Source organism: Corynebacterium nasicanis (genome assembly GCF_042658165.1).
In the GTDB taxonomy this organism is placed as follows: Bacteria; Actinomycetota; Actinomycetes; order Mycobacteriales; family Mycobacteriaceae; genus Corynebacterium; species Corynebacterium nasicanis.
The window spans coordinates 112,091-166,891 of record NZ_JBHSQE010000009.1; the positions used below are offsets into that span (position 1 = coordinate 112,091).

General features: G+C 67.3%; 56 protein-coding genes and 2 tRNA genes (1 of these 58 running past the window's edge). 33 read left to right on the forward strand and 25 right to left on the reverse strand.

The genetic code is table 11. From position 1 onward, the window contains the following. Window positions 1-422: 422 nt before the first annotated feature. Window positions 423-968: a recombinase family protein gene (locus tag ACFPUZ_RS09150; RefSeq protein WP_377001612.1), complete on the forward strand. Its 546-nt coding sequence runs from the start codon at window positions 423-425 to the stop codon at window positions 966-968. Window positions 969-1,016: 48 nt separating this feature from the next. Here ACFPUZ_RS09150 and ACFPUZ_RS09155 read toward each other — a convergent pair whose 3' ends face one another. Further along, window positions 1,017-1,400, reverse strand: a complete 384-nt coding sequence (locus ACFPUZ_RS09155) for a hypothetical protein (RefSeq protein ID WP_377001613.1) — start codon at window positions 1,398-1,400, stop codon at window positions 1,017-1,019. A gap of 67 nt (window positions 1,401-1,467) precedes the next feature. Here ACFPUZ_RS09155 and ACFPUZ_RS09160 point away from each other — a divergent pair. The 3 genes from ACFPUZ_RS09160 to ACFPUZ_RS09170 all read left to right on the forward strand — a co-directional run bounded on the left by ACFPUZ_RS09160 (window position 1,468) and on the right by ACFPUZ_RS09170 (window position 3,998). Further along, window positions 1,468-1,559, forward strand: a tRNA-Ala gene (locus ACFPUZ_RS09160). Between the two features lie 302 nt (window positions 1,560-1,861). Then, window positions 1,862-3,058, forward strand: coding sequence for an NAD(P)/FAD-dependent oxidoreductase (locus tag ACFPUZ_RS09165; protein WP_377001614.1), 1,197 nt, complete (start codon window positions 1,862-1,864; stop codon window positions 3,056-3,058). 43 nt (window positions 3,059-3,101) lie between these two features. Beyond that, on the forward strand, window positions 3,102-3,998 hold the full coding sequence (locus ACFPUZ_RS09170; protein WP_377001615.1) for a cation diffusion facilitator family transporter: 897 nt from the start codon (window positions 3,102-3,104) through the stop codon (window positions 3,996-3,998). On the opposite strand, the gene ACFPUZ_RS09175 is transcribed toward ACFPUZ_RS09170, so the two are convergent. Then, window positions 3,995-4,252: a hypothetical protein gene (locus ACFPUZ_RS09175; protein WP_377001616.1), complete on the reverse strand. Its 258-nt coding sequence runs from the start codon at window positions 4,250-4,252 to the stop codon at window positions 3,995-3,997. The two genes, ACFPUZ_RS09170 and ACFPUZ_RS09175, sit on opposite strands and share 4 nt — an antisense overlap. A gap of 84 nt (window positions 4,253-4,336) precedes the next feature. After that, the gene (locus ACFPUZ_RS09180) at window positions 4,337-4,993 is read right to left on the reverse strand and encodes a hypothetical protein (RefSeq protein ID WP_377001617.1); all 657 of its coding nucleotides are present in this window, start codon (window positions 4,991-4,993) and stop codon (window positions 4,337-4,339) included. 303 nt (window positions 4,994-5,296) lie between these two features. Here ACFPUZ_RS09180 and ACFPUZ_RS09185 point away from each other — a divergent pair, with 303 nt between their 5' ends. After that, window positions 5,297-6,271, forward strand: a complete 975-nt coding sequence (locus tag ACFPUZ_RS09185; RefSeq protein ID WP_377001618.1) for a methylenetetrahydrofolate reductase — start codon at window positions 5,297-5,299, stop codon at window positions 6,269-6,271. Between the two features lie 58 nt (window positions 6,272-6,329). After that, window positions 6,330-8,645: a 5-methyltetrahydropteroyltriglutamate--homocysteine S-methyltransferase gene (gene metE / locus ACFPUZ_RS09190; protein ID WP_377001619.1), complete on the forward strand. Its 2,316-nt coding sequence runs from the start codon at window positions 6,330-6,332 to the stop codon at window positions 8,643-8,645. 63 nt (window positions 8,646-8,708) lie between these two features. Here the strand turns inward: metE and ACFPUZ_RS09195 are convergent, their stop codons facing one another. Further along, entirely contained in the window at window positions 8,709-9,485 is a 777-nt protein-coding gene (locus ACFPUZ_RS09195) for a helix-turn-helix transcriptional regulator (RefSeq protein WP_377001620.1), read from the reverse strand. Window positions 9,486-9,632: 147 nt separating this feature from the next. On the opposite strand from ACFPUZ_RS09195, the gene ACFPUZ_RS09200 reads away from it, so the two are divergent. Next, window positions 9,633-10,739 (forward strand): S-(hydroxymethyl)mycothiol dehydrogenase, encoded by a 1,107-nt coding sequence (locus tag ACFPUZ_RS09200; RefSeq protein WP_377001621.1) that lies wholly within the window; start codon window positions 9,633-9,635, stop codon window positions 10,737-10,739. Beyond that, on the forward strand, window positions 10,739-11,368 hold the full coding sequence (locus tag ACFPUZ_RS09205) for an MBL fold metallo-hydrolase (protein ID WP_377001622.1): 630 nt from the start codon (window positions 10,739-10,741) through the stop codon (window positions 11,366-11,368). Before ACFPUZ_RS09200 ends, ACFPUZ_RS09205 begins: the two co-directional genes overlap by 1 nt. On the opposite strand, the gene ACFPUZ_RS09210 is transcribed toward ACFPUZ_RS09205, so the two are convergent. Further along, on the reverse strand, window positions 11,362-11,817 hold the full coding sequence (locus tag ACFPUZ_RS09210) for a hypothetical protein (protein ID WP_377001623.1): 456 nt from the start codon (window positions 11,815-11,817) through the stop codon (window positions 11,362-11,364). The two genes, ACFPUZ_RS09205 and ACFPUZ_RS09210, sit on opposite strands and share 7 nt — an antisense overlap. A gap of 51 nt (window positions 11,818-11,868) precedes the next feature. Between ACFPUZ_RS09210 and ACFPUZ_RS09215 the strand changes: the two genes are divergently transcribed. Further along, window positions 11,869-12,390, forward strand: coding sequence for a peptidylprolyl isomerase (locus tag ACFPUZ_RS09215; protein WP_377001624.1), 522 nt, complete (start codon window positions 11,869-11,871; stop codon window positions 12,388-12,390). A gap of 74 nt (window positions 12,391-12,464) precedes the next feature. After that, complete coding sequence (locus ACFPUZ_RS09220; RefSeq protein ID WP_377001625.1) at window positions 12,465-13,112, forward strand: rhomboid family intramembrane serine protease; 648 nt, start codon at window positions 12,465-12,467, stop codon at window positions 13,110-13,112. 436 nt (window positions 13,113-13,548) lie between these two features. Here the strand turns inward: ACFPUZ_RS09220 and crgA are convergent, their stop codons facing one another. Genes crgA through ACFPUZ_RS09260 form a run of 8 tightly spaced genes read right to left on the reverse strand, consistent with a single transcriptional unit; the run spans window position 13,549 to window position 22,708 of the window. Then, window positions 13,549-13,815 carry a cell division protein CrgA gene (gene crgA, locus ACFPUZ_RS09225; RefSeq protein WP_377001626.1) on the reverse strand — a complete coding sequence of 89 codons (267 nt, stop codon included), beginning with the start codon at window positions 13,813-13,815 and terminating at the stop codon, window positions 13,549-13,551. A 53-nt stretch (window positions 13,816-13,868) separates the two neighbouring features. Further along, a complete protein-coding gene (gene pknB / locus ACFPUZ_RS09230) occupies window positions 13,869-15,767 on the reverse strand; it encodes a Stk1 family PASTA domain-containing Ser/Thr kinase (RefSeq protein ID WP_377001627.1) in 1,899 nt (632 codons plus the stop codon). After that, window positions 15,767-17,170 carry a serine/threonine-protein kinase gene (locus ACFPUZ_RS09235; protein WP_377001628.1) on the reverse strand — a complete coding sequence of 468 codons (1,404 nt, stop codon included), beginning with the start codon at window positions 17,168-17,170 and terminating at the stop codon, window positions 15,767-15,769. Before ACFPUZ_RS09235 ends, pknB begins: the two co-directional genes overlap by 1 nt. After that, on the reverse strand, window positions 17,170-18,603 hold the full coding sequence (locus ACFPUZ_RS09240) for a penicillin-binding transpeptidase domain-containing protein (RefSeq protein WP_377001629.1): 1,434 nt from the start codon (window positions 18,601-18,603) through the stop codon (window positions 17,170-17,172). The genes ACFPUZ_RS09235 and ACFPUZ_RS09240 overlap by 1 nt, the downstream gene beginning before the upstream one ends. Beyond that, window positions 18,600-19,955: an FtsW/RodA/SpoVE family cell cycle protein gene (locus tag ACFPUZ_RS09245; protein ID WP_377001630.1), complete on the reverse strand. Its 1,356-nt coding sequence runs from the start codon at window positions 19,953-19,955 to the stop codon at window positions 18,600-18,602. The genes ACFPUZ_RS09240 and ACFPUZ_RS09245 overlap by 4 nt, the downstream gene beginning before the upstream one ends. After that, entirely contained in the window at window positions 19,956-21,407 is a 1,452-nt protein-coding gene (locus ACFPUZ_RS09250) for a PP2C family protein-serine/threonine phosphatase (RefSeq protein WP_377001631.1), read from the reverse strand. After that, on the reverse strand, window positions 21,404-21,898 hold the full coding sequence (locus ACFPUZ_RS09255) for an FHA domain-containing protein FhaB/FipA (protein WP_377001632.1): 495 nt from the start codon (window positions 21,896-21,898) through the stop codon (window positions 21,404-21,406). The genes ACFPUZ_RS09250 and ACFPUZ_RS09255 overlap by 4 nt, the downstream gene beginning before the upstream one ends. Window positions 21,899-21,901: 3 nt before the next feature. Beyond that, entirely contained in the window at window positions 21,902-22,708 is an 807-nt protein-coding gene (locus tag ACFPUZ_RS09260; protein ID WP_377001633.1) for a DUF3662 and FHA domain-containing protein, read from the reverse strand. Window positions 22,709-22,982: 274 nt separating this feature from the next. Between ACFPUZ_RS09260 and ACFPUZ_RS09265 the strand changes: the two genes are divergently transcribed. Next, window positions 22,983-23,069 (forward strand) — tRNA-Leu (locus tag ACFPUZ_RS09265). A 135-nt stretch (window positions 23,070-23,204) separates the two neighbouring features. Beyond that, window positions 23,205-24,131 carry an Abi family protein gene (locus tag ACFPUZ_RS09270; RefSeq protein ID WP_377001634.1) on the forward strand — a complete coding sequence of 309 codons (927 nt, stop codon included), beginning with the start codon at window positions 23,205-23,207 and terminating at the stop codon, window positions 24,129-24,131. Here ACFPUZ_RS09270 and ACFPUZ_RS09275 read toward each other — a convergent pair. Beyond that, window positions 24,122-24,658 (reverse strand): M23 family metallopeptidase, encoded by a 537-nt coding sequence (locus ACFPUZ_RS09275; protein ID WP_377001635.1) that lies wholly within the window; start codon window positions 24,656-24,658, stop codon window positions 24,122-24,124. The two genes, ACFPUZ_RS09270 and ACFPUZ_RS09275, sit on opposite strands and share 10 nt — an antisense overlap. A 156-nt stretch (window positions 24,659-24,814) precedes the next feature. Here ACFPUZ_RS09275 and ACFPUZ_RS09280 point away from each other — a divergent pair, with 156 nt between their 5' ends. The 7 genes from ACFPUZ_RS09280 to ACFPUZ_RS09310 all read left to right on the forward strand — a co-directional run bounded on the left by ACFPUZ_RS09280 (window position 24,815) and on the right by ACFPUZ_RS09310 (window position 31,057). Continuing rightward, window positions 24,815-25,954, forward strand: a complete 1,140-nt coding sequence (locus ACFPUZ_RS09280) for a PucR family transcriptional regulator (protein ID WP_377001636.1) — start codon at window positions 24,815-24,817, stop codon at window positions 25,952-25,954. Window positions 25,955-26,124: 170 nt separating this feature from the next. After that, window positions 26,125-27,537, forward strand: coding sequence for a GntP family permease (locus ACFPUZ_RS09285; RefSeq protein WP_377001637.1), 1,413 nt, complete (start codon window positions 26,125-26,127; stop codon window positions 27,535-27,537). Between the two features lie 14 nt (window positions 27,538-27,551). Continuing rightward, window positions 27,552-28,307 (forward strand): 3-hydroxybutyrate dehydrogenase, encoded by a 756-nt coding sequence (locus ACFPUZ_RS09290; protein ID WP_377001638.1) that lies wholly within the window; start codon window positions 27,552-27,554, stop codon window positions 28,305-28,307. Window positions 28,308-28,320: 13 nt separating this feature from the next. Next, the gene (locus ACFPUZ_RS09295; RefSeq protein ID WP_377001639.1) at window positions 28,321-29,031 is read left to right on the forward strand and encodes a CoA transferase subunit A; all 711 of its coding nucleotides are present in this window, start codon (window positions 28,321-28,323) and stop codon (window positions 29,029-29,031) included. Between the two features lie 3 nt (window positions 29,032-29,034). Further along, entirely contained in the window at window positions 29,035-29,688 is a 654-nt protein-coding gene (locus ACFPUZ_RS09300) for a 3-oxoacid CoA-transferase subunit B (protein ID WP_377001640.1), read from the forward strand. Continuing rightward, window positions 29,685-30,848, forward strand: coding sequence for a thiolase domain-containing protein (locus tag ACFPUZ_RS09305; protein ID WP_377001641.1), 1,164 nt, complete (start codon window positions 29,685-29,687; stop codon window positions 30,846-30,848). Before ACFPUZ_RS09300 ends, ACFPUZ_RS09305 begins: the two co-directional genes overlap by 4 nt. Beyond that, window positions 30,845-31,057 carry an OB-fold domain-containing protein gene (locus tag ACFPUZ_RS09310; protein WP_377001642.1) on the forward strand — a complete coding sequence of 71 codons (213 nt, stop codon included), beginning with the start codon at window positions 30,845-30,847 and terminating at the stop codon, window positions 31,055-31,057. The genes ACFPUZ_RS09305 and ACFPUZ_RS09310 overlap by 4 nt, the downstream gene beginning before the upstream one ends. Here ACFPUZ_RS09310 and ACFPUZ_RS09315 read toward each other — a convergent pair. Then, complete coding sequence (locus tag ACFPUZ_RS09315; protein WP_377001643.1) at window positions 31,042-31,707, reverse strand: flavin reductase family protein; 666 nt, start codon at window positions 31,705-31,707, stop codon at window positions 31,042-31,044. The genes ACFPUZ_RS09310 and ACFPUZ_RS09315 overlap by 16 nt on opposite strands. Window positions 31,708-31,853: 146 nt before the next feature. Here ACFPUZ_RS09315 and erm point away from each other — a divergent pair, with 146 nt between their 5' ends. Next, window positions 31,854-32,645, forward strand: coding sequence for a 23S ribosomal RNA methyltransferase Erm (gene erm, locus ACFPUZ_RS09320; protein WP_377001644.1), 792 nt, complete (start codon window positions 31,854-31,856; stop codon window positions 32,643-32,645). 15 nt (window positions 32,646-32,660) lie between these two features. Here the strand turns inward: erm and ACFPUZ_RS09325 are convergent, their stop codons facing one another. After that, window positions 32,661-33,629, reverse strand: a complete 969-nt coding sequence (locus ACFPUZ_RS09325) for a pirin family protein (RefSeq protein ID WP_377001645.1) — start codon at window positions 33,627-33,629, stop codon at window positions 32,661-32,663. A gap of 58 nt (window positions 33,630-33,687) precedes the next feature. On the opposite strand from ACFPUZ_RS09325, the gene ACFPUZ_RS09330 reads away from it, so the two are divergent. Next, window positions 33,688-33,993, forward strand: coding sequence for a CHY zinc finger protein (locus tag ACFPUZ_RS09330; RefSeq protein ID WP_303377136.1), 306 nt, complete (start codon window positions 33,688-33,690; stop codon window positions 33,991-33,993). Here the strand turns inward: ACFPUZ_RS09330 and ACFPUZ_RS09335 are convergent. Then, window positions 33,978-34,784, reverse strand: a complete 807-nt coding sequence (locus tag ACFPUZ_RS09335) for an SGNH/GDSL hydrolase family protein (RefSeq protein WP_377001646.1) — start codon at window positions 34,782-34,784, stop codon at window positions 33,978-33,980. The genes ACFPUZ_RS09330 and ACFPUZ_RS09335 overlap by 16 nt on opposite strands. Before the next feature lie 71 nt (window positions 34,785-34,855). On the opposite strand from ACFPUZ_RS09335, the gene ACFPUZ_RS09340 reads away from it, so the two are divergent. Further along, complete coding sequence (locus ACFPUZ_RS09340; protein ID WP_377001647.1) at window positions 34,856-35,446, forward strand: lipocalin family protein; 591 nt, start codon at window positions 34,856-34,858, stop codon at window positions 35,444-35,446. A 1-nt stretch (window position 35,447) separates the two neighbouring features. Here ACFPUZ_RS09340 and ACFPUZ_RS09345 read toward each other — a convergent pair whose 3' ends face one another. Then, window positions 35,448-35,993 (reverse strand): DUF488 domain-containing protein, encoded by a 546-nt coding sequence (locus tag ACFPUZ_RS09345; RefSeq protein ID WP_377001648.1) that lies wholly within the window; start codon window positions 35,991-35,993, stop codon window positions 35,448-35,450. An 80-nt stretch (window positions 35,994-36,073) separates the two neighbouring features. Between ACFPUZ_RS09345 and ACFPUZ_RS09350 the strand changes: the two genes are divergently transcribed. The 5 genes from ACFPUZ_RS09350 to ACFPUZ_RS09370 all read left to right on the forward strand — a co-directional run bounded on the left by ACFPUZ_RS09350 (window position 36,074) and on the right by ACFPUZ_RS09370 (window position 41,653). Continuing rightward, window positions 36,074-37,252 (forward strand): MFS transporter, encoded by a 1,179-nt coding sequence (locus ACFPUZ_RS09350; RefSeq protein WP_377001649.1) that lies wholly within the window; start codon window positions 36,074-36,076, stop codon window positions 37,250-37,252. Between the two features lie 324 nt (window positions 37,253-37,576). Then, on the forward strand, window positions 37,577-38,197 hold the full coding sequence (locus ACFPUZ_RS09355) for a TetR/AcrR family transcriptional regulator (protein WP_377001650.1): 621 nt from the start codon (window positions 37,577-37,579) through the stop codon (window positions 38,195-38,197). A gap of 169 nt (window positions 38,198-38,366) precedes the next feature. After that, window positions 38,367-39,581 (forward strand): C4-dicarboxylate TRAP transporter substrate-binding protein, encoded by a 1,215-nt coding sequence (locus ACFPUZ_RS09360; protein ID WP_377001651.1) that lies wholly within the window; start codon window positions 38,367-38,369, stop codon window positions 39,579-39,581. Between the two features lie 25 nt (window positions 39,582-39,606). Next, window positions 39,607-40,143: a TRAP transporter small permease subunit gene (locus tag ACFPUZ_RS09365; protein ID WP_377001652.1), complete on the forward strand. Its 537-nt coding sequence runs from the start codon at window positions 39,607-39,609 to the stop codon at window positions 40,141-40,143. A 25-nt stretch (window positions 40,144-40,168) separates the two neighbouring features. Next, window positions 40,169-41,653, forward strand: coding sequence for a TRAP transporter large permease (locus tag ACFPUZ_RS09370; RefSeq protein WP_377001653.1), 1,485 nt, complete (start codon window positions 40,169-40,171; stop codon window positions 41,651-41,653). 557 nt (window positions 41,654-42,210) lie between these two features. Here the strand turns inward: ACFPUZ_RS09370 and ACFPUZ_RS09375 are convergent. The 5 genes from ACFPUZ_RS09375 to ACFPUZ_RS09395 form a co-directional block, all read right to left on the reverse strand. Beyond that, on the reverse strand, window positions 42,211-42,663 hold the full coding sequence (locus ACFPUZ_RS09375; protein WP_377001654.1) for a MaoC family dehydratase: 453 nt from the start codon (window positions 42,661-42,663) through the stop codon (window positions 42,211-42,213). Between the two features lie 11 nt (window positions 42,664-42,674). Beyond that, window positions 42,675-43,544: an HpcH/HpaI aldolase/citrate lyase family protein gene (locus ACFPUZ_RS09380; RefSeq protein ID WP_377001655.1), complete on the reverse strand. Its 870-nt coding sequence runs from the start codon at window positions 43,542-43,544 to the stop codon at window positions 42,675-42,677. Further along, window positions 43,541-45,316, reverse strand: coding sequence for an acetyl/propionyl/methylcrotonyl-CoA carboxylase subunit alpha (locus tag ACFPUZ_RS09385; protein WP_377001656.1), 1,776 nt, complete (start codon window positions 45,314-45,316; stop codon window positions 43,541-43,543). Before ACFPUZ_RS09385 ends, ACFPUZ_RS09380 begins: the two co-directional genes overlap by 4 nt. 34 nt (window positions 45,317-45,350) lie before the next feature. Then, a complete protein-coding gene (locus tag ACFPUZ_RS09390) occupies window positions 45,351-46,886 on the reverse strand; it encodes a class I adenylate-forming enzyme family protein (RefSeq protein ID WP_377001657.1) in 1,536 nt (511 codons plus the stop codon). A 202-nt stretch (window positions 46,887-47,088) separates the two neighbouring features. Then, window positions 47,089-47,709 (reverse strand): TetR/AcrR family transcriptional regulator, encoded by a 621-nt coding sequence (locus ACFPUZ_RS09395; protein WP_377001658.1) that lies wholly within the window; start codon window positions 47,707-47,709, stop codon window positions 47,089-47,091. Window positions 47,710-47,812: 103 nt separating this feature from the next. Here ACFPUZ_RS09395 and ACFPUZ_RS09400 point away from each other — a divergent pair, with 103 nt between their 5' ends. Then, window positions 47,813-49,087, forward strand: coding sequence for an alkene reductase (locus tag ACFPUZ_RS09400; protein ID WP_377001659.1), 1,275 nt, complete (start codon window positions 47,813-47,815; stop codon window positions 49,085-49,087). Further along, window positions 49,084-49,839: an SDR family NAD(P)-dependent oxidoreductase gene (locus ACFPUZ_RS09405; protein ID WP_377001660.1), complete on the forward strand. Its 756-nt coding sequence runs from the start codon at window positions 49,084-49,086 to the stop codon at window positions 49,837-49,839. Before ACFPUZ_RS09400 ends, ACFPUZ_RS09405 begins: the two co-directional genes overlap by 4 nt. 58 nt (window positions 49,840-49,897) lie before the next feature. On the opposite strand, the gene ACFPUZ_RS09410 is transcribed toward ACFPUZ_RS09405, so the two are convergent. Further along, a complete protein-coding gene (locus ACFPUZ_RS09410; RefSeq protein WP_377001661.1) occupies window positions 49,898-50,209 on the reverse strand; it encodes an EthD family reductase in 312 nt (103 codons plus the stop codon). 12 nt (window positions 50,210-50,221) lie between these two features. Then, a complete protein-coding gene (locus ACFPUZ_RS09415; RefSeq protein WP_377001662.1) occupies window positions 50,222-51,769 on the reverse strand; it encodes an acyl-CoA carboxylase subunit beta in 1,548 nt (515 codons plus the stop codon). Between the two features lie 193 nt (window positions 51,770-51,962). On the opposite strand from ACFPUZ_RS09415, the gene ACFPUZ_RS09420 reads away from it, so the two are divergent. The 4 genes in view from ACFPUZ_RS09420 to ACFPUZ_RS09435 are tightly spaced (at most 35 nt apart) and all read left to right on the forward strand, a layout consistent with a single transcriptional unit that may run on beyond the window. Next, window positions 51,963-52,436 (forward strand): MaoC/PaaZ C-terminal domain-containing protein, encoded by a 474-nt coding sequence (locus ACFPUZ_RS09420; RefSeq protein ID WP_377001663.1) that lies wholly within the window; start codon window positions 51,963-51,965, stop codon window positions 52,434-52,436. After that, entirely contained in the window at window positions 52,429-53,619 is a 1,191-nt protein-coding gene (locus ACFPUZ_RS09425) for an acyl-CoA dehydrogenase family protein (protein ID WP_377001664.1), read from the forward strand. Before ACFPUZ_RS09420 ends, ACFPUZ_RS09425 begins: the two co-directional genes overlap by 8 nt. A 35-nt stretch (window positions 53,620-53,654) precedes the next feature. Continuing rightward, window positions 53,655-54,113, forward strand: a complete 459-nt coding sequence (locus ACFPUZ_RS09430) for a cupin domain-containing protein (protein WP_377001665.1) — start codon at window positions 53,655-53,657, stop codon at window positions 54,111-54,113. A 9-nt stretch (window positions 54,114-54,122) separates the two neighbouring features. Then, a protein-coding gene (locus ACFPUZ_RS09435) for a PaaI family thioesterase (RefSeq protein WP_377001666.1) crosses the window boundary here: on the forward strand, window positions 54,123-54,801 show its 5' portion. The gene runs 170 nt beyond the window's last position; 679 of the gene's 849 nt are visible here — the first part of the coding sequence; it begins with the start codon at window positions 54,123-54,125; the stop codon falls past the right edge of the window.

Sequence of the window (54,801 nt, forward strand, 5' to 3'; positions counted from 1 at the left end):
GCGGGACGACACCCGCAATCACGCTCGGTGTTTAACCAAGGGGCGGGGGTGGACCCCCTGGGGGTGGGGAGTGTTGTATTCCGGTAGCGCGTCTGATAAGGGGCCTAGATGCCCGTCTGCCGCCCTCTGGGGCGACGGGGTATCTCCAGGGCCACGCGTGGATGCTCAACACCCTAGAGGGGCGCGCACAGCCCGGCGCGCCGGGTAGCGCGCTGCTCTACTGCGGGGTCCTGGCACGGTCTGTGCCGCTCTCCCCGCAGGGGCGGCCCCCTCCCGGGTGCCTAAGTGGGGTACACCCTAGGTGGACACTCTCCCTGGCTGCAAACTGCGTCTAAATAGGGTGGGTAGGGCCATTGTTGGACAAGTGTCTTCCAATGCCTTAGAGTCTAATTAGACATTCACCAACGAAGAGGGAGACGGACATGGGGCAGATCATCGGATACCAGCGCGTGAGCACGCTCGACCAGAACACGGAACGACAGCTCGACGGCGTGGAGTGCGACAAGGTGTTCACGGACAAGGCCAGTGGCAAGGACGCTAACCGCCCTGCTCTGGCACAGGCGATGGACTACGCCCGCGAAGGCGATACCGTGGTGGTCCACTCGATGGACCGCCTGGCACGCAACGTTGATGATCTACGCCGGGTGGTGCGTGAACTCGCCGCCAAGGGGGTCACCGTCAAGTTCCACAAAGAGGGCCTCACCTTCACCGGTGAGGACTCTCCGATGAACAACATGCTGCTGACAATGCTGGGTGCCGTGGCTGAGTTTGAACGCTCGATGATCCTTGAGCGACAGCGGGAGGGTATCGCCATTGCCAAAGCCAAGGGCAAGTACAAAGGCCGCAAGGCGGCGCTGTCCTCCGAACAGGCCGATGAACTCAAGGCCATGAGGAAGGCAGGCAAGTCGGTTACCGCGATCGCGGATCACTTCGGCATCAGTCGGCAAACCGTTTACAACTACAGCTAGAAACAAGAATGCCCCCGCTCAATGGCGGGGGTTTACTCGTCGGCGGGGTTAGGCGAAAACTCGCACCCTGGCACGGCCATCGAAGAAGCAATTGTTCTCCTCCTCCCGGTCCTCGACCAGATCAAGGCCACGGTCAAGAACCGTGTCCCACACGGGGATAAATACGTCCTCGTTGTCGTGGACCTGGGTGGAGTGGATAGCGAAGACGCGCCCGTCCTCCACGTCCGCGTACGCAAGGAACGACTCGTCAACAAGAACGTGGTCTTCCTCTTCGGTCACGTGCTCTGCAATGGCGATGATCGCCTTCGCAAGGTCGACGATCGCGCCGGTCTCCTTCATCTCGCGGAAGTACGCGTCCTCCCACTCGACCCACTCGCGGGTGCCCTTCTCGTGCGGGTTGGCCTTGCCGATGAACTTAGAGGTAGTGCTCATGGTGTGTGTCCTCCTAGGACTTATGGCACGTGTGTGGCACGCGCCGGGGTACAGTGTCATTCCATGAGCAGGGCTGTCACCGGATAACGCTGTGACCTGCGTGGATGCTCCATCTGCTTTGCAAGCAGAAGGTCAGGAGTTCGATTCTCCTATGCTCCACGAACAAGCAGGTCAGAGGGTGTTTTCACCCCCTGGCCTGTTTTTCGTTTCCGGGTTTGTCCCTGTCGAATTCACCCCTGTCGAATTCACGCTGTTGAAACGAGTCCCCAGAGCCCGGAAATCGCGCCCCTTCGACCGGCTGAATTCGACGAGGCCGTGGCCCGCCCCGCCGTTGTGTAACTGAGATCACAAATCCAGGCCCCTCCGACGCGAGTCACTGCTAGGGTGAATATAAATCTCGCACATTCATCCCGCCGGTCACTCATCAACCGCCCGGGATCACACCAGACGGAGGGATCACCATGACCATCCATCATCGGATCGTCATCATCGGCGGCGGCAACGCCGGCATCAGCGTCGCAGCGCGGCTGCGCAACAAGGGCGAGTCGGATATCGCCGTCATCGAGCCGAAGGACAAGCACTACTACCAGCCGCTGTGGACCATGATCGGCGGCGGTCAGGGCAGGATCGAGACCACGGAGCGCGATCAGGCGTCCGTCATGCCGCAGGGCGTGGCGTGGATCAAGAGCGCGGCGGAGAGCGTCGACCCGGAGAACAACGTCATCACGCTCGTCGACGGGATCACCGTCTCCTACGACTACCTGGTGGTGTGTCCGGGTATCCAGCTCGACTGGGACAAGACACCCGGCCTGCCCGAGGCGCTGGAGACCCCGAGCGTGTCCAGCAATTACCGCTTCGATCTCGCACCCAAGACGTGGGAGATGATCCAGCGCACCCGCAGCGGTACCGCGGTGTTCACCATGCCGAGCGATCCCATCAAGTGCGGCGGCGCCCCGCAGAAGATCTGTTACCTGGCGGCGGACTACTGGCGCCGGGAGGGCGTCCTCGACCACATCCACGTCATCCTCGTGCTGCCCAGTCCGGGCATGTTCGGCGTCAAGGTCTTCTCCGATGAACTGGCCACGGTGGCGCAGGAGTACGGCATCGACGTGCGTTTCAGTTCGGAGATGACGGGGATTGACGGGGCGTCGAGAAGCGTGACCATCCGGAACAACGCCTCCGGCGAGGAGGGGCAGATCCACTACGAGATGCTGCACGCGGTGCCGAAGCAGTCGGCGCCCGACTGGGTGAAGCGGAGTCCGCTGGCGGATCCGGATAACCCGCTCGGTTACGTGCAGGTGGATCCGGGCACGCTCCAGCATGTGCGGTACGCCAATGTGTTTTCGTTGGGTGATGCGTCGAGTTGCCCGAATTCGAAGACTGGGGCGGCGATCCGTAAGCAGGCGCCGGTGCTGGTGAAGAACCTGCTCGCGGTGATGAAGGGGCGGGTGCCGGCCCCGGAGTATGAGGGCTATGCCTCGTGTCCGTTGGTGACCTCGCGGCGCACCGTGCTGCTGGCGGAGTTCAACTATCAGATGGAGCCGACGCCGTCGATCCCGTTCATCGACACGACGAAGCCGCGCTTCGACATGTGGCTGCTCAAGCGCTACGGCCTGCCGTTCATGTACTGGAATCTCATCCTCAAGGGTCGCGCCTGACCGGGGCATTTTCAATAGCGTTTCAATAAGCTAGGGTAGGGTCATGGCACACGATCATGACCACGGGCAGGCGCCCCTGCGCGCCCTGGGAATCGCCGTCGGCATCACCGGCACGGTGTTCCTCGCCGAGCTCATCGGCGGACTCGTGTCCGGCTCGCTCGCGCTGCTGTCCGACGCCATGCACATGCTTTCCGACGCCGCCGGCCTCATCATCGCCCTCCTCGCGGCGCTGGTCAGCCGCCGGGCCGCCACCGCCAGCGCCACCTTCGGGCACCGACGCATCGAGGTGCTCGCCGCGCTCCTCAACGCCCTGGCGGTGACGGGCGTGGTGGTGTGGATCCTCATCCAGGCCATCGGGCGTATCGGCGGGCACCACGACATCGACACCACGCTCATGCTCGGGGTGGCCGTCGTCGGCCTCGTGGCCAACGCGGCCTCCGCGTGGGTGCTGTCCCGCCACCGGCACGGCAACCTCAACATCCGCGGTGCGTTCCTCCACGTCATCGCGGACATGCTCGGCTCCGTGGCGGTCATCATCGCCGCCCTGGTCATCCGGTGGACCGGCTGGATGCACGCCGACACGCTCGCCTCCCTGGCCATCGTCGCCTTCGTGCTCCCGCGCTCGCTCAGCCTCCTGTGGCACACCCTGGAGGTACTCATGGAGCGCGCGCCCCGGGGCGTGGACACCCGGGAAGTGGAACGCGCCCTGGCGGCCCTCCCCGGGGTACAGGCGGTGCACGACCTGCACGTGTGGTCCACCGACGGAGTCACCCCGCTGGCCACGGCCCACCTCGTCGTCGAGGAGAATTGCGTGACACCCGGCGAGTGCGGCCTCCTGGGGCGGGCGCAGGAGGCCCTGCGCGCCCTGCACATCGAGCACTCCACCATCCAGCTCGAGCACCCGGGCCACGTGGCGCACGAGGCGGTCTGTCGGCCCTAGTGGCCGCGGATGGCGGTGTCCTCCATCATCTCCACGTCCCAGCGCGCGATCTCCGCGGCGGGCACGGAACGCTGCTCGCCGTGGAGGTCCTCGCACTCGAAGGCTGCCTCCGGGTCCTCGGACTCGAGCACGGCGCGCAGCCGCTCGACGTGGTCCACCTCCGCCAGCCCGTTCTCGTCCTTCTCCTGGGACTGGGCGCGGAAGTACAGGGTGAGGTCGTCGATGGTCGTGACGGTGAGCACGTTCATTCGCATGCGCCCGAGCCTACCTGTGCCCTGGGTCACGCGCAGGGCAGCAGAAAGCGCCCCCTCCCGGTGGGGAGAGGGCGCTGACGGGGACTACTTCTTCTCGCCGGCCTCGGCGTCCGGATCGGTGACGTCATCGACGGTCTCGTCATTGATCGGATCGTCGCCGGTCACATCGTCCTCGATCTCGAACTCACCGGCCTCGTCCTCTGCGGCCTGGCGGTGCTTCTCCAGCTGCTCGTCCAGGGAGTCGAGCAGCTCATCGTCGCGCTCGGTGGCGCCGGACTCGGTGGAGTAGACGAGGGTGGACTCGGTCTCGGTCTCCGCCCCGGAGAAGTCCTCCACGCGCGGCGGAGTGTCGCCCGGAACCTGCTGCTGGCGGGTGAACCAGTAGACGGCCCCGCCGATCGCGGCGATGAGCAGGGCGGCGAGGGCGCCGAGGCTCCAGTTGCGGCGGCACTGCGCCTTCTTGGCGCGCTTACGGGCCGGGGTGTTGTCGGCGGCCTTGGCCAGGCGCTTCTTCGCGGCATCGAGGCGGGCGTGGGCGGCCTGGGTGACGACGCCGGCTTCCTTGCGGCCTTCGTCGATAAGCCCCTCGCCGCGGGCGCGCAGGGCCTCGATATCGACGCGATCGGCGGCCTCGGAGAGGAGGTCATAGGCCTCGCGGGCCTTCTTCTCGTTGTAGTCCTTCACGCGGTCACGGACGGTGGAGAAAGCATCCAGCAACATCTTGATGGTGGCGGGGTTCACGGTGTGCTCCTTCGGGTAGTTCTGTCTGCCCTCCACAGTAGCGAGGAACCCCCACATTGTGCGCGGAAAGACGGCCCCCTTCCCTGCGAAAACCAAAATGGACAGCTTGGTTCATTTTTGAGCCGAAAAACGGCCTTCCGCGCGAATTATATTCACGCCGGCCAGGATGTATATCAGCAGGTCAGGCGCCCATCCCAACATCATACCTTTAGAAAAAATACCCGCCGCAAACCCTTGGCTTGCTACATTCACAGCCACTTGCCCAACGGGCCATTCGAGGACAATCGAGAAGGAGGAGATGACATGAACGCAGCCGCGCCCCAGTACAGCGCCAAGCGTCGATTCTCCGCCTCCGCCCCGTTGGACACCTTCGACCCGGAAGAGCACCGGCAGGCCCACGTCCCCGCGCGTACCTCCCTGTCCTTCGAGGTCATGCCCCCGCGCCATGACGCCGACGAGGCGAGCATCGACGAACTGCTGCGCACCCTGCAGTCCTACAACCCGGACTACATCTCCGTCACCAGCTCCCGGAACTCCGGCTGGCTGGAGGGCACCGCCCGGTTCATCGAGAAGATCAACGCCCGCACCCGCATCCCCACCCTCGCCCACCTGGCCTGCACCGCCGGCACCCGCGAGGAACTCAGCGGCTGGATCAACCGCCTCATGGACTCCGGGGTGCGCGGCCTGCTGGCCCTGCGCGGCGACCTCGCCGAAGGCCAGACCGAGATGCCGCCCGGCTACCTCCGCCACGCCACGGACCTGATCAACCTCATCCAGTCCATCGAGGATTCGCAGGTCGCCCGCTTCGGCGCCGGTCGCCTGGCCATCGGCGTCGCCGCCTACCCCAGCGGCCACGAGGAATCCCACAACATGGACGAGGACATCGACGTGCTGCTGACCAAGCAGCGCCTCGGCGCGGACTTCGCCATCACCCAGCTCTTCTTCGACGCCGAGGACTACCTCCGCTTCGCCGAGCGGGCCCGCCTGGCGGGCGTGCGCATACCGCTCATCCCCGGGATCATGCCGATGACATCGGTCGCGAGACTGCGCCGAATGGGCCAGCTCTCCGGGCTCACCGTCCCCGACCGGCTCCTGCGCCGGCTGGAGGCGGCAGGCCCGGAGAGCGAGTACCAGACGGGCCTCGACCTCACCGCCGAGCTCGCGCAGACCATCCTGGCCGCCGGTGCCGGAGGAATGCACGTGTACACGTTCAACCGGCCGGACACCACCACCGAGCTGCTCGACCGCATCGGCATCGCGCGCCCGACCACCGGGTGACACCCGTCCACATTTCACCGATAAACTCCCCCAGTTTCTTCGAAAGGTCTCTCTTTTCATGTCTGCCTCTGCTTTCCCCACCTTCACCATCGAGGGCTACCCGCGCGTCGGCGCCAACCGCGAGCTGAAGAAGGCCCTCGAGTCCTTCTGGGCCGGCCGCATCGACGAGGAGACCTTCACCTCCTCCGCGCACTCCATCCGCGTCGAGAACTACGCCCGCCTGCGTGACCTGGGCCTCGACCAGGACTACGCCATCCCGGCCGACGTCGCCCTCTACGACCAGGTGCTCGAGACCGCCGTCACCGTCGGCCTCGTCGGCGGCGAGGCCCCGGAGATCGACCTCACCGAGTACTTCGCCCTGGCCCGCGGCAACGCCGAGCGCTCCCCGCTCGAGATGACCAAGTGGTTCGACACCAACTACCACTACCTCGTGCCGGAGGTCTCCGCCGACACCATCATCACCCCGCGTCCGCAGCGCATCCTCGACATCGTCAACGAGGCCAAGGCCGCCGGCCACGTCGTCCGCCCCTTCCTCGTCGGCCCGGTCACCCTGCTGGCCAAGTCCAAGGCCACCGAGGACGCCGGTGAGGGCTTCAACCCGCTCTCGCGTCTCGACGACCTCACCAACGCCTACCAGACCATCCTCGCGGAGCTCAACGACGCCGGCGTCGAGTGGATCCAGCTCGCCGAGCCCGCCCTGGTCGCCGACCTCACCATCGCCTCCGACGAGGAGCTGGCCACGCTGGCCGGCGAGGTCTACGGCCGCATCCTCGGTGAGGAGAACCGCCCGCAGGTCCTCATCACCACCCCCTACGGCGCCCTGCGCGCCGGCCTCGACGCGCTCGTCGCCGCCCAGCCGGAGGCCCTCGCCGTCGATCTGGCCCCGGTCACCCTGGGCAACGAGGAGGGCTACGTCGCCCGTGTCGCCGAGGCTCTCGCCGGCACCGACATCACCCTGGCCGCCGGCGTCATCGACGGCCGCAACATCTGGGCCGCCGACCTCCGCGAGCGCCTCGCGGTGCTGGAGGAGCTGAAGAAGGGCGGCGTCGAGAAGCTCGCCGTCACCTCGTCGGTCTCCCTGCAGCACGTCCCGCACACCGTCGCCGTGGAGAAGAACCTCCCCGTCGACGTCGCCGGCTGGCTCTCCTTCGCCGACGAGAAGATCGGCGAGGCCCAGGCCCTCGCCGCCGCCCTCGAGGGCGGTTCCGTCGCCGCTGCGGACGCCTTCGCCCGCTCCGACCGCGCCGTGCGCACCCGTCGCGAGTCCGCACGCACCCACAACCAGGCTGTCCAGGACCGCGTCGCCGCGCTTCCCGACGGCCAGGTCGCCCGCGAGCCCGAGTTCGCCGGCCGCGTCGAGGCCCAGAAGTCCCTCGGCCTGCCGCAGCTGCCGACCACCACCATCGGCTCCTTCCCGCAGACCACCGAGATCCGCAAGGCCCGCGCCGACCACCGCTCCGGCGCCCTCACCGACGATCAGTACACCGAGGCCCTCAAGGACGAGGTCAAGTCCGTCATCGAGCTGCAGGAGCGCCTCGGCATCGACGTCCTCGTCCACGGCGAGCCCGAGCGCAACGACATGGTCCAGTACTTCGCCGAGCTTCTCGACGGCTTCGTCACCACCGAGCACGGCTGGGTCCAGTCCTACGGCTCCCGCTGCACCCGCCCCTCCATCGTCGTCGGCGACGTCTCCCGCCCGGAGGCCATGACCGTCGAGTGGGCCAAGTACGCCCAGTCCCTCTCCGAGAAGCACGTCAAGGGCATGCTCACCGGCCCCGTCACCATCCTGGCCTGGTCCTTCACCCGCGACGACGTGCCGAAGTCCGTCTCCGCCGACCAGATCGGCGTCGCCCTGGCCGACGAGGTCGCCGACCTCGAGGCCGCCGGCATCGACATCATCCAGATCGACGAGCCCGCCCTGCGCGAGCTGCTGCCGCTGCGCGAGGAGGATCGCCCGGCGTACCTCGACTGGGCCGTCCGTTCCTTCCGCCTCGTCTCCCTCGACGCGCAGCCGACCACCCAGATCCACACCCACCTCTGCTACTCGGAGTTCGGTCAGATCATCGACGCCGTCGCCGCCCTCGACGCCGACGTCACCTCCATCGAGGCCGCCCGCTCCCGCATGGAGCTGCTCGCCGACCTCGACGAGTCCTTCCACTCCGAGATCGGCCCGGGCATCTGGGACATCCACTCCCCGCGCGTCCCGGACGTCGCCGAGCTCACCGAGCTGATCAAGGCCGCCCTGGTCAACGTGCCCACCGAGCGCCTCTGGGTCAACCCGGACTGTGGCCTGAAGACCCGCGGCTACGCCGAGACCGAGCAGTCCCTGCGCAACATGGTCCTCGCCCGCGACCTCGTGGTCGAGTCCCTGTAGTACCTGCGTAGTACCTGCGTGATCGCTGCGGGCCCGGTTCCACCTCAGGTGGAGCCGGGCCCGTCAACGTGTCTGCGCCCTGCTCCGCGTGAGGGACTGTACCGCCAGCTCTGTCCGGCGGGTCACCTTGAACTTCTTCATGAGGTTACCGACGTGATATTTGATGGTGTTGGTTGAGAGATGCAGGTGGGAGGCGATTTCGGCGTTCGTCTTTCCTTGGATGACCAGACTGAGCACCTCCCGTTGGGCATCCGTCAGCCCGTCCAATTCCTCCACCGTGGTGCGGGGTTCATCCAGCGGGAAGACGATGTTGAGAAGCGATCCCCATCCGGCGGTGGAGTTCACGTCCCAGCGACCGCTGGTGCGCTCAATTCTCTCCGACACATGGCGAAAAATGTCGTCGGAACGTTCACGTCCGCCAGCGCCGTCGTCACGGAACTCCACCAGCAGATTCGTGCCGTCGCAGTCCCACTTGATTCTCACCCGGGACACGTCATGGTCCTCCAGGCTGATGAGGACCAGCTGGCGAACCACATCCCGGGCCGCGTTGGCGACGGAGACGGGCAGTGCGCGCCCCCCTTCAGGCGGCGGGACGAGGTCGAATGTCAGTACCTCATGCCTGACCAGGGTCGCCAATTCCTCCTCGAGTTCACGGAATGCCGAATCCACCGGCTCGATCCCTCCCCGTGACTTAGGAGGATCGTTTCTCAGCGTCAGGACACCGTCTGAGGCGATCCGCTCGGCCTCCACGCGGGCAGCCTTGTCCGAAAGGGTTCCTGACCGGAGGACCGCCAGCACCGACTGAAGAAGGATCATCGGCGTCTCCGAGTTTGATGTCATGACCGCCACCCTACCCATGTGGGTAGTCAGACTGTCCAGCCTGGCCATTATGCCCCCGCGACCCAGCCCTTAACCTCAGATACATACCGGGCAGCGGAGACGATCTCGAGCCCGCGCCTTCCGACCCTTGCGCCCCAGGAGGACCACGTGAGCACCACAGTCACCGGAATCATTTCCCGCGAGAAGGGAGCACCAGTTGAGATGACTGACATCGTCATCCCGGATCCCGGGCCTCACGACGTCATCGTCACGATCCAGGCCTGCGGAGTGTGTCACACAGATCTGGCGTACCGCGACGGTGACATCGCCGACGCCTACCCATTTCTCCTGGGCCACGAGGCAGCCGGCATTGTCGAGACAGTCGGTGACGCTGTCACCCACGTGGAGGTGGGAGATTTTGTCGTCCTCAACTGGCGGGCCGTCTGCGGTGAGTGCCGCTCCTGTCGCAAGGGCGAGCCGAAATACTGCTTCAACACCCACAACGCCTCCCGCAGGATGACCCTCACGGACGGCACCGAGCTCACCCCGGCCCTGGGCATCGGGGCCTTTGCCGAGAAGACCCTGGTCCACGAAGGTCAGTGCACCAAGGTCAACCCGGAGGTGGACCCGGCTGCCGCTGGTCTACTGGGATGCGGGATCATGGCCGGTCTGGGAGCTGCCGTCAACACCGCTGAGATCACACGCGGGGAATCCGTAGCCGTCTTCGGACTCGGTGGCGTCGGCATGGCTGCAGTTGCGGGCGCGAAGCTTGCCGGGGCGACCACCATTATCGCCGTGGACATCGATCCGCAGAAGCTGGAATGGGCGAAGGAGTTCGGCGCCACTCATGTCATCGACTCTTCGCAGCTCTCCGGTGAGGGCGAAGATGCGGAGGTCGTCGCCCAGATCCGGGACATCACCGGCGGAGTAGGTACCGACGTCGCCATTGACGCCGTGGGCATCATGACCACCTGGCAGCAGGCCTTCTATTCTCGCGACCATGCCGGCCGGATGGTTATGGTCGGAGTCCCCAACCTGACGTCGCACATCGACGTCCCGGCCATCGATTTCTACGGCCGCGGTGGATCCCTGCGCCCGGCCTGGTACGGCGATTGTCTGCCCGAGCGGGACTTCCCGCTCTACGTCGATCTGCACCTGCAGGACCGTTTCCCGTTGGACAAGTTCGTCTCCGAGCGCATCGAGCTGGGTGACGTTGAGGCGGCCTTCGACACCATGAAGTCCGGCGACGTGCTGCGTTCGGTGGTGATCCTCTGATGAATCGCCTTCGTGTGGACCATGTCGAAACCTCCGGAAAGTTCATTCTTGACGGCGGAGAGTGGGATGTAGACAACAACATCTGGATCGTCGGCGATGACTCTGAGGTGTTCATCATCGATGCAGCTCATGATGCTGCTCCCATCATCGAGAAGGTGGCGGGCCGCAGGGTCAAGGGCATCATCTGCACCCATGCCCACAATGACCACATCACCGTCGCCCCCGAGCTGTCGAGGAAGCTGGACGCCCCCATCTATGTGCATCCAGGCGACCAGATGCTGTGGGAGGAGACCCACCCGAGCCTGGCCCACGAGGACCTGGCCGACGGCCAGGTCTTCCAGATCGCCGGCACTGACATGCAGGTGCTGAACACCCCCGGGCATTCTCCCGGATCCTGCTGCCTCTACCTGCCGGAGGCAGATGAGCTCTTCTCAGGAGACACTCTCTTCCAGGGTGGTCCGGGAGCGACAGGGCGGAAGTACTCTTCCTTCGACACCATCATCGCCTCCCTCCAGAGGTCGGTGCTCGATCTGCCCGCGGAGACCGTCGTACGCACCGGCCACGGCGACCACACCACTGTCGGTGCGGAGGCCCCACATCTCGAAGAGTGGATCAAGCGCGGCTACTGAGACCGGGACCAGGCCCGCGGTGATTTCGGGCGTAGTCCCCGGTAGTCCCCGATGGCCAGGGAGGCCAGGCCGCTACGCAGAAGGTGGGAGGCCCCCGCCAGATAGGCCGCGAGTCCGGCGAACGGGAATAGGGCGCCGAAGATGATCGGTCCGTCGACAAGCAGAAAGAAGAAACCGGCCACGGTGCCACCGACGAGGATGAAAAGCATTGCGACCCACACCTGTGCTCGAGGGAGAACGTAGAGGATCAGTGCGAAGACCAGCGCGGACATGCCGATCACGGTGCTGAGCCATAAAGCCCGGCTGGGGAAGGAGCTCTCCGGAAGGTCCAGCACCGCGCGCACCACTCCGGCGGCCACAAAGAGCAGCTCCGGAATCGGGATGGCAGTGAGCCACCTGATGCGCTGTGCCCGGAAATAGGCCTCCACGTTTGGCTCCGTCGTGTTCATAGCTCCATGATGCCTACGCCTGCGCCCGCTCGCTTCGCTAGACTGTCCCGCATGACCAACAAGACCGCTACTGCGACTCTGCACACCAACCGTGGTGACATCGTCATCGAGCTCTTCGGCAACCATGCCCCGGCCACTGTGGCCAACTTCGTCGGCCTGGCCGACGGTTCCAAGGAGTACTCCACCGAGAACGCCTCCGGCGAGAAGTCCGGCCCGTTCTACGACGGCGCCGTGTTCCACCGCGTCATCGACGGCTTCATGATCCAGGGCGGCGACCCGACCGGTACCGGCCGCGGCGGCCCGGGCTACATGTTCGCCGACGAGTTCCACCCGGAGCTCCAGTTCGACCGTCCGTACCTGCTGGCCATGGCCAACGCCGGCCCGGGCACCAACGGCTCCCAGTTCTTCATCACCGTGGGCCCGACCCCGCACCTGAACAACCGCCACACCATCTTCGGTGAGGTCGTGGACGAGGAGTCCCGCAAGGTCGTCGACGCGATCGCCACCACCCCGACCGATCGCATGGACCGCCCGAATGACCCGGTCATGATCGAGTCCGTCACCATCTCCTAGAGTTCCACCCGCTTGTTGGCCCGCGCGTTGCTTATCGACGTCGCGGGCCTCATCGATTCCGGGAAGAGGCCCCTGTGAACACTCTGCGCCGCTGGTGGGTCGAGGCCCCCGCCACCACGTTCTTCACCGCTGTTGCGGTCATCGTGTACCTCATCACCGCGGTGGAGTCGCGCTCCCTCATGGAGAACCTCCATGATTCCGCGCTGGGGTCGGCGTGGGTGCTCTACGGGCCGGAGGTGTCGACCGGGGGACTCGACCGGCTGCGGGCGCTGGGGGCGGTGTTCCTGCACATCGACCTGGGGCACGTGGCGATCAACAGTTTCCTGCTCATGCTGGTGGGCAGGGAGATCGAGAAGTTCGCGGGCACGCCCCTGTACGTGGCGGCGTTCCTGGCCGGGGGGATCGGGGCGAGCGCGACGGTGCTGTGGATGGACTGGTCGCAGCCGACGGCCGGGGCCTCAGGGGCCCTGTTCGCGCTCATGGTGCTGCTCGTCGGCGTGGCGCGGGTGCGGGGCGGGGACCTGCGCGCGCCCCTGACGCTCGTGGCCGTCAACGTGGCGTACACGTTCCTGGCCCCGTCGGTCTCGTTGTGGGGGCACATGGGCGGGCTGCTGGCGGGGGCGGCGATGGTGGTGTTCTTCGTGCACCGGGACGTCCGGGTCCGCTGGGTGGGGGTGCTCGCGGTGCTGGCGGCGGCGTGCGGCGCGGTGCTTCTCGTCTGACCTGTGACTGGATAGTTATCCACAGGCTGGGGATGGATCTGTGGAGAGTGTGAAGAATCTCTCCTCGGGGCACTTCTCCCCAGCCTGTGGATAACTGTGTGGACAGTTTTCCCCACCTGCGCAGATGTTCGAATCTCCTGGGGAAATGCCATGTCCCAGGGGTGCTGTGCGATTCTCCGGGTGTGTCATTCGAAAAATCACACCGGTGTAACTATCCACAGTGTGGATAACTCCTGTGGATGAATCCGCGCGCGGCGAACGGTGGATAAAACGGTGGAATCCAGGGCGGAACTGGGGATAACTCCTCCCGTTGTGCACAACCGTCACACGCGTCCCGCTACCCACGGCGCCCTCCCTTCGCAGCCTTGGCAGGACATCGGGGCATGAAAAAACCACCCCGGCCGCAACAGCTGCGGCCGGGGTGGTGGGGAGAAAGTTAGCGCCACCCCATGGTCATGAGCAACCCCAGGACGAAGAGGCCGAACCCGATGGCGTAGTTCCACACGCCGAGCCCCACCATGAACGCGATCTGGTGGCCCGCGAGGTAGTTGACCACCAGCCACAGCAGGCCGAGGAGCATGAGCCCGAACATGATGGCCTTGTACCAGAGCGGAGTGCCGCCGGTGTTGATCTTCACCGGGGTGCGGTTGGCACTGGAGGTGGAGGCGGGGATGGCGTTGCGGGTGATCTTCGCCTTCGGCATCGTCGGGGGACCTTTCAACAGGATGTCAGGGTGGGTTCCACAGTAGCAAGCGCCTACGGGGCGCCGGGGATGAAGACCCCGACGTCGAACTCCCACAGGCGGAGGGTGACCACGGCGTCCCGGCGGAGGGTGGCCCCCGCGGCGGGGTCGGTGGAGGCGACCTTGTGCTCGTCGACCAGCGCGCCGGTTTTCACGGGCTCGCCGATGCGCAGCTCGCCGGACCATCCGGCGGCGGCGAGGGCGGCGCGGGCGTCGGCTTCTTCACGGCGGGTGAGGTCCGGCATGGTGATGAGCATCCCGTTGGACACCTCCATGCGCACGACTGCGCCGCGGGGGGCCTGGGCGCCCTCGTTCTCCACGGTGAGTACGCGCCCTGCGGGTTCGGCGGAGTCGATGCGGGTGATCTCCGGGGTGAAGCCGAGGCTGCTCAGCGTCGCCTCCGCCTGCTCGACCTGCATGCCGGACAGCGCCGGGATGCGCACCAGCGCCGGGCCGGTGGAGACGGTGATGGTGACGGGTGAGCCCTTGGAGATCTGCGCCCCGGCCGGCGGGTTCTGGTCCATGATGCGCCCCGCGGTGACGGTCTCCGAGCTGGCCTCGCTGACCTGCTGTTCCAGGTGCAGATCCGCCTGTGCCAGGGCCTCGGCGGCCTCGGCGGGGGTGAGCCCGGTGATGTCGGGGACGTCGGTGATCTCCCGCCCGCTGGACACGGTGAGCGTGACGGAGGTGCCCTTCTGCAGCTGCGAGCCGGCCGTCGGGTTGCTGCGGATGACGGTGCCGCGGGGGATGTCCGGGGAGGGTTCCTCGTTGATGTCGACACGCAGCTCCAGAGCCTCGAGGCGCGCGGCGGCGTCCTGGCGGGGCAGGCCGGTGACGTCCGGGACGGACACCATCTGCGTGGTCTGCTGGCTGCTCTCGCGCAGGAGATCCCACGCGAAACCACCGCCGATGCCGAGGGCGAGGACGGCGAGCAGCGCGGCAAGCCACACCATCCACCGGTTGCTTCTCGACACCCCCTCGTCCTCCCGCACCGCCCGCGTCACCGTCGTCGGGCTGTCGTCGGCGGCGGGTTGCTCCTCCGCGATGTAGTGGCGGGCGGCCTCCGTCACCGCGTTGCGGGAGAGTCGGGCCAGGTCCTCCTGCATGGCGGCGGCGGACTGGTAGCGGTCCGCCGGGTGCTTGGCCATGGCGGTGAGGACCACCCCGTCGACGTTGAGGGCGGCGGTGGGGGAGAGGGCGTCGATAAGCGCGGACGGCGGCTCCGGATCCTCCTGGACGTGCTGGTAGGCGACGGCGAAGGGGGTTTCGCCCGAGAAGGGCGGGCGCCCGGTGACGGTCTCGTAGAGGACGCAACCGAGGGCGTAGACGTCGGAGCGGGCGTCGGCGGCCTTGCCGCGGGCCTGCTCGGGGGAGAGGTACTGGGCGGTGCCGATGACGGCGGAGGTCTGCGTCATCGCCGAGGTGGAGTCGTCGAGGGCGCGGGCGATGCCGAAATCCATCACCTTCACCTCGCCGGTGTTGGTGATCATGATGTTCGCCGGCTTGACGTCGCGGTGGATGATGCCGGCCTCGTGGCTGTGCTGCAGCGCGTCGGCGACGGGAATGAGCACCTCGGCGGCGCGCGCCGGGCCCAGCGGGCCGTCTTCGCGGACGATGTCGCGCAGGGTGCGGCCGTGGATGCGTTCCATGACGATGTAGGGGACGTCGATGCCGTCGATGACGGTCTCGCCCGTGTCGAAGACCGCGACGATCGCCGGATGATTGAGGCGCCCGGAATTCTGCGCCTCCCGGCGGAATCGCTCGCGGAAGCTGATGTCACGGGCCAGTTCCAGGCGGAGCATCTTCACGGCGACATCACGACCCAGAAGGGTGTCCTGCGCGGCGAAGACCTCGGACATACCGCCGGTACCGATGATCTCGGCGGTGTCGTAGCGGTCACCGATCAGCGTCATCAGTTACCTCCGTTGTTCAGATTCCCCAGGTTGTCCAGCAGATGACCCAGATCGCCGGGGGTTCCTCCTCCATTATCCGGGGTGGGGACGATGGTCGGAGTCGGTTCCGGGGTCGGGATGATCGTCGGCGTCGGCTCCGGGGTGGGTGTGACCCACTGGGTGACCGTCTCCGGGGCCGGTACGGACGTCGGGGTCGGCTCCGGGGTGGGCGTCACCCACTCGGTGACGATCTCCTGCGTCGTCGGCTGTTCACTCGTCACCGGGGTCGGGCGCGTGCCCTCGAACAGGCCCGCCTGCCACGCCAGGTACATGCCGCCGCCGAGCAGGGCGGCGATGAGCAGGGCGAGGAGCAGGCCGGTGGCGAAACCGCCGCCCCCGCCGCGCGCGGGCTGCACGGCCGGGCGCTGCACCGGCGGCCGCGGCGGCGGGGCGATCGTCTGCGCCGGGCGGATGGTCGTCGGGTGGGTCACCCGGCCCAGCATGCGGGTCGACTCGGTGGGGGAGGGCTCCTGCGCGACCCGCGTCATGGCGGCGGAGGCCGGCTGCGGGGGACGCTGCCCGAGGCGCACCGCGGAGACCGCCAGCGCCAGTTCGTTGCCGTCGGCGAAACGCTGCGTGGGATCCTTGCGCAGGGCGATGCCGATGAGCTCGCGGGCCTCGGCGGACACGGAGGTGGACAGCGGCGGCGGGGACTGGCTGATATGCGCCAGTGCCACCGACACGGAGGAATCCCCCACGAAGGGACGCTGCCCGGCGAGCATCTCGTAGCCGACGACGCCGAGAGAGTAGATGTCGGAGGCCGCGGTGACCTCCCGGCCCTGCGCCTGCTCGGGCGAGACGTACTGCGCCGTGCCCACCACCATGCCGGTGCGGGTGAGCGGCACGGCCGCCGCGGCCTTGGCGATACCGAAGTCGGTGATCTTCACCTGGCCGCTCTGCGTGATCATGATGTTGCCCGGCTTGATGTCCCGGTGCACCAGATCCATGCGGTGGATGATGGACAGGCCGTGCGCCGCCTGCTCGAGGACGTCGAGGCAGAGGGCCTCGTCGAGGGACTTCTCGCGGGCCAGCAGGTCGGCGAGGGATTCGCCGCGCACGTACTCCATGGCGATGAAGCAGAACGAGTGCCCGGCGGGATCGGGGATCTCGCGGTAGTCGTAGGTGCGCACGACGTTGTCGGAGTCGATGAGCTCCGCCGTCTCCGCCTCATTGCGGAAACGGGTGAGAAACTCCCGGTTGTCCGAGAACTCCGGGCGCAGGATCTTCAGCGCCACCTCCCGGTCGTGCACGGTGTCATCGGCCAGCCAGACGGTGGACATGCCGCCGTGGCCGATGATCCACTGCAGGCGGTAGTCGTCGCCGATGAGTTCCTGGAGCCGGTCGCGGCCGTCGATGTTCGCCATCAGGCACCTCCCGCCGCGTCGAGGACCGCGCGCGCAACCGGGGAGGCCACCTGGCCGCCGGTGGCGCCGGTGCCCAGGCCGCCGCCGTTCTTCACGACGACCGCCACCGCGACATCGCTGTCGGGCAGGTACGCGACGTACCACGTGTGGGGCGGGGTGCCCTCGTCGCCGTGCTCGGCGGTACCGGTCTTCGAGGCGATGCCCGCGCGCCCCCCGACCGTGTTGCGTTCGGAGGCGAGCATGAGCTCCTCCAGCTGGGCGGCGACCTCCGGGGTGACGGCCTGCGTCACCTCGCGCGGGCTGGTGGTGCGCAGCTCCTTGAGGTCCGAACCCGTGATCTTATCGACGACGAAAGGTTCCATCCGGCGGCCGTCATTGGCCACCGTCGCCGCCATCACCGCGGCCTGCAGCGCCGACATGGTGACGTCGCGCTGGCCGATGGAGCTCTGCCCCAGGGCGGCGGGATCGGTGACGTCGCCGAGCCCGCCCGGGGAGGTGGGCAGACCGAGGTCGTGGTTCTCACCGATGCCGAAGGCCTCGGCGGCGGAGCGGAAGGCGTCCGCGCCGACGTCGATGGACATCTGGACGAAGGCAGTGTTGCACGACAGGGAGAAGGCCGTCTCCAGGGAGACCTCGCCGCCGCCGGCGCAGGCCTGCCCGCCGTAGTTGGTCAGCGTCGTGGTGGTGCCCGGCAGGGTGATCTCCGGGGCGCCGGTGAGCTGCGAGTTCGCGGAGTAGCCGTTGTTGAGGGCCGCGGCGGTGGTGATGATCTTGAAGATCGATCCCGCCGGCAGCGTGTCCTGCGTCGCGTGGTTGATCAGCGGGTTACCCGGCGCCTGCGTCACCTGCGACCACGTGTCGGCCGCGGTGGCGGGGTTGACCAGCGCGTTGGGGTCGTAGCCGGGGGAGGAGGCCAGTGCCAGGACCGCCCCGGTCGAGGGCCGCAGGGCGACCACGGCGCCCTCGTAGCCGTTCGACGTGAGCTGCTCGTGCGCCACCTGCTGCATCTGCGGGTTGAGCGTCAGTTCGAGGTTGGCGCCGCCGGTCTCCTTCCCGGTGAGCGTGTCCAGCCAGCGGGAGGTGAACAGCGCCGGGTCGGTGCCGTTGAGCACCTGGTTGTAGGAGGACTCCAGGCCGGAGGCCCCGTACTGGTCGGAGAGGTAGCCGGTGACGGGCACGAAGGCCGCCGGGGCATCCGAGGGGTAGGAACGGTGGTAGAAGCCGTCCGCGCCCTGCGCGGAGGAGGCGAGCACCATGCCGCCCGCGGCAATCTGGCCGCGGGGGATGGACTTCATCTCGTAGAAACCCCGCTGGTTGAGCGGGTTGTTGGCGTACTGGTCCTCCCGGAAGGCCTGCACCCAGGTGAGGTTCACCAGCAGCACCAGGATGAGCAGGATGGCGAAGGCGGAGGCGAAACGTAGGGAACGATTCATCGCACGGCACCTCCCTGGACCGGGAGGTGGGTGGTGCCGGGGGCGGCGTCGAGAAGCGGGGCCTGCTCGGCGGGACGGCGGGCGGAGTGCGAGATGCGCAGCAGCAGCCCGAGAAGGATGTAGTTCGCCATGAGGGAGGAGCCGCCGGCGGACATGAACGGGGTGGTCAGGCCGGTCATCGGCATGAGCGCGGAGATGCCCGCGGTGACCACGAACACCTGGATCGCGATGGTGAGCGACAGGCCGCCGGCGACGAGCTTGCCGTAGGAGTCACGCACCTGCAGGGCCGCCCGGAAACCGCGGGTGACCAGCAGCGCGAAGAGGATGAGCACGGCCGTGATCCCCACGAGCCCCAGCTCCTCGGCGACGGCGGCGAGGATGAAGTCCGAGTGCGCGATCGGGACGATCTCCGGATGCCCCTGGCCGAGGCCGGTGCCGGTGACCCCGCCCCAGGACATGCCGAAGAGGGCCTGGGAGAGCTGGTAACCGGTGGACTCGTAGTTGGCCACGGGGTCGAGGAAGTTGGTCACGCGGTCCTGGATCTTGCCGGACACCTGATACACGGCGGTGCCGCCCGCGGCGACGAGCATGATGCCGATGAGCAGCCACGATGCCCGGCCGGTGGCCAGGTACACCATGCCGAGCACGGTGGAGAACAGCAGCAGCGCCGGGCCGAAGTCGTTCGAGGCCGCCATGATGAGGATCGCGATGGCCCACACCAGCAGGATCGGCGCCAGGTCCCGCAGGCGCGGGAAGTCCAGGCCCAGGAAGCGGTAGCCCGCGACGTTGAACAGGGCGCGCTTGGACGCCAGCAGCTGCGCGAAGAAGAGCAGCAGGAGGATCTTGGAGAACTCACCCGGCTGCAGGGAGAAGGGGCCGATGGTGATCCAGATGCGGGCGTCGGCGTTGATGGCCGTCGGCCACACCAGCGGCAGGGCCAGCAGGATGAGTCCCAGCAGGCCGAGCAGGTAGGAGTACTTGGACAGGTGGCGGTGCTGGCGGACGATGAAGAGCACGCCGATGAGCAGCACGATGCCCACCAGGGTCCACATCACCTGTCGGCCGGCCAGGGAGGTGCCGTTGGCCAGGTCGAGGCGGTGGATGACCACCAGACCGATGCCGTTGAGCAGGGCCGCCACCGGCAGCATGAGCTGGTCGGCGTGCGGCGCGGCGATACTCAGCGCGATGTGCGCCAGCGAGAACACCACGACGAAACCACCGATGAGCTGCAGCATGTCGGTCGTCAGGGCGTTGCCCTGCGAGAGCTCCAGGCTGGCGAGCATGACGGTGAGCGCGATGGCCGCCAGGATGAGCAGACCCAGTTCCGTACGACGAGCGAGCAGACGCGACATCTACTTCACCTCCCGGCAGTTGATTCCGGGACGGGTGAGATCGCCACCGGCGGTCTCCGCACCGTCCTCGACGTTGCCGGACTGGCCGGCGGGGGTCTCCCGGTCGATGCACACCGGCAGCGCCTGCGCCGCCAGGCGGCGCAGCTGCTGGGTGACGTCGTCATAGGAACCGCCGTCGAGGCCCGTCACCTGCGAGCGCACCGACTCCGGCAGATCCTGCAGGCGGAAGGGGGCGCAGTCCTCGGTGGAACCCATGTCCACCAGGCGCAGATCGCCGGCCTTGTCCAGGCAGGCCTCCTGGTAGGGCGAGTGCAGGTCGCGTCCGAAGACGGAGTAGTCGACGCCGTGCTGGATGACCATGTGGTCATCCTCGCCGGTGGCGATGAAGTAGGAGTTGTCCACGGTGCGCTGCGCCCACCAGCCGCCGAGGGCCAGGCCGATGAGCAGGAGCAGCGCCAGAATCAGCGCGGCGAGGCGAAACCTCCCCCGGCGACCCGAGGCATCACCTGCCGGGACGGCAGCGACCTCCTGCGCGCCCGAGGGGGCCGGCCGGGCCCCCGTGAGTGGTTGCTGCGTGACCTCCCCGTCGGGGGAGATCGTCTTCGGCTGCCGCGCGAGCAGGGCGGCACGCCCGGCGGAGGTGTCGGGGTGGGTGTTCTCCTCGACCTCGCCGAGCAGGGCGCCCGCGGTCACCGGGGTGGCGGGCAGGGCGGCGCGGGCGACGTCGTCGAGTCCGTCGGTCTCCACGACATCGGCGACGACGACCGTGATGTTGTCGGGACCGCCGGAACGCAGCGCGAGCTCGATGAGCCGGCGCGCCGCGTCGGAGGGGCTGCCCTCGGACAGGGTCTGCTCGATCGTGGTGGCCGTCACCGGATCGGAGAGGCCGTCGGAGCACAGGAGGAACCGATCGCCGGGGCGGGCGTCGAGATCACGCAGCGTCGGCTCGACCGGGCGGCCCGTGTAGGCCTTGAGGATGAGCGACTTCTGCGGGTGCGAAGACACATCCGCCGGGTCGAGCTTGCCCTCGTTCACCAGGGACTGGACGAAGGTGTCGTCCGTGGTGATCTGCTCCAGGTGCCCGTCGCGCAGGCGGTAGCCGCGGGAATCTCCGACGTGGATGAGCCCGAAGGAACGACCGTTGAACATCAGCGCCGTGAGCGTGGTGCCCATGCCGTCGGTCTCCGGATGCTCCCGGATGGCCTGGGCGATCTGCCGGTTCGCGTCATCGGCGACACCGCCGAGCAGGGCCAGCATGTCGTTGTCGCCCGGGTCGGCGTCGAGACGCTCGAGGTGATTGACCATGAGCTGGCTGGCGACCTCGCCGGCCGCGTGCCCGCCCATGCCGTCGGCGATGATGAGCAGCTGCGGGCCCGCGTAGGCGGAATCCTCGTTGTTGCCGCGGACGAGGCCGCGGTCGGAGAGGACGGAATAATTCAGGCGAAGACTCACGGAACCAACCTCACTGTCGTGCGTCCGACCCTGATGTCGGTACCCGTACCGACACGTTCGGGCTGGTCAATGCGGTAGCCGCCGACATAGGTGCCGTTGCGGGAATCCAGGTCCTCGACGAACCAGTCCGAACCACGCCGGAACAGCCGCGCATGCCGGGCGGAGGCGAAATCATCGCCCAGCTGGAAGGTGCAGTCCGGGCTGCGGCCCATGACCACCTCCTCCAGCGCGGCGACCGCCATGTGGGAACCCTTGAGCGGGCCGTCGACGACGGCCAGCTGCTTCGCCGCTTCTCGACGCCCCGCCGTCAACCCACCCTTCCGGGGTGCGGCCGGGGCAGGCGCGCCGGGGACACCAGTGACACCGGGGACACCGGGGACACCGTCAGCGGTGAGCAGATCCCGCCGCATGGCGCGCACCGCCATGAAAATGAAGAACCACAGCAGGACGAGCAGGACAATCTTGAAGATCAGCAGTACCAGCGAATCCATGCGTCACCTCCGCGCCGCTGTCGAGGAACGGGTCGGATCGACGATCCGGACCTCAATGTGGGAATGGCCGATGGTGATGACATCACCGTCCGCCAGCAACCAGTTGTCCACCGGGGTGTCATTGACCGTGGTGCCGTTCGTCGACTCCAGATCAACGAGCACCGCATCCTGCCCGTCCCACGTGATCTCCGCGTGCTGGCGGGAGACACCCGTATCCGGCAGGCGGAAATCGGCCTCATTGGAACGGCCGATGATGGTGGACCCCTCGGTGACCAGGAACGTCCGGCTGGAGCCGTCCTGGAGCAGCAGGGTCACCACCGGGTCCTGCGGCATCTCCGTCAGCTCCGTGGGAACATCCTGCGGCTTCATGATCTCCTCCTGGTTGTGGTCACTGTCTGTGGTGATGGCCTCGAAACCGCTGCTGTCCGCCGGATCGTTGTCCCGGTAGGACGACACGCGCAGCTGCCCGGTGTGCAGGCCCGACTCCTCGGCGATACGGACCACCATCGGCCCGCTCGAGTTCCACGCCCGGTTACGGCACCACCGGGTCAACTGATCGGCGAAGCCCGCCGGCAGATCAGCGCTGCCCTGCGAGAGATTCTCCAGATCCTTCGACGAGACACCGACGACATAGACATTGGGGGCGAAGACGACACCGTCATCGACGACGAGGTTGTCCTCCGCCTCCTGCTTGAGCAGTTCCTCAATCTCCGCGGCGACGACCTTCCCGCCGAAGACGAGGGCGAAGCCGTTATCGAGACCGCGCTGCAGAGCGCTGTCCAGCCTGGCGAAACGAGCCATGATCGACATGAGGGCGCGGCCTCCTTTCCGAGGTGAACCGGGCGGCCGAAGCCGACCGGGTAATCAGTAAATCGCGCGAGGAGACAGTCCTCGCGCGCACGACAGGCACCAGTATAGGGTGCGAACGTGTGGATAACGTACCCGGGAAGCCTGGGAGCACCGTGACATCGCTCTCTGTGTATGCTCCGGAAACGTGCCTCTAGCTGCTGATTTGCCTAATCGGGCGGGGCGCGTGTTATCTTGTACTAGTCCACACGGCGGGAATCCCGCTGGACCACCACCCGCCCGGGTGGCGGAATTGGCAGACGCGCTGGCTTCAGGTGCCAGTGTTCGCAAGAACGTGGGGGTTCAAGTCCCCCCCCGGGCACCAATGAAAATCTCGGTCATCAGCAGATGGCCGAGATTTTTGCATTCCAGGGGAAGCAGCTGTGCTAGGTTGGGCAGCAACGTGATCAGCCCGTGCCGTGAGGTACGGGCTGATTGTCATTGTGGGGAAGGAGCGGCGGTGGAGTACGACAAGCCCTGGCTTCCCGTGGAGGCTCAGGTGGAGCGCCTGCGGGAGCAGGACCTGCTTATCGACGATCCCGCCCGCGCGCGTCTGCTTCTGGAGTCGGTCGGCTATTACCGGCTCATCGGCTACCTGTACCCCTACCGGGAGGGCGCGGTGTTCCGGCCCGGGACCACGCTGGCCCACGCCGAGGGGCTCATCGATTTCGACCGGGAGCTGCGGCTGCTGTTCCTCGACGGCCTGGAACGCGTCGAGGTGGCTCTGCGGATGCGCATAGCCTATGTTCTGGGCCGGCACTCGGCCTTCGCCTACGAGGACCCGGCCTATTTCACCGAGTCTTTCACCGCGGAAGAAGGCGAGCCGAGCAAGCACGCCCAGTGGCTGCAGGGGGTGCGGGAGCGGCAGGCGGATTCGGACGAATGGTTCGTCCAGCATTTCCGGAAGAAGTACGACGACCGGATGCCCGTGTGGGCGCTCACGGAGATCCTCGAGCTGGGGCAGCTGGCGGTGCTCTACCGCGGCCTGCGGGTGGAGGACGCCGTGGAGGTTGCCGAGGCCTTCGGGGTGCCCACCAAGGCGATGATGGGCAGCTGGCTCGCCAGCCTCAACTACGTGCGGAACCTGGCCGCCCACTACGCCCGGCTGTTCAACCGGAGGCTGCTCTACACCCCGACGCGCCCTGGGGTGGGGCTCATCCCGGTGCTCGATCACCTGCGGGACGCGGAGGCGGAGGAGCGGAAGTTCAGCACCTACAACGCACTGGCGGTCATCGCCTATCTCATGCGCTCGATCGATCCGGCCGCCGGGTGGGCGGAGAAGGCGGCGGGCGTGCTGCGGAGCTTTCCGACGTCCGAAGTGGTCACCGTCGCTGCGCTGGGGGCGCCCGCGGGCTGGGAGGGTCTCGAGCTCTGGGCTCAGAAGTAGATGCCGTGGGTGGCGAACCACGCGACCGGATCGACGGGGCCTGCGCCTGCGGGGTGGATCTCGAAGTGCAGGTGCGATCCGGTGGAGAAGCCGAGGTTGCCCATGCCGGCGATCTGCTCACCGGCGGACACACGCTGGCCGACGCCCACGTTGAGGGTGGACATGTGGCCGTAGACGCTCATCGAGCCGTCGTCGTGGCGGATGCGGATCCAGTTGCCGTAGCCGGAGGCCGGGCCCGAGTCGATGACGGTGCCGCTCATGACGGCGTGGATCGGGGTGCCGATGGCGTTGGCGATGTCGATGCCGTTGTGCATCGAGCCCCAGCGCGGCCCGAAGCCGGAGGTGAAGGTGCCGGCGGCCGGGCGGGCGACAGTGACAGCGTTGGTGGCGGCTGTGGCGGCCTCGGCGGCGATACCCGCGCCGGAGGAGAGCGCGGCGAAGTCCTGCGCGTGGGCGGTGGCCAGGCCGCTGGTGGCGACGGTGCCGGCCAGCGTGGCGGCGAGGGCGAAGCGGGAGAAGGTGTTCATGGGGTGGATCCTCAATCAGTGCAATAGGTCGGGAGAGATGGGTTTGTAACCATCCCGTTATCAAGTTGTGACCACAGTAGGGGCCACGGCAACGTATGTCCAGTCGCGCATCTGGCCTGCGGCTTCGTCCGTCGGGAGCGGTTACGCTGGCATGCCATGGACAACCTCTCCTCCGACCGTTGGCAGGACCTGCTCGACCGTCTGCAGAAGGACGATGAATCACTGGTGGACACCACCGTGGCGCAGCTGCTGGACACCATCCCCGGTTATGAGAAGGTCGGCCCGGAGCGCCTGGCATTCTCGGTGCGTCGCAACGTGGCGTTGAGCATCCGCATCATCCGCCTCGGCGTCGACCCCGCCCCGGACGAGGTGCCCGAGGCCGCGGCGCTGGCCGATGAACGCCTGGGGCAGGGGGTGCCGCTGGGCAGTGTGCTCAGCGGCTTCCGTGTCTCCATGATGATGATCCTGCGCCGGCTCATTGCCCTGTCCCCGCAGTACGACATCCCCTCGGATGAGGTCCTGGAATGCTCGACGCTGCTGTGGTCGCTGGCGGACGTCTTCTCCACGCGGGCCACCGCCGTGTACCGCGACCGGGAGATCGCCCGGGCGGTGGCGGACTCGGCGCGCCGCTCCGAGTGGATCGGGCACGCGGTGGCGGAGGGGATGGAGATCTCCGAGCTGCTGTGGGGGGCGGCGATGTACGACGTGCCCACCGACGTCCCCGTCCGCGCGGTCGCCGCGTCGGCCCGCCCCCGCGCCGAGCAGCTGCTGCACGCCTGGGCGGAGGGGGCGGGGCTGCGGCTGCTCACGTCGGTGCAGTCGAGCGTCATCGTCGGCATCCTCATCGGCGAGGTTTCCGACCGGGACGTCGCCGGGGAGCTCACCATCGGCCTCGGCCAGCCCGAGCTGCTCGAGCGCCTGCACGCCTCCTTCGCCTCCGCCACCCTCGCCCTGCGCGCGGCGGAGCAGGTGGGGGACACCGGCCTGGTGGACCTGCCGGCGTTGTCCTGGCGGCTGGCCATCCACACGTGCCCGGAGGCCACCGAGATGCTCACCCGCCGCTACCTGGATCCGCTCCAGGGGGCGGGGGAGTTTCGGCGGGAGCTGCTGGAGTCGGTGGCGGCGTATCTGGGGCACCGGATGAACATCCCCGCGGCGTCGAGAAGCATCCCGGTCCACGTGAACACGCTGCGCTACCGGCTGCGGCGTTTCGAGGAGCTAACCGGGGCCGATCTGGGCGACACGCAGACCGTCGTCGAGGTGTCGTGGGTGCTGGCCGCCCACCCCGACTTGTAGCCAGCTACGAAAAGGGCGGGAAAAGGTTGCACCTCTAGATGTAGTGCTCGTCACATTCGACAGTGCATGCTGGGAAGCGTCACCCGCTAGAAAGTGTTTCGCATCACAGGAGTGGTGCGGTTCTCCATAGGCGGACACATCCTGTCCCTTCTCACCTCAAGGAGGCGCTGATGGTCCTCGGAATCATCGGTATCCTGCTCTCCCTCGCGATCCTCATCACCCTCGCCTACCGCGGGGTGCCGGTGCTCATCGCCGCCCCGGCCGCCTCGCTCATCGCCCTCATCTTCTCCGGCGCCCCGCTGCTGCCGGCGTACACGGAGATCTTCATGCCGGCGATGGCGAATTTCGTCGGCAGCCTCTTCCCGGTCTTCCTCACCGGCGCGATCTTCGGCATGCTCATGACCGTCACCGGCTACGCGAAATCCATCGCCACCTCCGTGACCTCCCTCATCGGCGGGCGCGCCGCCATCGCGGCCACGGTCATCACCTCCGCCCTCATGACCTACGGCGGCATCAGCCTCTTCGTCGTCGCCTTCGTCATGTACCCGCTGGCCCGCGAGCTCTTCCGCGTCGCCGACATCCCCCGCCGCCTCATCCCGGCGACCATCGCCCTGGGCATCTTCACCTTCACCATGACGGCCCTGCCCGGCACCCCGCAGGTGCAGAACATCATCCCGGGCCAGTTCTTCGGCACCGGCTCCTTCGCGGGCGCGCTCATCGGCATCCTCGGCTCGCTCATCATCCTCGGTTTCGGCATGTTCTGGCTGGAGTTCCGCCGCCGTCAGCTCCTGCGCAAGGGCGAGCACTTCTCCAGCCGCGAGAACGACGGCGAGGACGCGAACTCCGCCGGTATGAGCAACGGCAGCGAGAACAGCCTCCCGGAGCCGCGCAACCGCTTCATCCCCTTCCTGCCGCTGCTCACCGTCTTCGCCGTCAACTTCCTGTGCACCCTCTACATCTTCCCGGCGCTCGACTGGAGCTACCTCGCGGAGGACAAGTACGGCGGCGTCACCCTCTCCAGCCGCGCGGCCCTGTGGGCGGTGCTCGTGGGTATCACCACGGCCATCCTGGTCATCCTGGTGCTCAACGCCCGCCACGTGCAGGTCCTGCTCAAGGCCCTCGGCGAGGGCGCCAAGAACTCCATGTTCCCCGTGTTCAGCACCGCCTCCGAGGTGGGTTACGGAGCCGTCGTCGCCTCCGTCGCCGCCTTCGCCCTGGTCCGTGACTCCGTGTTCAACATGGGCGCCAACGCGCTCATCACCTCCGTGGTCACCGTCTCCATCACCGCCGGCCTCACCGGCTCCTCCTCCGGCGGCATGACCATCGCGCTCAACGCCCTCGGCGAGCAGCTGCGCGACATGGCCGCCGCCGACGGCATCAGCATGGAGGCCATGCACCGCCTCACCGCCATGGCCGCCGGCGGCCTGGACACCCTGCCGCACTCCGGCGCCGTGGTCACCCTCCTCATCGTCTGCGGCCTCACCCACCGCCAGTCCTACAAGGACGTCGCCATGATCACCATCGTCGGCCCGCTGCTGGCTGTCGGCCTCCTCGTCGGCGCCGTCTCCGCCGGCATCCTCTAACCCGAAAGGTCACCATGCACACCTCAGGAACCCTCGCTTCTCGACGCGCCCTCGTCACCGGCGGTGCCTCCGGCATCGGCGCCGCCTGCGCCCGCGCCCTCGCCGCCGCCGGCGCCCACGTCACCGTCTGCGACATCGACGAGGCCGCCGCCCGCGCCCTCGCCGACGAGATCGGCGGCGACCACTGGACCGTCGACCTCTCCGACACCGCCGCCCTCGAGGACGTCAGCCTCGAGACCGACATCCTCGTCAACAACGCCGGTATCCAGCGGATCTCCCCCATCCACGAGTTCGACCCCGCCGACTGGCGCCTCATCAACCGCCTCATGGTCGAGGCCCCCTTCCTCCTCGTCCGCGCCGCCCTGCCCGGCATGTACGAGCGCGGCTTCGGGCGCATCATCAACATCTCCTCCATCCACGGCCTGCGCGCCAGCGCCTACAAGTCCGCCTACGTCAGCGCCAAGCACGCCCTCGAAGGCTTCTCCAAGGTCACCGCCCTCGAAGGGGCGGAACACGGGGTGACCTCCAACTGCATCAACCCGGCGTACGTGCGCACCCCGCTCGTCGAGAAGCAGATCGCGGACCAGGCCCGCATCCACGACATCAGCCCGGACGAGGTCGTCGAGAAGATCATGCTCACCGAATCCGCCGTCAAGCGGCTCGTCGAACCGCAGGAGGTCGCCTCCCTGGCGACCTGGCTGGCCTCCCCGGACGCCGGCATGGTCACCGGCGCCGCGTACACCATCGACGGCGGCTGGACCGCCAGCTAGGAAGGACACCCCCATGAGCAAGTACACCGACACTCTCGCGGATGTCCTCGTCCCGCAGCTGCGCGACGGCATGACGCTCGCGGTCGGAGGCTTCGGCCTCTGCGGCATCCCCGGCACCCTCATCGACATCGTCCGCGACGCGGGCGTCCGCGACCTCACCGTCGTGTCCAACAATCTCGGCATCGACGGCGTCGGCCTCGGCCGCCTACTGGAGAAGGGCCAGATCAGCCGCGTCCTCGCCAGCTACATCGGGGAGAACAAACTCTTCATGGAGCAGTACCTCAGCGGCGCGGTCGAGGTGGAACTCGTGCCGCAGGGCACCCTCGCCGAGCGCATGCACGCCGGCGGGGCGGGCATCGCCGCCTTCTACACCCGCACCGGCGTGGGCACCGAAGTCGCCGAAGGCAAGCCCACCGCCGAGTTCGACGGCGAGACCTACCTGCAGGAACGCGCCATCGTCGCCGACGTCTCGCTCGTCCGCGCGCACACCGCGGACGTCGACGGCAACCTGCGCTACCGCCTCGCCGCCCGCAACTTCAACCCCGTCGTCGCCCAGTGCGGCCGCCTCACCTTCGTCGAGGCCGAGCACATCGTCGCCCGCGGCGACCTGGGCCCCGACGACATCCACACCCCCGGCGTCTACGTCCACCACCTCGGCGACGCCACCACCCCCACCCAGATCGAATCACTGGTCACCCGGCCCCGACCCACCCAGGAGGACTGAACCATGGCCTGGACACGCGACGAGATGGCGGCCATCGCCGCCCGCGAGCTCGAGGACGGCGACTACGTCAACCTCGGGATCGGCATCCCCACGCTCATCGCCAACAACCTGCCCGCCGGAGTCGACGTCGTCGTCCAGAGCGAGAACGGCATCCTCGGCATGGGCCCCAACCCCTACCCGGGCGACGAGGACCCCGACCTCATCAACGCCGGGAAACAGACCATCACCCTCCAGCCCGGGGCCGTCATCTTCGACTCCGCCACCTCCTTCGGCATGATCCGCGCCGGCAAGATGAAGGCCGCCTTCCTCGGCGCCATGGAGGTCTCCGGCAGCGGCGACCTGGCCAACTGGAAGATCCCCGGCAAGCTCGTCAAAGGCATGGGCGGGGCCATGGACCTCGTCGCCGGGGCGCGCCGGGTCGTGGTGCTCACCGACCACAACGCCAAGGACGGCGCCCCGAAGATCGTCGCGCAGTGCTCGCTGCCGCTGACCGGGGTCGGGGTGGTCAACCGGATCATCACGGACCTGGCGGTGTTCGACGTCGTCGAGAAGCGGCTGGTCCTGCGCGCGATCGCGCCGGGTCACACGGAAGCCGAGGTCCGCGAGCGAACCGGCACCGAATTTACCGTTGACCTGCAGGAAGGAACCCAGTCATGAGAGACGTCATCGTCGCCGGCATCGGCGAAACCCCCATGGGCCGCTACCCCGACCGCAGCCTGCACGACATGATCGCCGAGGCCGGCCGCGCCGCGCTTATCGACGCCGCCGTCGACCCCGCCCGCCTCGGCGCCGCCTACGTGGGCAACTTCGCCGGCCAACCCCTCACCGGGCAGGCCCACATGGGACCCCTGCTCGCCGAGACCCTCGGCATCCCGCACATCCCGGCGCTGCGCGTCGAGGGGGCCTGCGCCTCCGGCGGCCTCGCCCTCTACCAGGCCGTCCAGGCGATCAGACACGGCATGCACGACGTCGTGCTCGTCGGTGGCGTGGAGAAGATGACCCACCAGACCACCGCCGTGGTCACCGAGGCCCTGACCTCCGCCATGGACGTCGAGCTCGAGGCGCAGTCCGGTCTCACCTTCCCCGGCATCTTCGCCATGGTGGCCAACCGCTACTTCCACGAGCACCGCGACGTCAGCCGCGAGATGGCCCAGGTGGCCGTCAACGCCCACGACAACGCCCTGCTCAACCCCCACGCGCAGCTGCACAAGGCCATCGACGTGGAGAAGGTGCTCTCCGCGCCCCGGATCGCGGACCCCTTCGGCCTCTACGACTGCTCCCTGGTCACCGACGGCGCGGCCTTCCTCGTGCTCACGGCCGCGGACGTCGACACCGGCTCCACCGCGCGCCGGGTGCGCATCACCGGCTCCGGGCACGGCGGCGACACCCTCACGCTGCACGGGCGGGAATCACTCACCAGTTTCCGGGCCACCCGCCAGGCCGCCGCCACCGCCTATGAGCAGGCCGGGGTGGGACCCGGTGACATCGACCTCGCCGAGGTCCACGACTGCTTCACCATCACTCAGATCATCAACACCGAGGACCTCGGCTTCTTCGAGCCCGGCCGCGGCGGCGACGCGGTGGCCGAGGGGCGGACGGCCCTGCGCGGCGACATGCCGATCAACACCTCCGGCGGCCTCAAGGCCAAGGGCCACCCCGTCGGGGCGACGGGCATCAGCCAGGCCATCGAGGTCATCACCCAGCTGCGTGGCGACGCCGGCGAGCGCCAGCTGGCCACCGCCGACATCGGACTCACCCACAACCTGGGCGGCACCGCCGGGACCTGCGTGATCAACATCTTCGAGGGAGAATCATGACATCCACCGTCGTCACCTACACCATCGTGCGCACCCCACCCCAGGGTGTCGAGGGCGCCCCCTACTGCGTGGCCATCGTCGACACCGACGGACACCGCGAGACCGCCCGCGTCGCCGGCTACACCGACGGGCGGGAGGTCCGCATCGGGCAGACGCTGCGCGCACTCGACCAGCCCGATGAGTTCGGGGCGCGCTACAGCCTGGACTGAGCGGCCTCCGGGCGGGGCATCTCGAAGCGGGCCTCTTCGGAGATGGTGAAGTAGGTCGCGGGGCCGCCACCCCGGCTGATGGGGTCGGCCACGGTGGTCTGGTAGATGCCGTCGACGAGCAGTGTCTTGTCGATGTGCACGCCCACGACCTCGCCGAACACCATTCTCGTCTCGGTCGGCGCACCGGCGGCATCCTCCAGATGCACGATCTGCGTGGCGCGGCACTCGAAGACGACGCGGGCCTCGCCGACGTGGGGGACGTCGATAAGCCGGGAGGGGGCGGGGGTGAGCCCGGCGAGCGCGAACTCATCCACCTCCGGGCCGGTGATCCGCGCCGACTCGTTCATCGCCTCCGCCAGGTCGCGTGTGGCGAGGTTCCAGCAGAACTCTCCGGTTTCGCGGATGTTGGTCACGGAGTCCTTCTCCCCGATGCTGGCGAATCCGATGAGCGGCGGCGTGTACGAGAAAGCGTTGAAGAAGCTGTAGGGCGCCAGATTGAGGGTGCCGTCAGCGGCGCGCGAAGAAATCCAGCCGATCGGGCGCGGCGCGATGATGGCGTTGAAGGGCGAATGCGGCAGACCGTGGCCGGCGGCCGGCTCGTAGAAGTGGAAGTCCATGCGGCCACAGTAGGTGGTAATGTTCGTTGACATGTTGATCTTGGGAACCGCCTCCCTGCGGTTGCGCCGCAACCGCTGACAGCGGCTGACCCTCCAGTAATGGTCGCCGCTCCGGTCCATGAGCCGGGCGGTCCCTTTGTCGTGCCCGGCTCCAGAACACCTCATTCTCGGAGCACCCCTTGTCTGCATACTCCCACGGCCGTCACGAGCACGGCCAGAACTTCCTCACTGATTCCCGCGTTATCGCCTCGCTCATGGAGCGCGTCGCATCCACCACAGGCCCTCTCATTGAGATCGGCCCCGGCGAAGGCGCTCTGAGCCGCCCGCTGGCCGGTATCGGTCGGTCCCTCACCGCCGTGGAGATCGATCCCCGGCTCACGGAGGCGTTGCGGCTGGCACTTGGCCCCGCGGTCACCGTCATCAACGATGATTTCCTGCGTTACCGACTGCCCTCGCATCCGCACGTCATCGTCGGAAACATCCCGTTCCACCTCACCACGGCCATCCTCCGCCGCCTGCTGCATGCGCCTGCCTGGACCGATGCCGTCCTGCTCATGCAGTGGGAGGTCGCCCGGCGGCGCGCCGGGGTCGGTGCATCCACCATGATGACAGCCCAATGGGCACCATGGTTCACGTTCGAGCTCGGCGAACGCGTCCCCCGGGCAGCGTTCACTCCCCGGCCCGGGGTCGACGGCGGTGTCCTGCACATCCGGCGCCGCACGACTCCGCTGGTGCCGACGAAGAACCGCAAGGCGTTCCAGGCGCTGGTGCATACCCTCTACACGGGGCGCGGTCGCGGCCTCGGGGAGATCATCACCCGGGCCAAGATCCTCCCCTCCCAGCAGGCGGCGCAGGCGTGGGCGGAACGATCCGGGGTGCGCCCCACTGCGCTGCCCTCGGATCTGTCGGTGGTCCAGATGGTCAGCCTCTTCGAGAGCAGCGGGGCGGCCCCGCCCCGAGGCCGCAGGTAGAAGAAGGTCTGGAAATTACGGTCGCTGCTCGCTCCCGTCGGGGAAGCGGGCGAAACGACCGGCGTCGCGCGGGAAGACCTCCTCGGTGGTGGGCCAGGGCCAGCCGCCGAAGCGGGTCTCCTGATAGTCGATGAACGCCTGCTGCAGCTCCGCATGCGAGTTGGCCACGAAGGGGCCGTGCTGATGCACCGGCGCCCCGATGGGAACACCCTGGAGGACCAGCGCGCGCACCGTCTCCTGACCTGCGGTGATCTCGGTGCTCTCCTGCCCGATCTGCTGGTAGCCCCAGCCTGCGGTTACGGTCGAACCCTCGACTTCGGCGTTTCCGGAGAAGACGTAGAGGGTGCGGCGGGTCGCGTCATTCTTGGCGGCCGGGAGGGTGAGGGACTGCCTGGCCTTAACCTCGACGAGCCAGACCGCGACATCATGGGCCGGGTCGGCGGCCCAGGAATTCACCGGCGGGTTGAGGGGCGTGGCATCGCCGAGCGCGCCGGCGATGATGCGCACCGATCCGCCTTCGGCCTGGTGGACCGGGATGTCCTCGCCCCACTGCATGGTGAACTCCGCGGGGACGGTCTTGGACTCCGGCGGCAGATTGAGCCAGATCTGGAAGAGCTCGAGGGGGTTGGGGGAATCCTCATTGATCAGCGGGAACATCTCCGAGTGGGTGACGCCTCCGCCGGTGGTCAGCCACTGGGCGTCACCCTGGCCGTAGCGGGCCGCGGCGCCGACGGAGTCGGTGTGGTCGACGTGCCCGGAGGTGACCAGGGTGATGGTCTCGAAGCCGCGGTGCGGGTGAGCGGGGAAGCCGGGGATCTTCCGGCCGTGGTACATGCTCCAGCCCTCGGGCCGGGCGGAGCCGGGGCCCATGTCGGCATCGCCGGCCGGGAAGGCGTCCTGGTGGAAGACGGCGAAGAGGAAGGGATCGGTGCCCTGCCAGGGGTGGGTGAGGCGGAAGGGAACATTGGAAGTAGTCATGTACATGTCAACAACTTGGGGGCAGGTTTGTTCCCGCTGCGAGACGGGCCCGTACCGTGGGGGCATGAGTATCCGGGGCGTCGGCGTCGATGCGCAGGGTCGCTGCGCCCACTACCGCAGTGACCGCGACGTGGTGGCCAACCGCTGCGCGACCTGCGGCGATTACTGGGCGTGCCACGCCTGTCACGCGGAGCTGGCGGATCACCCCTTCGGTCGGATGCCGTTGGTCGAGTCGGGCTCGGTCATGTGCGGGGTGTGCGCCCACGGGATGGATTATGCGGCGTACTCGGCGGCGACGGCCTGCCCGCAGTGCCGGCACCCGTTCAATGCGGGGTGCGCCGCGCACGCTTCGCTCTACTTCCTGATCTGACCGAGCACCGCTTCCGCCATCGCGCGCTGCCCCAGGGGTGTCGGGTGCATGGGATAGGCGTCTGTCTCCTCCCCAGTGATGTCGGTCCAGCGCTGCACGGGTTCGGCACAGGCGGAGTGCTCGGATGCGCCCGCAGGCAGGACGAACTCGGCGCCGTGGCGTTCCGCGGCCGCGCGGACCACGTCGTTGATCTGTTCGGTGAGGGCCACCGCCCAGGCGCGGTGCTCCTCCGGGACGGCCTCCAGCTCCGGACATTCACCCGCCGAGACCAGCGGGAGGTAGCCGGTGGCGATGACCCGTGCGTCGGGACTGTCCTCCGCGATGATGCCGTAGACCTCGTCGAGGCGGGCGGGGACGGAGTCGAGCTGTTCGTTGACGGGGGCGTCGAGAAGCGCAGGGCAGTCGAGCGTTTCGCTCATGGCGCGGCGGAAGCAGCCGGCGATCTCGGCGAAGCGGATGTCGTTGCCGCCGATGGACAGGGTCACCAGATCGGTGTCCGGGGTGAGGGCGGCGGCCTGGCCGGGGATGTCGGCGGTGACGGCGCTCGAGCAGGTGACGTCCTGACCGGCGGCGACGGGGGCGTCGATAAGCAGGAGGGAGGGGTAGTTGTCCGCGGAGCGGAAGCACTCGAGGGGGCCGGAGGTCGGGGCGCTGCGGCTGCCCATCGCGGCGAAGGAGTCCCCGAGGGCGACGTAGTGCCGATAGGTGACGAGTTCCGGTGTCATGTCGGGGGCCGTGCAGGCGGCGAGCAGCCCGGCGCCGAGGAGGGCGGGCACGGCGCGGAAGTTCATGACTCCAATGTACGAATCAGTGAACCTGCGTGCATGTAGCGTCGGAGGTCACGACTCTGAAAGGTAGATACATGCGCCGCTTCCTCGCTGCCGTCGCCCTCGCCTGCGGGGCGATCCTGCTCAGCCCCGTCGCCGGGGCGCAGGGCTCCTCCCTGCCGGGCGCCGAGCTCCCCGAGGTCAACCGGGCCGTCGACCTCGAGCGCTACTCCGGCACGTGGTACCAGGTCGCTGCCCTCCCGCAGCCCTACACGCTGCAGTGCGCGCACCACACGACTGCGGAGTACGGGGTCGTGGATGCGCAGACCATCTCAGTCCGCAATTCCTGCGGCACGCTCCTCGGCCCGCGCTCGACCATCGAGGGCACCGCCACGGCGGTGTCCGACGCCTCCCTCCGCGTCACCTTTCCCGGTGTGCCGTTTCAGCAGGTCGACGGGCCGCCCAACTACCGGGTGACCCATCTGGAGGAGGACTACTCCCTCGCGGTCGTCGGTGACCCGCGCCGCCTGTCCGGGTTCGTGCTCTCGCGGACGCCGGACCTCAGCCCCGGAGAATGGTCGCGGGTCCGGGGGATCGTCGAGTCCCGCGGCTGGAACTCGTGCACCTTCCTCACGGTGCCGATGCCCGGCGGCCGTGGCGATGTGGCGCCTCTCTGCGTTTTGTGACTCAAGCGCGGGTTTCTGTACCGTCATCGGGCGGGTACGTCAGCACCCCGTCGGTGACCACCGCGAATGACGTGAGCTTCTCCGGCGTGGCCTTCGTCGGGCTCATGATGTCGTACACCTCGTGGCCCTGGAGTAGCAGCGCATCGCCGATGAGCGAGCGGTGGCAGCGCCACGGGACCGCCTCGGCGCACATGATCGCGGTCGGGGCCTGCGCGGCGTAGTCGAGCAGCTGCGCCAGGCCGGCCGCGAATTCCGGCGTGAGCATGTAGTCGGCGTAGCCACGGAAGGAGGCATTGCGCCAGGCGCCGTTGGGGGAGTCCGCGCTGGTCTTCCGCAACCCGCCGAGCTGGGGGAACCACCGGTAGCCGATCCCGGCCGCCGCGAGGCTGGCCTCGAGGGCAGCGCCCCAGAACTGCGGGTTGTGGCTCGACTTCGGCACCGTCCGGACGTCGGCGACCTGCGCAATCTCGTGTGCCCGCAACAAGTCGGTGAATTCCTCCGCGGAACGGGTGGAGTGGCCGACGGTGAAGATCTGCAGGGCGTCCATGGGCCCCAGGGTAGGGCGCTGCCGATGCTGTGGCGCTGACGGGTGGCCATCTTGTACGCACACTGGCTTAAGGTGGCTGCATGGCTCACGTTGCATCCCGCCGTCGCGTCCTCACCGCCCTCATGATTGCCCAGGTCATGGCCGGGCTGGCACACGGCGTGACCTTCTCCATGGGGGCGATCCTCTCCGCGGACATGGCCGGGCCGGCCTGGGGCGGGGCCGCGTCGACGGTGACCACCATCGGTGCGGCGTTGTGGGCGGTGCCGCTGGCGGCGATCGTCAACCGGCGGGGACGCCGGGCCTCGCTGAGCACCGGACTGGCCCTCGGTTCTCTCGGAGCGCTCTCGGCGCTGTTCGCCGCGCAGACCGGGATCTACCCCTTCCTGCTGGCGGGCTTCTTCTTCCTCGGCGCGGCCGTGGCCATGAACCTGCAGGCCCGTTTCGCGGCCGCCGACGTGGCCGACCAGAAGCGCAAGGGGCGCGACATCTCGCTGGTGGTGTGGGCGACGACGATCGGCGCGATCCTCGGCCCCAACCTCTTCGAGCCGACGGAACGCCTCGGCGCCAGCCTCGGCCTGGCGAGCTTCTCCGGCGCCTACCTGGTGTGCATCGCGGCGCAGTGGGCGGCGGTCCTCGTGCTGCAGCTCATGCTGCGCCCCGAGCCCGCCCCCGTGGTGGTCAGCGGCCCGAAGCCGCGGACGAACCTGCGGGAGCACCCGGTGGTCGCCTCCGCGATCATCACCAACGCGTTCAGCCACTTCGCGATGATCGCCATCATGTCCATGACCGCCGTCCACATGCACGGCCACGGCGCCTCAATGACCCTCATCGGCCTGACCATCTCCTTCCACGTCGGCGGCATGTACGGCCTGGCACCCGTGTTCGGGTGGCTCGCCGATTCGTGGGGCGCGCTCCCGACGATGCTGCTCGGCCTGGCGGGCACCTTCACCGCCGCGGCGCTGCTCGTGCCGTGGTCCGGGAACGAATCGATCGTCGTGGCCGCACTGCTCCTCCTCGGTATCGGGTGGTCCGCCACGCTCGTCGGCTCCTCGGCGGTGGTCGCCGCGGCCGCGCCCCCCGAGCAGAAGGCCGGCCTGCAGGGTCGTTCCGACCTGACCATGAACCTCACCGGCGCCCTCGGCGGCGTCATCTCCGGCCCGGTGGTCTCCGTGTGGGGCATGCCGACGATGGCGGTGCTCGTCATCGTGCTCCTGGTCGCCGTGCTCCTCGGGACGAGTGCTTTGCGACGCCGCGCTTAGGCCCGAAGGCGGAAGTGGCCTGGACACTCAGCCGCTGACTTCCGCGCTGGGGGCCTGTGAGGCCACGGCGCCACAGGCATATCACGGTAGGCAGAGCTACCCATGGGTGGATCGAGTTGAACTGCCGTGGGGCAAGCGGGTCACTCGACCTACGCCTGCCCTGATACACCTGACGTGATATGCCTCAGCGCAGGGGGTGGGGCAGGGGCCGCGTACAACTCCAAAGGCAGGACTCCACCCACCAATGACGAACGTTTGTTAGTTTAGGGGGTGAGATCCCGGTCACATGACTGGGCTGTGTCCGTCGAGGAAAGAAGTAGAGCCATGGCACGATCCGGAAAGAACACTGCTGACCTGATCCGGGAGACGGCGACGGAGCTCTTCTTCGAGAAGGGCTATGCGGGAACGTCGCTGCGTGAGGTGGCGGCGGGTGTCGGCCTGCAGATCGGCAGCCTGTACAACCACATCGCCAGCAAGGAGGACCTCCTGCAGCAGGTGATGGGCGGTGTCATCGACGACCTGGTCCGCGAGCAGGGGAGGGCGATGGCCGTCCCGGGTGATGCCGTGGAGAAACTCCGTTCTGCGATCGACTGCCATGTCCGCTTCCATGCCACCCGTGCGGCGGAGGTGTTCATCGGGAATTTCAACCTCATCGCTTTGTCCGAGGGGGCGCGCAGCCAGGTCATCGAGAAGCGGAACACCTACGAGCGCAATTTCCAGACGCTCATTGAAGAGGCTGGAAAGGCCGGGCTGGTGGACATTATCGACGCCCGCCTCCACACCTTCAGCATCGTGGGCATGGGCAGCCATATCGCCGGGTGGTATCGACCCGGGGGGCGCCTCAGCCTGGATGACATCGCCGAGAAGTACACGATTTTCGCGCTGCGCGAGCTCAACGTCCACGATGCGGATGAGCGCGTGCTGGAGGCACGGGGGCGTCGATAAGCGGGGGTGGAAACTATCCTGACAGGCCGCCTCGGTGGGGGCGGCCTTGGTGATTCGGAGGAATCTCCGCAGTTCAGGGGGCAAAAGGCGGATAGTGGTTGTGCGGGGGACGAACGTTCGTTAGTCTGTAGCCATCATCACACTGACGCTCTTCTGAGAGGAGAGACACATGAGCACCATCCGCAAGATCGTCGCCACCGCAACGGCATCCGTCCTGGGCGCCATGACCCTCGCCGCCTGCGGCGACAGCACCACTGAGGCAGCCGACTCGCTGGAGGAGATGGACAACATCACTCTGAGCATCGCGGACATCGACCCGGAGGGCGGTGTGTACAACAACGCCCTCAAGGTCTTCATGGAGGAGGTCGAGACCGCCTCCGACGGCAAGATCACCTTCGAGATGTACTCCGCCGGTTCACTCATGCCGGGCGGGGAAATGCTGCAGGGGATCGGCAGCGGCACCGCCGACATCGGTCGCATCATCTCCTTCTACTTCCCCAACGAGCTGCCGGCCAGCAACTGGATCACCGAGCTGGGCAACGTCAAGTCCGATTCCTACCCGCACGGCCTCATCGAGAGCGCCATGTCCGGCCAGCGCATCCACATGATGGACGGCCCGGTGAAGGACGAATTCGAGAGCAACAACCTCGTGCCGATCGTGGACTACCCCACCGCCCAGGCCTACGACCTGCTCTGCACCAAGCCGGTCAACTCCGCCGCCGATGCCGAGGGACTGCGCGTCCGTACCGGCGGCGCACTCCACGTCAATGAGGTCAAGGCGATGGGCATGGTCCCCGTCGACCTGCCGGTCACCGAAATGTATGAGGGCCTCCAGCGCGGCATCGTCGACTGCGCCGCGCTCAACCTCTCCGGCCACATCAACTACAGCCTGTGGGAGGTGGCCCCCTACTACGTGCCCACCGCCATGAGCCAGCTCAACGCCATGCCCGTGGTCATCAACAAGGACACCTGGGATTCGCTGCCGCCGGAGGCACAGCAGATCCTCCGCGACGCCGGCACCACGTCCTTGACCTCCCTCCTCGACGAATTCGTCTCCATCTACAAGCGCTTCGCTGTCGAGGGCCCTGCGGATCACAAGATCCAGTTCCAGGACTCTTCGGAGCTGGACGCCAAGCTCCTCGCTTTCCAGGAGGAGCGAGTCGAAAAGGCGAAGAACTCGGCTCCCTCCGGCGTGGACGCACCCGCTCTCATCTCCGAGATCGAGAACTCGAACACTCACTGGCGCGGCGTCCTGGAGAACGAGGTCAAGCTGCCCGTCGCTGACCGCGACCCCAAGGCCATCCAGGACAGCTACATCGAGGCAGGCGACCTCGACCTCACGCCGCTCTGGAGCGACATCGAAGAATACGACTTCTCCGGATAATCCACTAGCAGTCAGGTAGAAAACCATGACCACGACAACGAAGCTGTCCTCCCTGGTCGACAACGGGGCAGTCGCGGCGTTCCGACGCATCATCAACGCCATCACAGTAGTTCTCGCGACCATTTCAGGCATCGCCGCAGTGGCCATGGGTCTCCACGTGACCGCGGATGTGGTGGGCAGGAACCTCTTCAACACCCCGATCGCCGGCACGCTGGAATTCATTACCTACTGGTGGATGCCCGTCATCATCTTCCTCGCCATTCCCTACGTCGAGCAGAAGCGGGCCCAGATCACCGTCACCCTCATGTCGGATGCGCTCACCGGTCGACACAAGGAGGTGGCGAACATCGCCATCACCGCCGTCACACTCATCATCTTCCTCCTCGTCCTCTACCTCGCGTTCAACTCATTCACCGACGCGATGCGAATCGGACAGACCTCCTCCGGCTCCGTGGCCGTGCCCATCTGGCTGGGCAAGGGCGTGATGCTCGTCGGACTCCTGCAGGCCTTCCTGCAGATGATCGTCGGTAGCCCCAAGCCAGCGGCGATGATCGCTCCCTGACTCCGAACTTCGGAAGGAACAACCAATGAGTACAACTCTCGAAGCGGCGAGTAACAGCTACATCAAGAAGCTCGCCCCGAGAATGGCCGACAACGCCTACCTCGCAGTCTGGGGCGCCATCATCGTCCTCACCGGGCTCATTCTCAGCATCGACTTCAGCCGGGAAGTCACCGGCATCCTCGCACTGGTCCTCGTGCTCGCACTCTTGTTGGCGGGAGTGCCGATCGGCCTGGGAATGCTCGGCGCCTCCGTCATCGGACTGATGGGTATGCAGGGCTTCCGGGGAGTGGAAGGCGCCTACCAGGAACTCATCTACTCCTCCGCCGCATCCTGGTCCCTCAGCGTCATCCCCCTGTTCATCCTCATGGGTATTGCACTGTGGAAATCAGGCATCACCTCCAAAGCCTTCGAGGCCGCGCGACAGTGGCTCGGTGGAGTGCCCGGCGGCCTGGCAGTGGCCACCAACTTCTCCGGCGCTGGACTGGCGGCCGCCAGCGGCAGCTCCATCGGCATCTCCTACGCCCTCGGCCGCATCGCCATTCCCGAGATGCTGAAAGTGGGGTACCGACCCTCCTTCGCCACCGGTTCCGTCGCCATGGTGGGCACCCTCGGTCAGCTCATCCCGCCGAGCATCCTCCTCGTCGTCTACGCCGGCGTGGCACAGACTCCCGTGGGACCGCAGCTCATGGCCGCCATCGTCCCCGGAGTCCTGCTGGCCATCGTGTACTCGGTGACCATCATCGTCCGAGCCCTCATCAACCCCTCGTTGGCGCCGAAGGCGGACATGACCGGCGTGACCTTCGGAACCCGAATGTCCTCCCTCGTGGGAATGCTCCCACTCACCGCCATCATCGTGGTCGTCATCGGCGGAATGTTTGTCGGACTCTTCACCCCCACTGAGGCAGGCGCGGTCGGTGCGCTGGCTGCCATCGTCATCGGCTGGGTATCGGGTCGCAAGACCCACCCGGGTCTCCGCGGCTTCCTCTCCTTCATGAAGGAGACGCTCACCGAGACCGTCATCTCCGCCGCCGGCATCTTCGTCCTGCTCATCGGCGTGAACATCCTCACCAGAATGCTCACTGTCAGCCGACTGACCAACTTCTTCACGGAGTGGCTGGTGAGCATCGAAATGAACACGCTGGTATTCCTCGCGATGCTGGCTGTGCTCTTCCTCATCATGGGCATGTTCCTCGACCCCCTGGCGATCATCATGCTCGCCGTGCCCATCCTCGCGGCACCGTTGACCGCCATGGGCGTCGACCTCATCTGGTTCGGAGTCTTCCTCATCATGCTGGCCGAGCTCGGTCTGGTCAGCCCGCCGGTGGGCATCCTCAGCTTCATCGTCCACCGGATCACCCGCGAACCTGCGGTCAACCTGGGCAACGAGATTTCCCTCACCGAAGTCTTCAGGGGAGTCCTTCCCTTCATCGCAGTGACCGTCGTATTCGTCGCGGTGCTCACGGTCTTCCCCCAGATCGTGATGTGGCTGCCGGGACTATCCGCCTCCTGATCTTATCGACGGGCCCCTCGTACAGAACTCCCTGTACGAGGGGCCTTTCGCTGCGCGGGCTTCCCCGCTGTCAAAGATCACCGGCTTGAGGCTGCGTGCTGCGGCCGTCTGGGTTCGTCGACGGGGAGATTCGCGCCGCTAACGCTTCCCGAGGGTGGGTTCTGGGGGCGTGGCGGTGTGATCTTCCCGGGGCAGTGCGTGGACTGTGCCGGGCAGGAGGTTCGCGCCGCTATCGCTTCCTGGGGGTGGGTTCTGGGGGCGTCGCGGTGTGATGTTCCCGGGGCTTTGCGTGGCCGCGTGGGTAGGGAGGTTCGCGCCGCTACTGCCGCTTCCCGGTGGGTTCTGAGGGCGTCGCGGTGTGATGTTCCCGCATGAAGCGCACGATTCGGCAGGGGCGCTCTCTGAGGGATTCGCGGCGCGCATCCGCATGGCCGCAGCCTCCCGGCTGCCTGGGCGATGAGGGTGACGCTGCGATCGGCCCGCGGGACTGCAAAGGAAAAAAGCCCCCGGTCTGCAGCTCCCCGAAGGGCTGCGGACCGGGGGCCAGGACGGGGCGGTCAGTCGGGGCGGCGCATCATCATGGCGGTGCGGCGGACGACGCAGACGAGTTCGTTGTTCTGGTTGTAGCCGCGGTGCTCGATGCCGACGATGCCGCGCTCGGGACGGGATTCGGAGATGCGCTTGTCCAGGGCCTCGGTCTCGACGCGGAGAGTGTCACCGAAGAACACGGGCTTGGGGAACTCGATCTCCCGGAACCCGAGGTTCCCGAGGGTGGTGCCCAGTGTGGTCTCCTGGACGGGGATGCCGGTGACGACACCGAGGGTGAAGATGCTGTTGACGATCTGACGGCCGAAGATGGAGTTGGCGGCGAACTCGGCATCCAGGTGGAGGGGCTGGACGTTCATGGTGAGGGTGGTGATGAGGAGGTTGTCGGTCTCGGTGACGGTGCGGGTGACTTCGTGGCGGATGACCTCGCCGACGGTGAAATCTTCGTAGTACATTCCGGACATGGTGGGGCTCCTTAAGCGGTGAGGCCGGCGATCGCGAGGGCGGCGCGGGCGTGGTTGGCGTGGGCGAGGTCAATGTGGTCGCCGCGGTAGGTCACGGCGCCGTGTCCCTGGGCGGTGGCGGCGTCGAAAGCCGCGATGAGGCCGGAGAAGTAGTCGACCTGCTTCTCGGACAGCCCGTATTCCTCGTTGGCCACGGGTGCGTGGGAGGGGTGGATGATGACCTGCCCGGTGTAGCCGAGTCGGTTGTTGTCCTGTGCGAAGGTGCGCAGGCCGTCGAGGTTGCGTACCTCCTGCCACAGGCCGAGGACGATGCACCGGATGCCGGCGGCGCGGGCGGCGAGCACGACCTTGCTACGCAGGTGGAGGGTCTCCATGCCTTCGGCGGTCCAGGTGAATCCGACTTCGCGGGAGACGTCGGCGTCCTTGGCGGCTGCGGCCATGACGCCGCCGACGCGGGGTCCGGCGAGGATATCGTCGACCCGGTTGATGGAGGCCGCGGTTTCCAGGGAGGGGATGAGTTCGACGGTGCCGCGCGGGACATCGTTGGCGAGCTCGGCGGCGGTGACGAGGGCGTCGAAACGCACGACGTCGTCGCGGCTGAAGAGTTTGGGCAGCAGTAGCCCGGTGAGTCCGGCGTGGACGACGGCGGCGACGTCGGCGCCGAAGTGGTCCGTGTCCAGGGCGTTGGGGCGGATGAGGATGGTGGCATCGGTGACGGTGGAGAGGATTTCCCGGGCGTTGTCCCGCGCCAGTTGTTTGTCGGCCTCGGGTACGGCGTCCTCGAGGTCGATGATGACGGCGTCCGCCTCGGAGTTGAGTGCCTTGTGGATCCAGTCCAGCTTGTGGCCGGGGACGAAGAGGAGGGAACGGACAGGTTTCATGAGCGGGCCTCCGCGGCGGTGAGGGTGGTCAGGAGGGTGCCGGCGGCGAGAGAGTCGCCGACGGTGGCCAGGACCTGGCCGATGGTGCCGTCGACCGGAGCGGTGATGGGGTTCTCCATCTTCATGGCCTCGAGCACGAAGAGCACGTCGCCGGCGGAGACGTTCTGGCCCTCCTCGGCGGTGGCCTTGATGATGGTCCCCTGCATCGGCGAGGTGATCTGTCCGTCGAAGGCCTTCTTCTTTGCTTTTCGACGCCCGCCTCCGTTCCGGTTGCGGGTACCGCCGGTCTCCGGCTGGGCGGGAGCACCGCCGACGGCCAGCGGGATGGCCCCGGGAACGACGTCGTGGAAGAAGGGGATGGTGTAGAAACGGCCGCTGACCTCGACTTCGTTACGGGCGAGGGTGTCGTCGAGGTCGTCGACGTCCTCCGGGAATTCGACGGTGCTCTCGAGCCACAGGGTGTTGAAGCGCACCTCCCGGAAGTCCGGGTGATCGAGGATGAGCTTGGCGGCGGGGATCGTCGTCCGGACCCCGTCGACGGTCATGGCGTCGAGTGCCTCGCGGAGGCGGGCGATGGCGGCGTCGCGATCGGGTCCCCAGGCGATGAGCTTGCCGATGAGGCTGTCGTAGTAGGGCTGCATCTCGTCACCGGATTCGTAGCCGGCGTCGAAACGCAGGCCTTCGCCGGTGGGAGCCTCGATGGTGGTGATGAGACCCGGGGTGGGGATGAAGCGGCCGCCCGAGATGTCCTCGGCGTTGATGCGTGCCTCGATGGCGACTCCCTGGGCCGGCCGACCGGATTCGGTGACGCTGAGGGGTTCGCCGGCGGCCACGCGCAGCTGCTCGGCAATGAGGTCGATGTTCTGGACCATCTCGGTGACGGGGTGTTCGACCTGGATGCGGGTGTTCATCTCGAGGAAGTAGAAGCGCTCGCCTTCGACGAGGAACTCGACGGTGCCCGCTCCCGTGTAGCCGACCTCGCGGGCAAGACGCACGGCAGCCTCGCCCATGTCGCGGCGGAGGCTGTCACTCAGCCCGGGGGCCGGGGCCTCCTCGATGAGCTTCTGGTGACGGCGCTGGACGGAACAGTCACGATCTCCGAAGTAAACGGCGTTGCCGTGGGAGTCGGCGAAGACCTGGACCTCCACGTGGCGGGCGTTGGTGAGGTAGCGCTCCAGGTATACCTCGCCGTTGCCGAAGGCTGATTCAGCTTCGCGGACGGCGGACTCGAGGGCGTCGTCGATGTCGGCGGGGCTGTTGATGCGACGCATTCCGCGCCCGCCGCCGCCGGCGGAGGCCTTGACCAGGATGGGGAAGCCGTGTTCCGCACCGAAGGCGTGGATCTGCTCGGCGGAGGTGATGGCGCCGTCGGATCCGGGTGCCAGGGGGACCTGGGAGGCGATGGCGAGTTCGCGGGCGGTGACCTTCTCTCCCATAGCGGAGATGGCGTCGGCGGAGGGGCCGATGAACGTCAGGCCGGCCTCGGCCACCGCGCGTGCAAAGGCGGCGTTCTCGGCGAGGAAGCCGTAGCCGGGGTGGATCGCCTCGGCTCCGGTGTCCAGCGCTGCCCGGATGATCTTGTCCTGCGCGAGGTAGTTCTCGCTGGAGGGCCCGTCGCCGAGGTTGACGGCTTCGTCGGCGAGCCGCACGTGCAGGGAGGAGGAGTCAGCGGCGGAGTGGACCGCCACCGAGCCCACGCCGAGTTCCCGGCAGGTGGCTGTGATGCGGGCGGCGATTTCTCCACGGTTGGCGATGAGGATCTTCTTGAACATGTGTGTTCCTTCAGGGGAGATGAGTGGGGGCGGATCAGGGGATCCAGCCGAGGTTCTTCTTCAGTTGGGTTTTGACGAGTTTTCCGGCGGCGGATCGGGGGAGGTCGTCCGTTTCGAGAAAGACCATCTGCTTCGGAATCTTGTATCCGGCCAGGTGGCCGCGAAGGAAGGTGGACAGTTCCTCTGCGGTGGCCACGGTGCCGTCGCGCAGCACGATGGCGGCGCGGACCTCCTCGTCCCACGTGAGGTCCGGGACGCCCATCACCGCGGCCTCGAGGACGCAGGGGTGCAGGTGGAGGACCTGTTCGACTTCGGCGGCGTAGACGTTCTCGCCGCCGGTCTTGATCATTTCCTTGAGGCGGTCGCGGAAATAGAAGTATCCGCGTTCGTCCTCGGTGGCGACGTCGCCGGTGTGCAGCCACCCTCCGCGGAAGGCCTCGGCGGTCTGGTCGGGGCGCCCGTAGTAGCCGCTCATGAGAGAGGGTCCGCGGACGCAGATCTCCCCGAGTTCCCCCGGTGGGACGGGGCGGCCGTCCGGGTCCTGCAGTTGGATCTCCACGGAGAAGTACTCCTGGCCGATGGAGCCGTCGACCGCGGGGTCGAACATGTCCTCGTGGCGCAGGCGAGTGACCATGGGGCCGGCCTCGGTGAGGCCGTAGCGGTAGAACAGTTCGGTGTCAGGCAGGGTGGCGGCGAACAGCTCCTTGTCCGGCATGCGCAGCAGCCCGGCTCCGGTGTGGACGGCCTTGAGGTGGCGGCGGAACACCGGGTTGTCGAACACCCCGCGGTCCATCATCTTCCGCATCATGTTGGGGATCATGAAGGTGTTGGTGATGCGCTCCTTCTCCACCCAGTCGGTGAGGGAGTCCTCATCGAACTTCGGGGCCAGCACGCTGGTGGAGGCGGCCACGAAGTGTGAGACCAGCCAGCACAGCAGGCCGGCGGAATGGAACAGGGGGGTGACGATGAGTCCGCGTTCTCCCGGGCGGGAGCCCAGCCGGCAGTCGATGATCTCGTTGATGGCGTTGACCACGGCGGCGCGGTGGGAGAGCACCACTCCTTTGGAACGCCCCGTGCTGCCGCCGGTGTAGATGATGCACAGCGGGGAATCGAGGGTGGCGGTGTCGTGGAAGGTGCCCTCCCCCTGGCGCAGGGCGTCGGCCTGCTCGCCTTCGACGATGACGGTGGGCAGCGTCTCGACATCGCGGCTGAGGATGGCGAGTGCGTCGTCGAGCAGCTCGACGAACTGCTGCTCGACGATGATCACCGAGGCGGAGGTCTCCTGGATGCCGTGGGCGAGTTCGCTCGCTGTCCAGCGCCAGTTGTAGGCGACGTAGACGCCTCCGCTGGCGGCGACCGAGAAGAACATCTCGGCGTTGAATACGGTGTTGCTTCCCAGGACTCCGACCCGGTCGCCGTCGTCGATGCCGAGGCTGCGCAGTCCGCGGGCCATGCCCCAGGAGCGTTCAGCCAGCTCACCGTAGGTGCGGCGGCCGTCGATGCCGACGAGAGCCTCCGTTCTCGGGTGCTGCCGATGGTGGAGGCGCAGCCAGTCTCCGATAGTGCGCATTGTGGTCCTCATTTCTGCGGGCTTCTCGTTGCTCCCGGGGAGGCCGGAGGGACGGCCACCCGAAAACTAACGAGCGTTCGTATGTGAGTCTAGATGTGACCGCCCACTCTTGCAAGCAGTTCTGTGACAAGGAGCATATCTGCCATGAAAAAGGAGGTCAGGACCCGAACGGGTCCTGACCTCCTGCCTGTGCAGCGCTGGTTTAGATGGCGTGCCGTGCCCGGGAAACGCGCTCATCCGCGTCGCTGACCTTGAGTTCCCGCAGGGCGAGAGTGGTGTAGGCGTCTGAGATCTCGTCCAGGGACAGCCGTCCCTCCGGGCGGTACCAGCCTGCGAGATGGGTGCCCATCCCGAGGATGCTGAAGGTGTGCAGGCGGGCGTCGAGCACGGAGGCCAGTCCGTCGCGTCCAGCCTCCTCCACCAGGCGCTGGATATTGCGCTCGTAGGTGTTGCGCTTCTCGATGATCTTGTCGCGGGCCTCATCGGAGAGTGCGGAGAGATTGGAGTTGCCGATGTGCACTTCGGGGGCGTGCTGGGCGTGGAATCGGACGTGGCAGTCGATCACGGCCCGGAGCTTGTCCACCACGTCGCCCTCCGTCCGCATCGCCGCTTCCTGTTCAACGACGAGGTCGTCGATGACGCCGCCCATCACCTGCAGAAGGAGATCCTCCTTGCTGGCGATGTGGTTGTACAGGCTGCCGATCTGGAGACCTGTAGCGGCGGCCACCTCCCGGAGTGACGTTCCGGCGTAGCCCTTCTGGAAGAAGAGCTCAGTGGCCTTCTCGCGAATGAGTCGTGCGGTGTTCTTGCCGGATCGGGCCATGGTGCGTTCACTTTCGTCGGTCGAGGGCAGAGTCCATGTTAGTGGGAGAGTGAATCCGCGGGAAAGCCTTTCGAAAACTAACAAACGTACGTAAGCTAATTGCATGACGCCGCACCGTCTACTCCAACCTGTCACACTCCAGGGTCTCCACCTGCGCAACAGGGTGGTCATGGCGCCGCTCACCCGCAGCCGCGCCCACCCCGACGGCAGTGCGAATGAACTCATGGAGGTCTACTACGCGCAGCGCGCCAGCGCGGGCCTCATCGTCTCCGAGGGGATCGTCGTCTCCGCCCAGGGTGTCGCCTACCCCGATGTCCCCGGCCTGTACACCGATGAACAGGCGCGCAGCTGGCGGCCGGTGACCCGCGCTGTCCACGCCAGGGGAGGCCACATTTTCGCCCAGCTGTGGCATGTCGGCCGGCAGTCCCATTCCTCCGTCCAGCCGGGCGGGGCCCTTCCTGTGGCCCCCTCGGCGATCCCGATCCGAGGATTCAGCTATTACCGGAGCTCCGGGAACATTCCCTTCGAGACTCCGCATCCCCTCAGCCGGGAGCAGATCCGCGTGGTCATCAGGCAGTATGCCGCGGCAGCCCGTCGGGCCGTCGCCGCCGGCTTCGACGGCGTGGAACTCCACGCCGCCAACGGCTACCTCATCGACCAGTTCCTCAACTCCGCCTCCAATGAGCGTTCCGACGAGTACGGGGGGTCGGTGGCGAATCGTGCCCGCTTCCTCCTCGAGATCATCGAGGAAGTGGCCCGCGAGATCCCCCGGGGGCGGATCGGGGTCCGTCTGTCTCCGTCCTCCCGTTGGATGGACGCCCTCGATGAGGACAAGAGCGCCCTGCATCACCACGTTGTATCTGCCCTGGCGGGCCGCGGCCTGGCCTATCTGCACCTGGTGGAACCGACGATCGCCGGCTCCACCACCGCGGAGATCGCCTCCGATGCCGTGCCCACCGCCGCACTCAGCGAACGCGCCGACACCCCCGTCATCGTCACGGGCGGCCACACCGCCGCCTCCGCCGAAAGGCTGCTCGCCGAGGGGACCGCCGATCTCGTGGGATTCGGGCGGGCCTTCATCGCCAACCCTGATCTGCCGGAGAGGTTCGCCACGGGGGCCCCGCTGCACGCGCACGACCGCCGCACCTTCTACCGCGGAGGGGCGGAAGGCTATGTCACCTATCCATCCCTCGCGGAGGAGGAGCGGTGGGCGGTGCTGCAGGATCGCTTCCGCTCCGGCGAGATCAGCCCGCGCACGTTGGACGAGCATCTGTCCCGGCGCGCCCCTGTAGAACTGGCCAGAGACGGCCTGCTCCACGCCTCCCGCGAACTCCGTTCCTCGCTTTTCACCAACCCAGAAAGAGAGACCCTCCCATGACCCGACCCGTTTCCTCCCTCAATGTCCTGGTCACCGGTGCCGGTGGCGGCATGTGCGTCGGCATCAATGCCCGCCTGGCCGCCGCCGGGCATACCGTGCTCTGTGCTGACCTCAATCTCGCGGCGGCCGAGGCGGCCGCCGAGCGCATCACCGCCGCCGGTGGGCGTGCGCTGCCTTTCGAGCTCAACGTGAGCAGCGATGAATCGGTCGCCGCGTTGCATGCCGCGGTTTCCGAGCAGGTCGGCCCGATTCAGGCGCTGGTCAACGCCGCCGGGATTCTCGACCGTAAATATCTGCAGGATCATGACACCGCCTCCTTCCAGTTCGCCCTGGACATCAACCTCACGGGTCCGTTCCGGCTTATCCGGGAGTTCGGGCCGGAACTGGTGGAGCAGGGATGGGGGCGCATCATCAACATCTCCTCCATCGCCGGCGTCACGGGCTACCACTACCCGAGTTACGCGGCGTCGAAGGCGGGCCTGTCGAACCTGACCCGCTCCCTCCTCGTCGATTTCTGGGGCACCGGCGTCACGGTCAACTCCATCTGCCCGGGCGTGGTGGACACGGCGATGGTCATCCAGGAGGTACGCGACCAGGTGAAAAAGAAGGTCCCCACCGAGCAGATCGTCACCCCGGAGGAGATCGGTGCGCTCGCCGCCTTCCTGCTCACCGACGATGCGCGGAGTATCAACGGGGCCGATCTGCTTATCGACGGCGGCGCCACCCAGGTGTTCAGCCTTTTCGACCGCTGATCTCCGACACGTCTGAAGGGGCGGGACCGGATCCGGTCCCGCCCCTTCAGACGTGTGTCTAGAGGTCGATCTCCACTTCCTCCGAGATGAACCACTGCATGTCGGAGAGGAAGAGTTCCTCGTGGGCGAGGAGATCGGCGCCCGCGGCGCCGGCATAGGCCTGCTTGACGTCCTGCACCGAGTCGAACCACAGCTCGGCCATTCCGTCGAAGGGCCAGGACTTGGGGTGGTCGATCGCGGGGTTCTGCCGGTAGCGACGAATGCCGGGTAGGCGCCGGACATAGGCCGGGTGGTCGTCGTTCCAGTGGCGGAGGAACTCCTCCCTCGACAGCTCCGGCTTCTTGCTGATGACAGCGACGATCTTGATCACGGCGTCTCCCTGCTACACCGGGGTGACGGCCTGGCGGCGCTCGACCGGCTCCGCCTTGCGCTTGCCGTAGAGGGCGAGGCGGCGGGTGAGGTCGGCGCGGAGCTCATTGGCGGGCACGACGGCCTCGACGGCGTTGGCGTTGGCGATCTTGAACACGTCGATACCCTCGGCGTACTCGGCGTGCTTCTCGGCGATGAAGGCCTTGCGCTCGGCGGGATCCTCGATCTCGTGGATCTGGTTGTAGTAGATGCCGTTGACTGCGGCATCGGGGCCCATGAGGGCGGGGCGGGCGGTGGGCAGGGCGATGACGGCATCCGGGTTCATCGGAGCGCCGGACATGGCCAGGTAGCCGCCACCGTAGGCCTTGCGGACCAGGACAGTGATGCGGGGGACGCGGCATTCGGACACGGCGAAGATCATCTTGGCGCCGTGGCGGATGATGCCCTGACGTTCCACGGCGGAGCCGATCATGTAGCCGGCGATGTCGACGAGGAAGATGATGGGGATGTTGTAGGCGTTGCAGATCCAGATGAAGCGGGCGGCCTTGTCGGAGGAGTCGGGGAAGATGGACCCGCCCATGTGGGTGGGCTGGTTGCCCACCAGGCCGACGGGTCGGCCGTTGATGCGGGCGAAGCCGGTGAGCATCTCCGGAGCGAAGAGTTCCTTGTAGGGGAACCAGGAGCCTTCGTCGACAAGCGACTCGACGAACTCCTCCATGTCGAAGATCTCGGCCTCGCGCAGGGGCACGATCTCCTCGAGGGAGCGGCCCTCGCGGGGCTCGGCAGCGGGGGCGATGGGGGCGGGGGTCTCCCAGTTGGCGGGGAGGAAGGACAGCCACACGCGGATGGCGGCGAGGGCTTCGGCGTCGTCCTCCACGAGAACATCGCCGAGGCCGGAGACGGTGCAGTGCATCTCGGCGCCACCCATCTCCTCGAGTGTCACCTTCTCGCCGGTGACCATTTCGGCCAGGCGCGGGGAGCCGAGGTAGGCGGTAGCGTGACCGCGCACCATGATGGTGAGGTCACAGAGCGCGGGCACGTAGGCGGAGCCGGCGGGGGAGGGGCCGAACAGGGCACAGATCTGGGGGACCCGGCCGGAGATCTGGACCTGGTTGTAGAAGATGTTGCCCCAGGCGTGGCGGCCGGCGAAGGACTCGAACTGCTCGTCGATGCGGGCGCCGGCGGAGTCGAAGAGATAGACGATGGGGATACCGGCGGCGGTGGCCTTCTCCTGGGCGAGGGTGATCTTCTCGAAGGTGCGGTTGCCCCACGTGCCGGCCTTGACGCTGTAGTCGTTGGCGATGACGCAGACCTCGCGGCCGTCGACGCGGCCGAAGGCGATGACAACGGCGTCGCCGGGCAGACCCTCCTCGAAGCGGGCGAGGAGGCCGTCCTCGATGTAGTTCTCGTCGTCGAAAAGCAGGGCGAGTCGCTGGCGGACCAGGAGTTTTCCGGAGTCCTGGATCTTCTTGCGGTTCTTCTCGGAACCGCCGATGCGGGCCTCGGCGAGGCTGCGGGCGAGACGCTCGTGGACGGTTTCCTGGGTGGTGGGTGCAGTCATGGGGTCCTCCTGACGGGGATGGGGGTTGCGGTCCTCGAAAGTTCTTGAGGTTTCTCTATTCCTACACGAACGATCATTTGTTAGTCTACACTTGAGTGAGAGCCAGACCACGTTTTCGGAAGAATATTCCTCAGAGCACACTGGTTTCTCGCCCCCAACCACACACGCACCATCCCCAGAAAGGAGAACGACCATGACTGACGCCACCGTCAAAGGGCCCCCGGATCACCACTGGGAATCCCTCGTCGCCGGCGACCGCCTCCGCAGCCCGGGTTTGACGATCACCGAATCCCACCTGGTGAACTGGGCGGGCCTCACCGGAGACTGGGTGTCCCTGCACCTGGACGCCGTCCACGCGGCCGACACCCCTTTCGGGCAGCGCATCGGGCACGGCCCGCTCACGCTGTCCGCCGCCCTCGGACTCATGACCCAGACCGGCTACTTCACCCACGTCGTCGCCTGGCTCGGTCTCGATGAGGTCCGCGCGCTCGCGCCGGTGTTCATCGGCGACACCATCCGGGTGGAGGCGACCGTCTCCGTGTCCCGGGAGACCAAGCGCCCCGACAACGGCCTCTGGTCTCTCGACTACGTCGTGCTCAACCAGCACGGCGCCACCGTCATGACCTTCACCAGCAGTTTCCTCATCGAGCGGAGGCCCCGTGACTGACTCTGTCCATGCCCCCTTCTCCACCTTGGCGGACAACCCCGAAGTGGCGGCCGTGCGGCGGAAGGTCCGTCAGGTCCTGGCGGAGCACACCTCCCCGGAGCGCCTCGCCGACCACGATGAGGAGGAGAAGTACGACGCCGAGCTCTACCGGGAGCTCGCGAACGCCGGCCTCATCCGCCTCGAGACCGAACTCCACGGCCGCGGACCTGCTCATCAGAGCCAAGTCACCGTGCTCGAGGAATTGGGCGCCGGCGCCACCTCGGTCGGCGTGAGCATCGTCGTCCAGTACATGGGCGTCGAACTGCTGCACCGCTTCGCCGACGACCCGCAACGCGCCTCCTATCTCGCCCCGCTTCTCGACGGCGACGTCCGCATGTCCTTCGCCCTCAGCGAACCCGAGGGCGGCACCGACGTGGCCCGCGCCATGTCCACCCGCGCCCGTCGCGAGGAGGACGGCACCTGGGTGATCGACGGCCGGAAGAAGTGGATCGGCGGAGCTTCCACCGCCGACTTCCTCATCGTCCTCGCCCGCACCGCGGAGATCGAGCGCTCCTCCATCGACGGCATCACCATGTTCATCGTCCCGCGCTCGACCCCCGGCATCACCACCACGCCCATTGACACCATGGGCATCCGGGCCCTCGAGCAGGCGGACATCGTCTTCGACAACGTCCGGGTCCCCGCTGACCTGGTGCTCGGAGAGGAGCACCGGGGCTTCCGCCAGGTGCTGGCCACCCTCAACGGTGAGCGCCTCAACGGCGCCGCCGTGGCCCTGGGCATCGCCCGCGGGGCGCTGGAGACGGCGGTGGAGTACGCGGGGCGTCGAGAAGCATTCGGCCGCCCGGTCGGCGCCTTCCAGGCGCTGCAGCACGAACTGGTCGACGCCGCCGTGGCCGTCGAATCCGCCCGCCTCCTGCTCCACAACGCCGCCCGCACCTCCGATGAGGCGGAAGGCGGCGCCGTGGAGACCCTCTCCGCGATGGCGAAGCTCGCCGCCTCCCGGGCGGGCACCGTCACCACCGACATCGGCATGCGGGTCATGGGCGGCTGGGGATTCCTCCGCCAACTGCCCATGCAGCGCTATTTCCGCGACGCCCGCCTGTACACCTTCGCCCCCCTCACCGATGAAATGATCCGCAACTATATCGGTGAAAAGCACCTGGGCCTGCCCCGTTCCTACTGAACCCACCCCCGTATATCCCCGAAAGGAAATTCCCCATGTCCCAGAACATCCCCGGCCCCGATTTCGACATCACCAGGAACGTCGACATCTTCACCGTCAACCGTGCCGCCGACCTTGAGGCGGCCCCCGGCCAGACCGAGAACGCCCGCCGCATCTCCGGCGTGTCCAAGGAGAACTCCGCTGCCAGCCGGATCTGGTTCGGCAAGGTCTACACCGGCCCCGGCGAGGTGTCCGGTGCCCATCACCACGGCGAGGCGCAGACCGGCGGCTACGTATTCAAGGGCCGCGGCTACATCCGCTACGGCGAGCGCTACGAGAACATCGTCTACATGGAGGAGGGCGACTTCGTCTTCGTCCCGCCCTTCATGCCGCACATCGAGGGCAACGCCAGCCAGACCGAGGAGCTCATCTGGATGACCACCCGCACACCGGACAACATCGTGGTCAACCTCGAGGACCAGGACATCGCCGACATCGAGATCGACTACCGCTAGGAGCCATCCATGCACACACTGGCCGCACAGCTGCCCGTGCCCTTCTACCGGGGCGTTCCCGAGGTCACGTTCGGCGTGGACATGGTGAGCACCGCGGGAGGGCAGGCCTGTGCCACGATGACGCCCACCGCGGCCATCGCCGTCGCGGGATCCGACGTCCTCCACCAGGGGGCGCTGGGGATCCTCATCGACGACACCTCCGCCTACGCCGCGCTCACCGGGCGCTCACCGCGGCAGTGGGGTGTCTCCTCCGTCATCAACGTGGATTTCCACGCCCCGGTGACGTCGTCGTCCGGGCGTTTCGAAAGCCAGGCGGGCTTCATCAGCCGGACCGGTGACTGGGGTTTCGCCGCCGGCACTGTGCGGGACGGACATGGAGCCCTGATCGCCACGGTGGACCAGCGGATGCGCTATCTGCCGGGGGATTCCTCGGTGCACGAGAAGCCGTGGGCCCCGCTGCGCGCCGCGGACACGCTCCCGCCGCTGGACGACATCCTGCAGCCCGTCCACCGGGAGGCGCGCCGGGCGGAGTTCCGACTGCAGACCGGGCCCCATCTGGCGAATCCCCTGGGCGCCATGCACGGTGGCATCGGCCTGTGCGTGTCCGAGATGGCGGCCCGGGTCGCCTGGAACGAGATGGTGGCGGACGAGGGCGTCAGCTTCCACACCTCCAACCTGCGCACCACCT

Bases quoted from the DNA above. Each gene is read 5' to 3' on its own strand.
- ACFPUZ_RS09235 (WP_377001628.1), bottom strand. From the start codon at position 17,170: ATGGCGAACATCGACGGCCGCGACCGGCTCCAGGAACTCATCGGCGAC.
- ACFPUZ_RS09385 (WP_377001656.1), bottom strand. From the start codon at position 45,316: ATGTTCAAGAAGATCCTCATCGCCAACCGTGGAGAAATCGCCGCCCGC.
- ACFPUZ_RS09260 (WP_377001633.1), bottom strand. From the start codon at position 22,708: ATGTCGATCATGGCTCGTTTCGCCAGGCTGGACAGCGCTCTGCAGCGC.
- ACFPUZ_RS09245 (WP_377001630.1), bottom strand. From the start codon at position 19,955: ATGTCGCGTCTGCTCGCTCGTCGTACGGAACTGGGTCTGCTCATCCTG.
- ACFPUZ_RS09295 (WP_377001639.1), top strand. From the start codon at position 28,321: ATGAGCAAGTACACCGACACTCTCGCGGATGTCCTCGTCCCGCAGCTG.
- ACFPUZ_RS09355 (WP_377001650.1), top strand. From the start codon at position 37,577: ATGGCACGATCCGGAAAGAACACTGCTGACCTGATCCGGGAGACGGCG.
- ACFPUZ_RS09375 (WP_377001654.1), bottom strand. From the start codon at position 42,663: ATGTCCGGAATGTACTACGAAGATTTCACCGTCGGCGAGGTCATCCGC.
- ACFPUZ_RS09185 (WP_377001618.1), top strand. From the start codon at position 5,297: ATGAACGCAGCCGCGCCCCAGTACAGCGCCAAGCGTCGATTCTCCGCC.
- ACFPUZ_RS09275 (WP_377001635.1), bottom strand. From the start codon at position 24,658: ATGAACACCTTCTCCCGCTTCGCCCTCGCCGCCACGCTGGCCGGCACC.
- ACFPUZ_RS09175 (WP_377001616.1), bottom strand. From the start codon at position 4,252: ATGCGAATGAACGTGCTCACCGTCACGACCATCGACGACCTCACCCTG.
- ACFPUZ_RS09365 (WP_377001652.1), top strand. From the start codon at position 39,607: ATGACCACGACAACGAAGCTGTCCTCCCTGGTCGACAACGGGGCAGTC.
- ACFPUZ_RS09395 (WP_377001658.1), bottom strand. From the start codon at position 47,709: ATGGCCCGATCCGGCAAGAACACCGCACGACTCATTCGCGAGAAGGCC.
- ACFPUZ_RS09165 (WP_377001614.1), top strand. From the start codon at position 1,862: ATGACCATCCATCATCGGATCGTCATCATCGGCGGCGGCAACGCCGGC.
- ACFPUZ_RS09415 (WP_377001662.1), bottom strand. From the start codon at position 51,769: ATGACTGCACCCACCACCCAGGAAACCGTCCACGAGCGTCTCGCCCGC.
- ACFPUZ_RS09310 (WP_377001642.1), top strand. From the start codon at position 30,845: ATGACATCCACCGTCGTCACCTACACCATCGTGCGCACCCCACCCCAG.
- ACFPUZ_RS09300 (WP_377001640.1), top strand. From the start codon at position 29,035: ATGGCCTGGACACGCGACGAGATGGCGGCCATCGCCGCCCGCGAGCTC.
- ACFPUZ_RS09240 (WP_377001629.1), bottom strand. From the start codon at position 18,603: ATGAATCGTTCCCTACGTTTCGCCTCCGCCTTCGCCATCCTGCTCATC.
- ACFPUZ_RS09330 (WP_303377136.1), top strand. From the start codon at position 33,688: ATGAGTATCCGGGGCGTCGGCGTCGATGCGCAGGGTCGCTGCGCCCAC.
- ACFPUZ_RS09205 (WP_377001622.1), top strand. From the start codon at position 10,739: ATGAATCGCCTTCGTGTGGACCATGTCGAAACCTCCGGAAAGTTCATT.
- pknB (WP_377001627.1), bottom strand. From the start codon at position 15,767: ATGACGCTGATCGGTGACCGCTACGACACCGCCGAGATCATCGGTACC.
- ACFPUZ_RS09380 (WP_377001655.1), bottom strand. From the start codon at position 43,544: ATGAAACCTGTCCGTTCCCTCCTCTTCGTCCCCGGCCACAAGCTGGAC.
- ACFPUZ_RS09350 (WP_377001649.1), top strand. From the start codon at position 36,074: ATGGCTCACGTTGCATCCCGCCGTCGCGTCCTCACCGCCCTCATGATT.
- ACFPUZ_RS09210 (WP_377001623.1), bottom strand. From the start codon at position 11,817: ATGAACACGACGGAGCCAAACGTGGAGGCCTATTTCCGGGCACAGCGC.
- ACFPUZ_RS09340 (WP_377001647.1), top strand. From the start codon at position 34,856: ATGCGCCGCTTCCTCGCTGCCGTCGCCCTCGCCTGCGGGGCGATCCTG.
- ACFPUZ_RS09335 (WP_377001646.1), bottom strand. From the start codon at position 34,784: ATGAACTTCCGCGCCGTGCCCGCCCTCCTCGGCGCCGGGCTGCTCGCC.
- ACFPUZ_RS09390 (WP_377001657.1), bottom strand. From the start codon at position 46,886: ATGCGCACTATCGGAGACTGGCTGCGCCTCCACCATCGGCAGCACCCG.
- ACFPUZ_RS09255 (WP_377001632.1), bottom strand. From the start codon at position 21,898: ATGGATTCGCTGGTACTGCTGATCTTCAAGATTGTCCTGCTCGTCCTG.
- ACFPUZ_RS09430 (WP_377001665.1), top strand. From the start codon at position 53,655: ATGTCCCAGAACATCCCCGGCCCCGATTTCGACATCACCAGGAACGTC.
- ACFPUZ_RS09150 (WP_377001612.1), top strand. From the start codon at position 423: ATGGGGCAGATCATCGGATACCAGCGCGTGAGCACGCTCGACCAGAAC.
- ACFPUZ_RS09370 (WP_377001653.1), top strand. From the start codon at position 40,169: ATGAGTACAACTCTCGAAGCGGCGAGTAACAGCTACATCAAGAAGCTC.
- ACFPUZ_RS09360 (WP_377001651.1), top strand. From the start codon at position 38,367: ATGAGCACCATCCGCAAGATCGTCGCCACCGCAACGGCATCCGTCCTG.
- ACFPUZ_RS09215 (WP_377001624.1), top strand. From the start codon at position 11,869: ATGACCAACAAGACCGCTACTGCGACTCTGCACACCAACCGTGGTGAC.
- ACFPUZ_RS09280 (WP_377001636.1), top strand. From the start codon at position 24,815: ATGGACAACCTCTCCTCCGACCGTTGGCAGGACCTGCTCGACCGTCTG.
- ACFPUZ_RS09155 (WP_377001613.1), bottom strand. From the start codon at position 1,400: ATGAGCACTACCTCTAAGTTCATCGGCAAGGCCAACCCGCACGAGAAG.
- ACFPUZ_RS09405 (WP_377001660.1), top strand. From the start codon at position 49,084: ATGACCCGACCCGTTTCCTCCCTCAATGTCCTGGTCACCGGTGCCGGT.
- ACFPUZ_RS09325 (WP_377001645.1), bottom strand. From the start codon at position 33,629: ATGTACATGACTACTTCCAATGTTCCCTTCCGCCTCACCCACCCCTGG.
- ACFPUZ_RS09400 (WP_377001659.1), top strand. From the start codon at position 47,813: ATGACGCCGCACCGTCTACTCCAACCTGTCACACTCCAGGGTCTCCAC.
- ACFPUZ_RS09345 (WP_377001648.1), bottom strand. From the start codon at position 35,993: ATGGACGCCCTGCAGATCTTCACCGTCGGCCACTCCACCCGTTCCGCG.
- metE (WP_377001619.1), top strand. From the start codon at position 6,330: ATGTCTGCCTCTGCTTTCCCCACCTTCACCATCGAGGGCTACCCGCGC.
- ACFPUZ_RS09195 (WP_377001620.1), bottom strand. From the start codon at position 9,485: ATGACATCAAACTCGGAGACGCCGATGATCCTTCTTCAGTCGGTGCTG.
- ACFPUZ_RS09170 (WP_377001615.1), top strand. From the start codon at position 3,102: ATGGCACACGATCATGACCACGGGCAGGCGCCCCTGCGCGCCCTGGGA.
- ACFPUZ_RS09285 (WP_377001637.1), top strand. From the start codon at position 26,125: ATGGTCCTCGGAATCATCGGTATCCTGCTCTCCCTCGCGATCCTCATC.
- ACFPUZ_RS09290 (WP_377001638.1), top strand. From the start codon at position 27,552: ATGCACACCTCAGGAACCCTCGCTTCTCGACGCGCCCTCGTCACCGGC.
- crgA (WP_377001626.1), bottom strand. From the start codon at position 13,815: ATGCCGAAGGCGAAGATCACCCGCAACGCCATCCCCGCCTCCACCTCC.
- ACFPUZ_RS09420 (WP_377001663.1), top strand. From the start codon at position 51,963: ATGACTGACGCCACCGTCAAAGGGCCCCCGGATCACCACTGGGAATCC.
- ACFPUZ_RS09315 (WP_377001643.1), bottom strand. From the start codon at position 31,707: ATGTCAACGAACATTACCACCTACTGTGGCCGCATGGACTTCCACTTC.
- ACFPUZ_RS09305 (WP_377001641.1), top strand. From the start codon at position 29,685: ATGAGAGACGTCATCGTCGCCGGCATCGGCGAAACCCCCATGGGCCGC.